58 protein-coding genes (1 of these 58 running past the window's edge) are annotated in these 52606 nt (G+C 38.5%); 11 read left to right on the forward strand and 47 right to left on the reverse strand.

The window, feature by feature from the left end; genetic code table 11:
• Window positions 1-1669, forward strand: partial view of a DNA ligase D gene (locus M028_RS0126685; RefSeq protein ID WP_026576577.1) — the 3' portion only. The gene continues 170 nt to the left of window position 1, outside the view; only the last 1669 of its 1839 coding nucleotides appear in the window; its start codon lies beyond the left edge, outside the window; it ends in the stop codon at window positions 1667-1669.
• A gap of 8 nt (window positions 1670-1677) precedes the next feature.
• Here the strand turns inward: M028_RS0126685 and dapF are convergent, their stop codons facing one another.
• The 7 genes from dapF to M028_RS0126720 form a co-directional block, all read right to left on the reverse strand.
• Window positions 1678-2661, reverse strand: coding sequence for a diaminopimelate epimerase (dapF, locus tag M028_RS0126690; RefSeq protein WP_026576578.1), 984 nt, complete (start codon window positions 2659-2661; stop codon window positions 1678-1680).
• Between the two features lie 83 nt (window positions 2662-2744).
• Window positions 2745-3521: a hypothetical protein gene (locus tag M028_RS0126695; protein ID WP_026576579.1), complete on the reverse strand. Its 777-nt coding sequence runs from the start codon at window positions 3519-3521 to the stop codon at window positions 2745-2747.
• 107 nt (window positions 3522-3628) lie between these two features.
• Window positions 3629-4489: a patatin-like phospholipase family protein gene (locus M028_RS0126700; RefSeq protein ID WP_026576580.1), complete on the reverse strand. Its 861-nt coding sequence runs from the start codon at window positions 4487-4489 to the stop codon at window positions 3629-3631.
• Window positions 4490-4566: 77 nt separating this feature from the next.
• Window positions 4567-5346 carry an ABC transporter permease gene (locus tag M028_RS0126705; RefSeq protein WP_026576581.1) on the reverse strand — a complete coding sequence of 260 codons (780 nt, stop codon included), beginning with the start codon at window positions 5344-5346 and terminating at the stop codon, window positions 4567-4569.
• Window positions 5343-6251 carry an ABC transporter ATP-binding protein gene (locus M028_RS0126710; RefSeq protein ID WP_026576582.1) on the reverse strand — a complete coding sequence of 303 codons (909 nt, stop codon included), beginning with the start codon at window positions 6249-6251 and terminating at the stop codon, window positions 5343-5345. The genes M028_RS0126705 and M028_RS0126710 overlap by 4 nt, the downstream gene beginning before the upstream one ends.
• Window positions 6251-6442 carry a PLD nuclease N-terminal domain-containing protein gene (locus M028_RS0126715; protein WP_026576583.1) on the reverse strand — a complete coding sequence of 64 codons (192 nt, stop codon included), beginning with the start codon at window positions 6440-6442 and terminating at the stop codon, window positions 6251-6253. Before M028_RS0126715 ends, M028_RS0126710 begins: the two co-directional genes overlap by 1 nt.
• Before the next feature lie 100 nt (window positions 6443-6542).
• A complete protein-coding gene (locus M028_RS0126720) occupies window positions 6543-6866 on the reverse strand; it encodes a DUF4870 domain-containing protein (RefSeq protein ID WP_026576584.1) in 324 nt (107 codons plus the stop codon).
• Between the two features lie 286 nt (window positions 6867-7152).
• Between M028_RS0126720 and M028_RS0126725 the strand changes: the two genes are divergently transcribed.
• Both M028_RS0126725 and M028_RS0126730 read left to right on the forward strand, forming a co-directional pair.
• Window positions 7153-8289 (forward strand): amidohydrolase, encoded by a 1137-nt coding sequence (locus tag M028_RS0126725; protein ID WP_026576585.1) that lies wholly within the window; start codon window positions 7153-7155, stop codon window positions 8287-8289.
• Window positions 8290-8583: 294 nt separating this feature from the next.
• On the forward strand, window positions 8584-9144 hold the full coding sequence (locus M028_RS0126730; RefSeq protein ID WP_026576586.1) for a GNAT family N-acetyltransferase: 561 nt from the start codon (window positions 8584-8586) through the stop codon (window positions 9142-9144).
• 82 nt (window positions 9145-9226) lie between these two features.
• Here M028_RS0126730 and M028_RS33475 read toward each other — a convergent pair whose 3' ends face one another.
• A complete protein-coding gene (locus M028_RS33475) occupies window positions 9227-9385 on the reverse strand; it encodes a hypothetical protein (RefSeq protein WP_197031479.1) in 159 nt (52 codons plus the stop codon).
• A gap of 235 nt (window positions 9386-9620) precedes the next feature.
• Here M028_RS33475 and M028_RS0126740 point away from each other — a divergent pair, with 235 nt between their 5' ends.
• Complete coding sequence (locus M028_RS0126740) at window positions 9621-10988, forward strand: MATE family efflux transporter (RefSeq protein WP_026576587.1); 1368 nt, start codon at window positions 9621-9623, stop codon at window positions 10986-10988.
• A gap of 9 nt (window positions 10989-10997) precedes the next feature.
• On the opposite strand, the gene M028_RS0126745 is transcribed toward M028_RS0126740, so the two are convergent.
• Window positions 10998-11792: an SDR family oxidoreductase gene (locus tag M028_RS0126745; RefSeq protein WP_026576588.1), complete on the reverse strand. Its 795-nt coding sequence runs from the start codon at window positions 11790-11792 to the stop codon at window positions 10998-11000.
• A 196-nt stretch (window positions 11793-11988) separates the two neighbouring features.
• On the opposite strand from M028_RS0126745, the gene M028_RS0126750 reads away from it, so the two are divergent.
• Window positions 11989-12468, forward strand: a complete 480-nt coding sequence (locus tag M028_RS0126750; RefSeq protein WP_026576589.1) for an Hsp20/alpha crystallin family protein — start codon at window positions 11989-11991, stop codon at window positions 12466-12468.
• Window positions 12469-12531: 63 nt separating this feature from the next.
• Complete coding sequence (locus M028_RS0126755; RefSeq protein WP_026576590.1) at window positions 12532-13008, forward strand: Hsp20/alpha crystallin family protein; 477 nt, start codon at window positions 12532-12534, stop codon at window positions 13006-13008.
• 31 nt (window positions 13009-13039) lie between these two features.
• Here the strand turns inward: M028_RS0126755 and M028_RS0126760 are convergent, their stop codons facing one another.
• Entirely contained in the window at window positions 13040-13318 is a 279-nt protein-coding gene (locus M028_RS0126760) for a hypothetical protein (RefSeq protein WP_026576591.1), read from the reverse strand.
• Window positions 13319-13413: 95 nt separating this feature from the next.
• On the opposite strand from M028_RS0126760, the gene M028_RS0126765 reads away from it, so the two are divergent.
• On the forward strand, window positions 13414-13656 hold the full coding sequence (locus M028_RS0126765) for a hypothetical protein (RefSeq protein WP_026576592.1): 243 nt from the start codon (window positions 13414-13416) through the stop codon (window positions 13654-13656).
• Between the two features lie 51 nt (window positions 13657-13707).
• Here M028_RS0126765 and M028_RS0126770 read toward each other — a convergent pair whose 3' ends face one another.
• The 6 genes from M028_RS0126770 to deoD all read right to left on the reverse strand — a co-directional run bounded on the left by M028_RS0126770 (window position 13708) and on the right by deoD (window position 21261).
• Window positions 13708-14526, reverse strand: a complete 819-nt coding sequence (locus M028_RS0126770; protein WP_026576593.1) for a hypothetical protein — start codon at window positions 14524-14526, stop codon at window positions 13708-13710.
• Between the two features lie 61 nt (window positions 14527-14587).
• The gene (locus M028_RS0126775; protein ID WP_026576594.1) at window positions 14588-15529 is read right to left on the reverse strand and encodes a CobW family GTP-binding protein; all 942 of its coding nucleotides are present in this window, start codon (window positions 15527-15529) and stop codon (window positions 14588-14590) included.
• 97 nt (window positions 15530-15626) lie between these two features.
• Entirely contained in the window at window positions 15627-16382 is a 756-nt protein-coding gene (locus M028_RS0126780) for a hypothetical protein (protein WP_155925824.1), read from the reverse strand.
• A 120-nt stretch (window positions 16383-16502) separates the two neighbouring features.
• On the reverse strand, window positions 16503-17987 hold the full coding sequence (locus tag M028_RS0126785) for a S41 family peptidase (RefSeq protein ID WP_026576596.1): 1485 nt from the start codon (window positions 17985-17987) through the stop codon (window positions 16503-16505).
• A 189-nt stretch (window positions 17988-18176) separates the two neighbouring features.
• Entirely contained in the window at window positions 18177-20369 is a 2193-nt protein-coding gene (locus M028_RS0126790; RefSeq protein WP_026576597.1) for a heavy metal translocating P-type ATPase, read from the reverse strand.
• Between the two features lie 187 nt (window positions 20370-20556).
• Complete coding sequence (gene deoD, locus M028_RS0126795) at window positions 20557-21261, reverse strand: purine-nucleoside phosphorylase (RefSeq protein ID WP_026576598.1); 705 nt, start codon at window positions 21259-21261, stop codon at window positions 20557-20559.
• 182 nt (window positions 21262-21443) lie between these two features.
• Here deoD and M028_RS33940 point away from each other — a divergent pair, with 182 nt between their 5' ends.
• Window positions 21444-21575: a hypothetical protein gene (locus M028_RS33940; RefSeq protein ID WP_268884107.1), complete on the forward strand. Its 132-nt coding sequence runs from the start codon at window positions 21444-21446 to the stop codon at window positions 21573-21575.
• A 26-nt stretch (window positions 21576-21601) separates the two neighbouring features.
• On the opposite strand, the gene M028_RS0126805 is transcribed toward M028_RS33940, so the two are convergent.
• The 18 genes from M028_RS0126805 to msrA all read right to left on the reverse strand — a co-directional run bounded on the left by M028_RS0126805 (window position 21602) and on the right by msrA (window position 36750).
• A complete protein-coding gene (locus M028_RS0126805) occupies window positions 21602-21910 on the reverse strand; it encodes a YodL domain-containing protein (RefSeq protein WP_026576599.1) in 309 nt (102 codons plus the stop codon).
• A 124-nt stretch (window positions 21911-22034) separates the two neighbouring features.
• The gene (locus tag M028_RS33140) at window positions 22035-22334 is read right to left on the reverse strand and encodes a hypothetical protein (protein WP_231510900.1); all 300 of its coding nucleotides are present in this window, start codon (window positions 22332-22334) and stop codon (window positions 22035-22037) included.
• 152 nt (window positions 22335-22486) lie between these two features.
• Window positions 22487-23257 carry a sporulation protein gene (locus M028_RS0126815; protein WP_026576601.1) on the reverse strand — a complete coding sequence of 257 codons (771 nt, stop codon included), beginning with the start codon at window positions 23255-23257 and terminating at the stop codon, window positions 22487-22489.
• 15 nt (window positions 23258-23272) lie between these two features.
• Window positions 23273-24052: a serine/threonine protein kinase gene (locus M028_RS0126820; protein WP_051591272.1), complete on the reverse strand. Its 780-nt coding sequence runs from the start codon at window positions 24050-24052 to the stop codon at window positions 23273-23275.
• 963 nt (window positions 24053-25015) lie between these two features.
• The gene (locus M028_RS32450; RefSeq protein ID WP_071355860.1) at window positions 25016-25189 is read right to left on the reverse strand and encodes a YozD family protein; all 174 of its coding nucleotides are present in this window, start codon (window positions 25187-25189) and stop codon (window positions 25016-25018) included.
• 361 nt (window positions 25190-25550) lie between these two features.
• Complete coding sequence (locus M028_RS0126845) at window positions 25551-26246, reverse strand: hypothetical protein (protein WP_026576603.1); 696 nt, start codon at window positions 26244-26246, stop codon at window positions 25551-25553.
• Between the two features lie 144 nt (window positions 26247-26390).
• Window positions 26391-26612 (reverse strand): YozE family protein, encoded by a 222-nt coding sequence (locus M028_RS0126850; protein WP_026576604.1) that lies wholly within the window; start codon window positions 26610-26612, stop codon window positions 26391-26393.
• A gap of 106 nt (window positions 26613-26718) precedes the next feature.
• On the reverse strand, window positions 26719-27003 hold the full coding sequence (locus tag M028_RS0126855; RefSeq protein WP_026576605.1) for a YokU family protein: 285 nt from the start codon (window positions 27001-27003) through the stop codon (window positions 26719-26721).
• Window positions 27004-27014: 11 nt separating this feature from the next.
• Window positions 27015-28442: a lysine 2,3-aminomutase gene (gene ablA, locus M028_RS0126860; protein ID WP_026576606.1), complete on the reverse strand. Its 1428-nt coding sequence runs from the start codon at window positions 28440-28442 to the stop codon at window positions 27015-27017.
• Window positions 28443-28598: 156 nt separating this feature from the next.
• The gene (locus tag M028_RS0126865) at window positions 28599-29999 is read right to left on the reverse strand and encodes a sigma-54 interaction domain-containing protein (RefSeq protein ID WP_026576607.1); all 1401 of its coding nucleotides are present in this window, start codon (window positions 29997-29999) and stop codon (window positions 28599-28601) included.
• Between the two features lie 66 nt (window positions 30000-30065).
• A complete protein-coding gene (gene ablB / locus M028_RS0126870; protein WP_026576608.1) occupies window positions 30066-30923 on the reverse strand; it encodes a putative beta-lysine N-acetyltransferase in 858 nt (285 codons plus the stop codon).
• 108 nt (window positions 30924-31031) lie between these two features.
• The gene (locus tag M028_RS0126875) at window positions 31032-32300 is read right to left on the reverse strand and encodes a peptidase (RefSeq protein ID WP_026576609.1); all 1269 of its coding nucleotides are present in this window, start codon (window positions 32298-32300) and stop codon (window positions 31032-31034) included.
• A 32-nt stretch (window positions 32301-32332) separates the two neighbouring features.
• A complete protein-coding gene (locus tag M028_RS0126880; RefSeq protein WP_026576610.1) occupies window positions 32333-32998 on the reverse strand; it encodes a 3-oxoacid CoA-transferase subunit B in 666 nt (221 codons plus the stop codon).
• Window positions 32983-33675 carry a CoA transferase subunit A gene (locus M028_RS0126885; protein WP_026576611.1) on the reverse strand — a complete coding sequence of 231 codons (693 nt, stop codon included), beginning with the start codon at window positions 33673-33675 and terminating at the stop codon, window positions 32983-32985. The genes M028_RS0126880 and M028_RS0126885 overlap by 16 nt, the downstream gene beginning before the upstream one ends.
• A 15-nt stretch (window positions 33676-33690) precedes the next feature.
• On the reverse strand, window positions 33691-35034 hold the full coding sequence (locus tag M028_RS0126890; RefSeq protein WP_026576612.1) for an aspartate aminotransferase family protein: 1344 nt from the start codon (window positions 35032-35034) through the stop codon (window positions 33691-33693).
• 492 nt (window positions 35035-35526) lie between these two features.
• Window positions 35527-35685, reverse strand: a complete 159-nt coding sequence (locus tag M028_RS32455) for a YjcZ family sporulation protein (RefSeq protein ID WP_081810906.1) — start codon at window positions 35683-35685, stop codon at window positions 35527-35529.
• 152 nt (window positions 35686-35837) lie between these two features.
• Window positions 35838-36269, reverse strand: a complete 432-nt coding sequence (gene msrB, locus M028_RS0126900) for a peptide-methionine (R)-S-oxide reductase MsrB (RefSeq protein ID WP_026576613.1) — start codon at window positions 36267-36269, stop codon at window positions 35838-35840.
• A complete protein-coding gene (gene msrA, locus M028_RS0126905) occupies window positions 36259-36750 on the reverse strand; it encodes a peptide-methionine (S)-S-oxide reductase MsrA (protein WP_051591273.1) in 492 nt (163 codons plus the stop codon). The genes msrB and msrA overlap by 11 nt, the downstream gene beginning before the upstream one ends.
• A gap of 202 nt (window positions 36751-36952) precedes the next feature.
• On the opposite strand from msrA, the gene M028_RS0126910 reads away from it, so the two are divergent.
• Window positions 36953-37705, forward strand: coding sequence for a DUF4397 domain-containing protein (locus tag M028_RS0126910; protein WP_026576615.1), 753 nt, complete (start codon window positions 36953-36955; stop codon window positions 37703-37705).
• A gap of 100 nt (window positions 37706-37805) precedes the next feature.
• Complete coding sequence (locus M028_RS0126915; RefSeq protein WP_026576616.1) at window positions 37806-39170, forward strand: RsmF rRNA methyltransferase first C-terminal domain-containing protein; 1365 nt, start codon at window positions 37806-37808, stop codon at window positions 39168-39170.
• A 36-nt stretch (window positions 39171-39206) separates the two neighbouring features.
• Here the strand turns inward: M028_RS0126915 and M028_RS0126920 are convergent, their stop codons facing one another.
• From M028_RS0126920 to M028_RS0126960, 9 genes are all read right to left on the reverse strand, one after another.
• Window positions 39207-39785, reverse strand: a complete 579-nt coding sequence (locus tag M028_RS0126920; RefSeq protein WP_026576617.1) for a YpmS family protein — start codon at window positions 39783-39785, stop codon at window positions 39207-39209.
• A 6-nt stretch (window positions 39786-39791) separates the two neighbouring features.
• On the reverse strand, window positions 39792-40616 hold the full coding sequence (locus M028_RS0126925) for an SGNH/GDSL hydrolase family protein (protein ID WP_026576618.1): 825 nt from the start codon (window positions 40614-40616) through the stop codon (window positions 39792-39794).
• Between the two features lie 144 nt (window positions 40617-40760).
• The gene (locus M028_RS0126930; protein ID WP_026576619.1) at window positions 40761-41339 is read right to left on the reverse strand and encodes an SCO family protein; all 579 of its coding nucleotides are present in this window, start codon (window positions 41337-41339) and stop codon (window positions 40761-40763) included.
• A gap of 78 nt (window positions 41340-41417) precedes the next feature.
• Window positions 41418-42575 carry a Ger(x)C family spore germination protein gene (locus M028_RS0126935; RefSeq protein WP_026576620.1) on the reverse strand — a complete coding sequence of 386 codons (1158 nt, stop codon included), beginning with the start codon at window positions 42573-42575 and terminating at the stop codon, window positions 41418-41420.
• Window positions 42568-43677: a GerAB/ArcD/ProY family transporter gene (locus tag M028_RS0126940; RefSeq protein ID WP_026576621.1), complete on the reverse strand. Its 1110-nt coding sequence runs from the start codon at window positions 43675-43677 to the stop codon at window positions 42568-42570. Before M028_RS0126940 ends, M028_RS0126935 begins: the two co-directional genes overlap by 8 nt.
• 10 nt (window positions 43678-43687) lie before the next feature.
• Window positions 43688-45205 carry a spore germination protein gene (locus M028_RS0126945; RefSeq protein ID WP_081810907.1) on the reverse strand — a complete coding sequence of 506 codons (1518 nt, stop codon included), beginning with the start codon at window positions 45203-45205 and terminating at the stop codon, window positions 43688-43690.
• A gap of 93 nt (window positions 45206-45298) precedes the next feature.
• On the reverse strand, window positions 45299-46279 hold the full coding sequence (locus M028_RS0126950) for a DUF418 domain-containing protein (RefSeq protein WP_026576623.1): 981 nt from the start codon (window positions 46277-46279) through the stop codon (window positions 45299-45301).
• Window positions 46280-46337: 58 nt separating this feature from the next.
• Window positions 46338-47180, reverse strand: coding sequence for a DegV family protein (locus M028_RS0126955; protein ID WP_026576624.1), 843 nt, complete (start codon window positions 47178-47180; stop codon window positions 46338-46340).
• A gap of 136 nt (window positions 47181-47316) precedes the next feature.
• Complete coding sequence (locus M028_RS0126960) at window positions 47317-47568, reverse strand: DUF2535 family protein (protein WP_026576625.1); 252 nt, start codon at window positions 47566-47568, stop codon at window positions 47317-47319.
• Window positions 47569-47861: 293 nt separating this feature from the next.
• Here M028_RS0126960 and M028_RS0126965 point away from each other — a divergent pair, with 293 nt between their 5' ends.
• On the forward strand, window positions 47862-49337 hold the full coding sequence (locus tag M028_RS0126965) for a PAS domain-containing sensor histidine kinase (RefSeq protein ID WP_026576626.1): 1476 nt from the start codon (window positions 47862-47864) through the stop codon (window positions 49335-49337).
• A 35-nt stretch (window positions 49338-49372) separates the two neighbouring features.
• On the opposite strand, the gene tatC is transcribed toward M028_RS0126965, so the two are convergent.
• From tatC to M028_RS0126985, 4 genes are all read right to left on the reverse strand, one after another.
• Window positions 49373-50110 carry a twin-arginine translocase subunit TatC gene (tatC, locus tag M028_RS0126970; RefSeq protein ID WP_026576627.1) on the reverse strand — a complete coding sequence of 246 codons (738 nt, stop codon included), beginning with the start codon at window positions 50108-50110 and terminating at the stop codon, window positions 49373-49375.
• A gap of 104 nt (window positions 50111-50214) precedes the next feature.
• On the reverse strand, window positions 50215-50409 hold the full coding sequence (locus M028_RS0126975; RefSeq protein WP_026576628.1) for a twin-arginine translocase TatA/TatE family subunit: 195 nt from the start codon (window positions 50407-50409) through the stop codon (window positions 50215-50217).
• 296 nt (window positions 50410-50705) lie between these two features.
• Window positions 50706-51194: a dihydrofolate reductase gene (locus M028_RS0126980; protein WP_026576629.1), complete on the reverse strand. Its 489-nt coding sequence runs from the start codon at window positions 51192-51194 to the stop codon at window positions 50706-50708.
• Window positions 51191-51985, reverse strand: coding sequence for a thymidylate synthase (locus M028_RS0126985; RefSeq protein WP_026576630.1), 795 nt, complete (start codon window positions 51983-51985; stop codon window positions 51191-51193). The genes M028_RS0126980 and M028_RS0126985 overlap by 4 nt, the downstream gene beginning before the upstream one ends.
• Between the last annotated feature and the right edge of the window lie 621 nt (window positions 51986-52606).

Genomic DNA, 52606 nt, shown 5'->3' on the forward strand with positions numbered 1-52606 from the left:
ATTTTTAATGCAATACCAACGTGAATTTGAACCCTTTTTACCACTGCAGCTGGATGGGGAGCTTGTATTATTGGAAAATCCGTGCAAAGCTAATTTTTCTGGCATTCAAGTACGCGGACGGTTAAAGTCAGAAAAGAAAATTAGCGTACAGGCACAAAATGCACCTTGCCAGCTGATGATATTTGATGCACTTCAATTATCAGGGAAACCCCTTCATGCGGAGCCTTTTACGAAACGAAAAAAAGAACTAATAAAATTGTTTGAGAAGCTCCACTTTATTCAAGAGGCTGATCCTTACTCCAATCAGTTAGTGCAGCTCGTTAAAGCCTATGATGATTTTGAGATGCTTTGGGAAAAAGTTGTTCTTTTTGATGGCGAAGGAATTGTCGCTAAGCAGCAAAACAGCCTATGGGAAGAGGGAAAGCGTTCAATCCAGTGGCTGAAGTATAAAAATTGGAAGTATGTGAGCTGTTTTATCACCTCTTTAGAAAAAACAAATGGGTACTTTTACGTAGGAGTGTATCAGGACAAAAAGATTCATCCGATTGGTCAGGTCCTTTTTGGGTTTAAACCGGAGGAGAAGCAGGCTCTTCAACAAACAATTAAACAAAATAAAATAAAGGAAGATGAGCAGTTTGTTTATGTAGAACCAGCCATTTGCCTTGAGGTCAAATATTTAGAGTTATATGATGGACAGCTCCGTGAGCCGCATTTTGACCGGTTCCGCTTTGACTTAGAGCCTGCAGATTGTACCAATGACCGGTTTTTATTTCAACAAAAAAATCTTCCGGAGGACTTAGACATTTCACACCCGGATAAACCGCTTTGGGATCAGCTAAACATTCAAAAGGCAGATTTTATTCTTTACCTAAGAGAAATATCCCCCTATATGCTGCCCTTTTTGGAAAACCGGCTCTTGACGGTTATTCGTTACCCGCACGGAATGTTCGGGGAACCTTTTTACCAAAAAAATTGTCCCGATTATGCTCCCGAATTTGTGGAAACCTTTAAACATGAAAATATTGACTATATCCTTTGTAATCATCTTAAAACACTAATCTGGCTTGGGAATCAATTGGCCATTGAATTTCATATTCCGTTTCAAACCATTTACAGCAAAGGGCCAAGTGAAATCGTTTTTGATTTAGACCCACCGTCAAAGGATGATTTTCATTTAGCAGTAAAAGCCGCTTTACTTATCAAGGAAGTCCTCGATCAATTGAACCTGATTGGCTTTATTAAAACCTCAGGCAATAAGGGCTTGCAAATTTACCTTCCTTTACCTGAAAATACGTTTACCTATGATGATACAAGGCTGTTCACGAGCTTTATTGCCGACTACTTAATATCACGTGACCCTGATTCGTTTACAATCGAGCGAATGAAAAAGAACCGCGGGAATCGCTTATATGTAGACTATATCCAGCATGGTGAAGGGAAAACGATTGTTGCCCCTTATTCGATGAGAGGAAATGAACGGGGCGGTGTAGCCACACCACTTTACTGGGATGAAGTAAACGAGAAGCTTGAATCGGCGCAATTTACAATGAAAACCGCCTTAACCCGGGTTCGGAAAGAAGGGGACCCGTTTCGAACCTATTTTTCTACAAAACCAGTACAGCCCTTTGCACCAGTTCTCGATGTTCTAAAGAATAATAAAAAAGGATAAGGGAACCCTTATCCTTTCATGATATCATCCAAAAACGCCTGTGCTTCTGACTGAAGTTTTTCGTATGCTGCCTGTTCTCCAAGATCTTCTTTAGAGTTTACTGTAAATGTTTCCTCAGCAAAATTTACATCAATAGAAGCAGTATAAAGATACGTTGCATTACCAATTAAATCAATGTGGTAACTTCCGTTGTTTTCATGAACCACACATTGAACCTTACCACCATTATTATAAACATTTACGGCCTTTTCAAAATCATTTAACCCATTCAAGCAGGTAACTAGGGTGGAGGCAGACATTGCCGTTCCGCAGGCATTGGTAAAACCAACTCCCCGCTCGAACGTCCTCACATAAATATTCCCTTTGTCCAAGGCTTTTACAAAGCTTACATTGACTCCATCAGGAAATAAAACATTCGGCCCATTTACCTTTTCGCTGAGATCTTTTTGAAGATCTGATTGAATTTGCTCTGTTTCTACAATCGTAATTAAATGCGGGTTGGGAACTGCTAAGGCAGTAAAGGTTAATTCGTGAGATAACTCTGGAATTTTTTTATTTCGTAAGTCAGGCTGATCTAATTGTAAAGGTAAATCCTCCAATAAAAATGAAACAGGAGAGATCTCTACTTGATACGTTGTTACATCCGGGAAAATATCCTTCTTTTTGCTCACCTTTAAGTCGGTCTTCATTGTTTCAATATTCGCTTCCTTCTGATCCCGCATCTCACAAATATAACGGGAAACAAGACGAAGTCCATTTCCACACATCGAGGCTTCCGAACCATCTGAATTAAAAACTCTCATTCTTCCGTCCTTATTTTCACTTTTCAACATGAATAGAATTCCATCTGCCCCGAGTTCAGAGTTTCGGTTACATAAAACCTTTGCCAAATCGGCCCTTTCCTTTTCAGAAAATGTATAGGAATTAGAAATCTCATCGATTAAAAGAAAATCATTACCTGAACCGTGCCCTTTAATTAAGTTGATTTGCACTTTAAAACCCTCCAGCATCACGTAATTGCATTTATTCATTATAGTATCAAATTCTGGTAGGGAAGGGAACTTAAACCTGCTAATTATCTTTCTATAAAATATTCGTTTATGAGAAAAGACATTTGTAAAAGCTTGTCACTTTCTGAAATGCCTTCCGCAAATGAAAGAACCGGTGTATTTGGCTCCGGAAATAAATCACTCCATTCCACTGGCATCCAGCCCCTGCGCAAACGTCCCAATTGGTGGTTAGCTGAATTAATGATTTTCTCATCCATAAAAAGGGAAGCACCTTCTACTGCTCCAATGAACCTTTCATTTGCGTCAAAAAGTTCCTTCTTATATTTTCGAGCATTCAATTTCCGGATTTGATAAAATCCTTGATAAACTTTGTTTCGGTCAAATACCTCAATTTTTTTGTATTTACCCTTTTTAACCTTATAAATCCCAATTAATTGATGATTCATATCGTTTAGGGCATATATTTTTGAAAAGACTGGAAAATCAAATTTCTTGCCTCGGTATTTTTTGATCTCTCCTGCTAGGTTTCCATCGGGAAAATAGAGCTGCAACCGCTTCGGTAAATAAACGGCTAATAAATGCCCCGTTTCAAAAATGGAATGGTAGAAACTGCTGGATTTCAACAAGTTTATCTTTATTAATAGTGCTTGTCTTACCTTGAATAAATAGATTTGAAAGCTGATGAAGCTGTAAATGAGAAAGGGGATGGTTAACAGCATCATTTTCTTGTTCTGAAAAAAAGAAAGATCTATTATTATAATTAGAAATGCGGGTACTAGTGCAGCGATGCTACCATTTAGACTGATGCTAGCAGATTCGCGATAATATTTATCTATTTTCATTATGAAAACTCCTTATCCATTCCTCTTATATCAGTCTATTAAATAATTCTAAGAAAAATGATAGAAGATTTCCTCTTTAAATCAAAAAAGAGACCCGCAAAAGTCTCTTAATTAGTTGATTGCACATATTTTACTATTTTCCCGCTTAATGCTTTGGCATCCTCATAGCCCTGGTTATATAACTCCTCTAAACGCACTGGATTTCGTTCCATTCTGCCTACCTGGAGCGGCTTTAATGGCCGGATAATAAAAACATTTCCCTTCTCCTCTTCTTTTTCTAAAAAAGCGAGAGTGTCGTTATACATTCGATACCGATCCCTTAAAGCCCTTTGCAGCCCTTTATAGTCAGGATATTTTCGGTTAACAAGGAAATGGAACTTCGAAGGCTTTTTCCGATAGTCCATATTTCTTGTAAGAATCACAATATTTTTCTTAAAGCCATCTGATTGTGCTTTTTTAATTGGAATTGGATCGCTAATTCCACCATCAAGCAAAATTTTATTTTGATAGGTTATTTCAGGTGCAATAAATGGAAGCGAACTCGATGCCCGTAAAACAGTCAGTAGTTCTTGGCCATAATCTCTTTTATTGAAATAAACCGCTTCCCCTGTTAAGCAATCGGTTGCTCCCACAACAAATTCAGAGGGACCGTTATAAAAGACATCATAATGATAGGGAACATGTTGATTGGGGATTTCATCGAAGATAAAATCCATTCCAAAAAACTGACGATTTTTAAAATAATTTCTCCAAGATATATATCGCGGATCCGAAGCATACTGAATTGTTACGGTCTTATTTCTTCCCTTTTGGTTTGACAAATAAGATGCTGCATTACACGCCCCTGCAGAGACACCGATTACATAAGGAAAAAATAATTGATTTTCTAAAAAGTATTCAAGAACGCCCGCCGTATAAACACCACGCATTCCCCCGCCCTCAAGAACCAAACCGACTCCATTTAACACATTGCTTCGTCCCTTTCCTCTATTTTTATCATGTTTATTCTGTCATATTAGGACGAATTTGAAAACTGAAATGCCTCTTATGCTGCCAGCTCTTTTTTTCGAAAAATAAAAATACTTAAGGCTAGAAGAATGAGAATACTTGCAATCGCGAGCAAACATGCCGGCAGAGTATAATCCGATAATTTGCCTATTAATACTAAATCGTTCGCATATTTTGTTAACATTGCTGGGCTCCATTCCAGCCAATCGGAAAGAGAGCTTGATACCAAACTTAAAATAATCACGACCAAAAGCGAGACAAAACCAGCCACACCAGGAACGAGATGAGCTGCACTAAAAAACAAGGCGATGGTTAAAATTACGGTAAACCATAGACCATAAAAAAAGAATGCTTGAAAGGCTTCGCCAGCTGCGACCCAATCAAATAATATCCCGGTATAATACCAAGTTGCAGCCGAACCGATAAAAAAAGATACCCATATTAGTAGGAGCGCCCCCACCCATTTCGCTGTTACAAAAGAGCGGTATGAAACCGGTTTAACTAAAATCATGGCAGCTACGCCGCTTTTTCTTTCACCGGCAATTAGCGCCATTGTCGTTAGAACAATAATTAACACTCCTAAGGAGGAATATTCACTTAAACCACTAACAAATACCTCCTGTGCGGATGGTTTTGGAATTTCAATCTTTGCTCCCTCTGGCAGATTCCCTAATGAGTCAAGAATCTGCGGCAAATAATAAGAGGATAACGGTTTTTGCACACCTAGCAGAATAAACGTGATTGGCACCCAAATCCATTTGAAATTTCTCCACATTTCTAATAGCTCCTTATTAAGGAGCGTAATCCATTGGCTCATTTTCCCACCACCTTCATAAACACATCTTCAAGCGTCATGCTGCTGATTTCAAATTTTTCAAGCGGCCAGTTTTGTTCCAAAATTTCTTTTAGAAAGACTTGTCTAGCTTTTTCAATATCGTTCACGGTTACACTTAGTCGATTGCCTTCAATGGAGACTGTTTTAGTGTTCGGATTTATCCAAAAAACATCTGCATATGGCTCGGCCTTTCCTTTGAAAAACAAATCAATTCTAGACTGTTGATGGCGTTCCCTTAATTCCTCCATGGTTCCGGATTCAACAATTAGACCATTATGTAAAAACAGGATCTCATCACTAACCTCTTCCGCATCATTTAAAATATGAGTGGAAAAAAGGATGGTGGTTTCTCTTTTCAGCCCTTCCAATAAATCCAGCACCTCTCTTCGCCCAATCGGATCCAGTGCTGAAACAGGCTCATCGAGCATGATCATCTGCGGACGATGGATAAGGGCCTGTGCAATGCCTAAGCGCTGTTTCATTCCCCCTGAATATTTGCCTACCCTTCGATTTTTTGCATCTGAAATCCCAACAAGCTCAAGGAGTTCAAGTGAATGTTCCTTTGCTTCTTTATTCGTTAAGCCCCCCAATTTCCCAACATACCGAAGGAATTCAAGACCACTCATCCATTCATAATAAACTGGAAATTGAGGAAGATAACCAATGATATGACGGATATCTCCATCTTTTTTCGCACCAGAAAAGTTTATTGTCCCGGAAGTCGGTTTCATTAGGCCCGCTAACATCCTAAGCGTCGTGGTCTTCCCTGCGCCGTTTGGGCCTAATAGGGCAATACATTTTCCTTTATCTAAATGAAAATCAAGACCTTTAATTACCTCGTTCCCTTGGAAACTCTTTTTTAATCCTGTAATTTGAATAAGGGACATCAGCTTTTACTCCTTCCGATTACAAAATAAAGAATCGGTCCAATAGGATTAAAGAATAAACTTAGCAATACCCAAAGCCACTTAGGTCCATTGGTTTTTTCAATACGAATGATATCCACCAATACAACGATTACTAAAATTAACTCAATCACCAGAATAGGCGCTAGAAGTGCCCAGTTAATATTTGCCATGCTATCTCCCCCTTTTTTCTGTTTATATATATATGACGTTTGACCTAGAAAAACGTTTCAGAACCCGGCAAATATTTATACCAGGTTCTGAAAAATTTTTCTATTGAATTAACCGAAAGATCCATGGAAACCGGTATTCTTGACCTTCGTACGCTTTTATAGCAGCTATGATGGTAAAGACGACCGCTGCAATCCCTAAAACCCACAAAGCAATAATACCGATAATGATGATTGTTAATATCCCGCCTATAATACAATAAATGGTATAGGAAATAAAAAAGTTAAAGTACTCTTTCCCATGATAATCAATGAAGGATGATTCGTCTTTTTTGATTAACCAAATGACTAATGGTCCAATAATCGGAAAAATAAAACTAACTATATAAAGAACTGCTGCCAAGAGCCTTTCTTCACTTTTAACCATTTAAGCACCTCCCTCTCCCTAAAAAATTCTTTCTTTTATAAGTACGCTCTATTTTGGAAAAGATTTCATTCTTTCTGGTAAAATCCGCTTATTATTTTCAGGCTTGCTAACAGAGTACACGGGCAAAATAACCTAAAAAGAAATTTAATGAACACAAGTTTCAAAATTGGGCTTTTTTGCATATAAAAGAATAAAAGTTATTGCTCGGAACATTTTTAACTTTTCGGAAAATATACGGCTTGGTAAAATAGTTAAATACATGAAATATAGGAAGAAAGGTTTAAATATGACGAAAATACTTTTGAAGAATGCAACGGTATATCCGATTACCGCCAACCCTATTCATTCAGGGGACGTTTTAATTGAAGATGGAAAAATCGCTAAAGTTGGCCAGCATATCATCACCGATTCGGAAGTTAAAATAATTGATTGTGGAAATGCCTATCTTTTACCAGGTTTTATTGATGTCCATACACACCTTGGACTTTATGACGAAGGTACGGGCTGGGCGGGAAACGATGCGAATGAAACAGCAGAAGCCCTAACCCCGCATATACGTGCTTTCGACGGTGCCTACCCACTAGATGCCGCATTTACGGATGCTGTTCGGAGCGGGATTACAACCGTTCATATTATGCCGGGAAGCGCAAATATCATCGGAGGGACCACATCGGTGATTAAAACAACTGGCAAAAATATTAAAAAAATGCTTATTCAAGAGATTGCGGGATTAAAAATCGCTCTAGGTGAAAACCCAAAAAGAATCCATAGCCATGGAAATAGTGACTCCATTACTAGGATGGGCATCATGGGCAAGCTCCGTGAAGCATTTTATCAGGCCATTTACGCTGATAACCCAGAAGATCTAAGGATTGCACCCATTGTCATGGCACTGAAAAGGGAGATCCCCGTTCGAATCCATGCCCACCGGGCGGACGATATCATTACAGCCACCCGTTTTGCGGAAGAATTTAATCTGGATCTGAGAATTGAGCATTGTACAGAGGGGCATTTAATTGCAAATGAATTAGCAGGGATGAACCTAAAGGTATCCGTTGGCCCAACCTTAACAAGGAGGTCCAAGGTTGAACTAAAAAATAAAACATGGAAAACCTATCAGGAACTTACCAATAATGGGGTAGAAGTTTCCATTACCACAGATCACCCTTATACTCCGATTCAATATTTGAATATTTGTGCAGGAATTGCAGTAAGAGAAGGTCTTCCGGAACAAAAAGCATTAGAGGGGATTACGATTTTTCCGGCAAAAAATTTAAAAATTGATGACCGTCTCGGAAGTATTGAAGAAGGAAAAGATGCTGACCTTGTATTATGGAGCCACCATCCTTTCCATTATCTAGCAAAACCAAAATGGACAATGATAGGTGGAGAAATGGTTTTCGAAGAGGCAAAAACTTTGTAGAAAATTGGCAAAAAATTTCAGTAAAAAAACAAACAAAAACCTATTTATTTTTCGGTTTTTTTTATGGTATCATACTTTTGATGATACTAATGGTAACTTGAATTTGGGGGACAATTTTAATCTTTATTTTTCAAAAAAAATGATATAGGGAAGGCAAATGGTGCGCCACCAGTTTACTGGTTCTAGTGGGTTCGATTCCCACCCCGAAATTTTTTAGCAATTCTAATAAAAAATTTCGAGGGTGGGCCGTTTTCTTTTGACATGGGATCGGATTGCCCTAATGGAGGGATATTCATGCTGAAGAAAAGAGATCTTCACGACAGCCACACACTTTATGAACTAATGACGCATCCAGATGTCTTCCCTTTTGTTCGTCAGAAAGCAGCATCCTATGACGAATTCTTATTCGTGACAAAGAAAACCATTGAAGCTGAAGAACGTGGTGAATTAATCTCCCGCACTATTCTTGATGAATGGAGTTCCCCTATTGGTACAATTAATCTATTTGATATTGAAGAAAATGCCGGATTTTTGGGAACTTGGCTAGGTAAACCTTATCATGGAAAAGGGTATAATAATCCTGCGAAAGAGGCTTTTTTCAGTGAGCTTTTCTACGAAATGGGAATTGAAACGATTTATATGCGCATCCGCAAGATCAATATCCGTTCGATTAAAGCAGCGGAAAAACTACCATATGTCATAAAAGCAAATGAAACACGAAAATCACTGTATGAGCAATTAAATGCTAATGGTGAGGTTTACGATTTATATGAAATTCCAAAAGATCAATATACCTTCTATATAATGAGAAACGACTCTCTTCAAACAGATTCCACTCATTTATTGGAAGCATAAAAGCAATCGGCGGTAGCCGATTGCTTTTTTTACAAGAAAAAAGACTAGCGCCCTTGGGTGCATAGTCATCATCTAACTTAAGTTAATCTGTTACGCTTTGTTCAAGTGTTTCATCTACTTCACTTATACCCATCTGGAGCAAAAATTCTTCTAATTCCTCATTTGTTAACGTTTCAAAACGACCATCATGAAAAAATACCTGGGTTTGATTAGGATTAATGCGATTAATATTAAAGCTCATTTTCTTTGCTCCTTTCCATAGATGATACACAACTATTATCCACAAAAAAATCCATTTTCATTCCCTGTAATCAAATTGTTCAAAAAATTGTAAAAGCAGTTTGTATATCCTGTGTACATTGGGTATGTTTTTAGCCTGAAAAAACTACTTTTTAACGATATCTTTGTAAACCACTCTAAAAGGTTCCATGATATAATAACTCTTTGTAACCTAAAGAAGATGGAGAAACTAAAAATTGAAACAAACCTTTACAAAGAAGCAAAAGTTAAAACAATTAATTTATATTTTATTCCCGATTCTGATTACCCAGCTTGGGCTTTTTTCGATGAACTTTTTTGATGTAACCATGTCCGGGCATTACAGCCCAGCCGATTTGGCAGGTGTTGCAATAGGATCCTCCCTGTGGGTTCCAGTATTTACTGGTCTAAGTGGAATATTGCTGGCCGTTACCCCGATTGTTGCGCAATTAAATGGGGCGAAACAGCAGGATAAGGTTGCACACTCTGTATTTCAAGGACTTTATTTATCTGTAATCATTGCCGTTATCGTTATCGCTATAGGCGCTCTCATTCTCGACCCCATTTTAAACGGTATGAGCCTTGAACCACATGTTCGGAAAGTAGCCCATGGCTATCTTGTTGCCTTAAGCTTTGGAATGATTCCACTTTTCGCTTATAACGTATTAAGGTCATTTATTGATGCGCTTGGGAAAACGCGTGTTACGATGGTCATCACTTTAACTTCACTTCCGATTAATGTTGTCTTTAATTATTTGTTGATTTATGGGAAATTTGGTTTCCCTGAACTTGGAGGAATTGGAGCAGGTGTTGCAACAGCAATTACCTATTGGCTGATTACTGGTATTTCAATTTTCATCATTTGTACCAATCAACCATTTTCAAATTTTGGTATTTTCCGCCATTTTCATAAAATATCCCTTTCAAGATCAAAGGAAATATTAAAAATTGGCATACCAATTGGTTTTTCGATTTTTTTTGAAACCAGCATTTTTGCCGCTGTTACTTTGCTAATGAGTACTTTTGATACCAATACAATCGCCAGCCATCAGTCCGCATTAAATTTTGCTTCATTTTTGTATATGCTTCCTCTCAGCATCTCCATGGCCTTAACCATCTTGGTCGGCTTTGAAATTGGCTCCAAAAGAGATCAGGATGCAAAGGAATACAGCTGGCTTGGAGTTGGAATCGCGATTTTACTTGCAGGGTTATGCGGATTAATCTTATTGCTATTCCGCTATGATATTGCGGGAATTTATACGACAGATCCAGTGGTTTTAAAATTAACGGCGAAATTTTTGCTTTACGCGTTATTCTTTCAATTATCTGATGCCATCCAGGCACCAATCCAAGGTGCACTACGAGGGTATAAGGACGTAAATATTACCTTCTTAGCCTCTCTTCTATCCTATTGGGTAATCGGCCTCCCACTTGGCTATGTAATGGCAGTTTATACTAAGCTTGGTGCTTTTGGTTATTGGATCGGTTTGATTGCGGGTCTCGCAGTCGGAGCAATTTGTCTTTTATTACGTTTACTTTGGGTTCAAACAACCGCTAATCGAGCAAACATACAAAAAGAGTCCTAATGATTTTGGTCAGGACTCTTTTATATTATGTTCATCTTTCAATGCTTTTCCTAATACATCTATTCCCCCGGTCACAGGGACAATACTCCCGGTTATAAAACTTGAATTTTCATCGACAAGAAAAGAAATCACTCTTGCAATATCTTCACCTGTCCCTGATCTCCCAACAGGAGTAAGACCATTATCAGAAAAAAAGGCTTGTTCAATTGTTTTTTCCTTCCATTCGGTGCTAATATCCCCTGGACTTACCATATTGGCCGTAATCCCATTCATCATTTCCTCAATGGCAATCGTTCTTGTCAAGGATGCTAGACCCGTTTTTGCTGCAGCAAAAGCAGAACGATAAATCCAACCAGGCGCTGTTTCGACCCTGTCAAACCCCATTGTAATTATTCTTCCCCATTTATTTTTTCTCATAATAGGTATGGTCAGCTTTGATAAATTAAAAACAGCTGACAAATTCCCATTTAACAAATAATTCCATTCTTCGAATGAATAATCCGTTAGTTTTTTTCTTTCGTGTATGTATGGCCCTGCATTATGGATTAAAACATCGATCGAAGAAAATTTTGTTAATGCTTGGTGAACCATTCGGATACAATCTTCTTGTTTGGCCACATCCCCTTGAAGTAACATGCAATCGGTTCCAAAACGTTCCTCGAGCTGCTTTACAAGTCCTTTTGCTTCCGTCTCACTGCTTCGATAATTAATGATTAACTGATACCCTTTTTCTGCAAGTTGTAAAGCAGTGATTTTTCCAATGCCGGTTGCCCCTCCGGTAATCAAAGCAGTTTTTTTCTTCACACACCATTACCTCTCTATTTTCCAATTTATCTTTATACTATATGTTAAAAAGATTTGATTATATATGCAAATTTTAAACATTATCTCTTTGGATTCAAATGTGAAAAGCAGGTTTTAATAACGGATAGGCGCTTGCTGGCATAGTATGTGGTAGGACGAATAAGGCCCTTTTTAGGCAGTTGAAAGGATGAAAAAAATGTTCCCATGGAATATGTTCCCTTTTAATAAGGATATGAAGAATAACCTGCAAAACATGAAACCAGAAGAAATCAATAATTATGTCCAGGATCTAATTGGAAAGGTACTACCCGGCAGCATGCGCGGAATGATGAATCCAAACGAAATGTTTAATGGATTTACCTCAGCTGGCACTACCCAGCAGCAGACCACCACAAGTGCATTGAATTCCACAGCATTTGAAACACATGACTTTGTTTACGTGCGGATTCCGATTAAAAGTGAGGAATGGCTCAAGCAGCTGCGTATTTACCATACCTCCAATCAGCTTATTGTCGACCATATCCCCCAATATGAAGATAAACATACGATTACCCTTCCGGCGATTGTTCGAAAGAAAGGTGCTTCAGCCAACTATAAGGATGGGACTCTAGAAGTAAGAATTCCCAAAAATATCGATATGCAGTTTTCTCAAATTGATGTGACAGAAATAATGTAGCATCTATTTTTATGGTATGTTTTTGTTTCAGTAAAATATGATGAATTAGAGGTGGTGGTTGGAATGGATATGGATAAACTTAAAAAATGGCTGGAATTGACCCAAAAATTTCAAGGTGATACTTTTTGGGAGCAAATCTTTGATGAAAAAAGTGTTGAAAATGTCATAAAGAGTCCCTCCATTAGCCCCTTTACAAAAATACAGAGTTCTTTTCCAAAATGCGATTTATATGAGACGGATGATGTGCTTGTGATTGAAGCCGAGATTCCGGGGATGTGTAAGGAAGATCTTCATATAACTGTCAATCAACAAGTATTGACGATGGCAGGAGTATTTAAAACCTTACAGGAAGGAAGAAAATATTTTATTAAGGAAAGAGCAAATCAGACATTTAAAAAGGAATTAATCCTTCCATTTCCTATTAAAACAACTCAAATTCGGACAGAAATACGAAATGGATTATTGTTTATTTTCATGCCAATCAATAAAGAGGAAGTCGAGACGATTCCCATTACATTTGATCAACTTACTTCAGAATGAAGGCGCAGACAGCCGCAAATGGGCTGTCTTTCTATTTTAATTCATCCATCATTTGATTATGAACCTCAATTAAATGAACTTTTGTTTCAGTGGAAATTTTTGAATCCACTAATCTTTTGATAGCGGAATAATATTTTTCATATCTGTTTTTTCGAACCCTAGGGTGCGAGTTTTCATCTAATAATTCTCTTTTTATCGCGTCCTTCAAAATTTCCTCACTATTTTGATTTTTCACGTTTAATAAACGATTATTCCAAACCTTTCGATATTCGTGCAATAACCGATCAAAAAACTCCAACCCAGTTGGCATTTAATTCACCCCAATCATCAACCTTATGCTCATTGTTACATATTTCCTTGTATTTTGTAAAAAATAAAAAGGACCATTTTTGAAAGGAGAAATGTATGTCTACCCCATATAAATGTCCAAATTGTAAAACCAATCGAAGTCGATTTAATATTATTGAACAAGTAGCACACTCGGTTAAGCTTGACCCACAATCCGGTGTGGTTGTAAGAGAATATGGTGAAACAGAATTAGAACCTTTTCATATCCCATATCAAGGGCCAGAATTCCGGATTCAATGCGGCGCTTGCGGACTAATCGAAGATGAGCGTACCTTCATTAAATTTGGACAACAACCTTAAAATAAGAACACCTTTATAAATGTCCTATTCATTTATAAAGGTGTTTATTTATTATTGTAAATAGTTATCTTTTATAAATTGCTTTGAATCAATTTTCCATCCCTCAATCGGTGAAAACCGCACCATATGAATTTGCCCATTAAATGTTTGTCTTCCTCTATTTTTTATGTACCAATCAATTTCAATCGGAATATCCAAACTAATTTGTTCTGTTAAATCCTCAGGTGGAAGCATAGGTAATCTTGAAATTCTAACTGCATCAATTTTCGTAAGGACGGGTTTCCACTTAATTTTTTGCAAAGAAGGCGTGGAAATAATTTTCGAATCCTGCTGTATAAATCCTGCAATATAGGCATTTATGATCTCATATGGATTTGCCTTTTCGAAATAATCATCCAGTTTCCCTGATGCCTTTAAAATCATTAACATATGAGATAAGTCCATGGAGTTCGTCCGATGTGTCGTACTCCCATAAAAATGAATACAGAAATGTCCTGGAAAATTGTTTTTCAAAGCTCCGGCACCATGTGGCATACCATGCATTGAAGCGCCTATCCACTGGTCCTTATGAATAACAATAATCGCACGACGTTTCCAGCTCCATTTCCCCCCATAGATTTTTTTCATAATTTTAGTATCCTTTGAAGTCAAAGGCTGCACATCGGCGTGATGGCTGCCTGCACGTCGTTGTACCTTGAATTTTTTCCCTGTCTCCACATCCAGCACGATAAACTTTGTGTACTTTGGTAAGATATGATTGACATCTTTCCAAGGGAGCATTTCAATCTTATAACTGATATCCGCTGCACTTACCGCTTGACCATTTAGGAGGATGAGCATAAAAAATATAAACAGAGCTGTCTTCTTCATGTAACCCCCCATTCCCATGGAATATAAACTACATTTAAAGAGTTACCTGAAGACCAAAATATCATTCATCCATATGCTGATTTTCAAATTCATTTTCAAGCTTCTCTAGCGCCGTATTCATTTGGCCCCAATTGATGTTTTCCCCAATAAAAACAAGGTTTAACGGTAAATTCATTTGCTCCTTCATATATAAGGGCATTCCATAAGAGAATTGAAATAAAAAAGGATAGCTATTGGAATCAAATTTTAGATATCCTTTAATTCGGTAGATCGTATCAGGCAATGATTTTAAAAACTCTTCAAACTTTGTATGGCTGACGGGACCCTGAAATCGGTATACAAAAGTGGATAAATTTAAATTTTTCTGGTTTAGGTGAGTATTGGTTTTATCTCGATAAGAAACCGATAACTTTTTAAGCTGTTTTAGCGAAACCTGTGAATAGTTCGTAAGCAGGCATCTTGCTTTTGAATTTAATGCTTGAATTTCGAATGTAATTTTCGCTTGTTCCGACTCTGATAATTCACTCATTTTATTCACGATAATGAAATCAGCGTGTCTAATTTGCTCTAGAATTAACTGCTGAAGCTGAGGGCTCATTGATTTCCGATTCATCCATCTTAAACCATCAACAGTCGTGACAATACCTTTAATATGCAAAGCATCTGCAAATAGCGGTGAGAGAATCGCATCTAATACTTCTACAGGATGTGCTGCCCCCGTGGTTTCGATATAAATCACATCTGGTTTTTCATCGATTAATAATCCTTGAAGCTGCGCCTCTAGCTTGTCCTGAATCGAACAACAAATGCAGCCGCCAAGCAATTCCTTTAACGCAACGTCTTCGTCCACAACATCTGAATCAATGGAAACTTCCCCCAGCTCATTCATCATGACAGCTACTTTTCTGCCCTGCTTATGTTCCTCTTCAAGGATTCGTTTTAATAAAGTTGTTTTCCCGCTCCCTAAAAACCCTGACAAAATATAAACTTCAGATTTAATCATTCTATTGCCCTGCCTTTTTTCGTTTTTGCATCCCTTCATTATAGCGGATATGGATTAATGTAAAAAGAAAAAAGCAGATGCTCCTTAATCCGCTTTTTTAATTAATGATTGATTTAGACTGGTCTTCCTCTTCAGGGATTGAATTCACAGTAGCTGAATCATCCTTTTGATTTCCTTTGGCAAATTGCAATGGCCCAATTTTAGTAATTGGATTCATAATTGCCGATAACCCCAGGCCCACTAATTGTCCCTTACCTAAATCTGTGTTAATGCTATTAACCGCTTCATTGAGAATGGATGGTACAATCGACAATAGCTTATCGGATGATTGATTTTTAATTTCATTTTTCAGTGAGGATATTGTCGTTTTTAATTCCTCTGTATTTTCAGGATCGACCGCTACCTGCTGAATGTATTCAAGCACTTCCTTACCATGTAGTGGTCCTTTTCCTTCATAAATTGTTACTCCTTCCGGTGCAAGTTGATCAATGATTTTACTTATAGATGAGGGGTTTAGCATGAAAAAATGATCAATGGAAATGCCATAATTTTTTTGAATCGTTTGTTTTAATTCTTTCAGATTAGGTTTATTATCAACCGTTTCTGAAACCGGTAATAAAACGGGAGCCGTCTTTAGTTCATGATTTTCTTGATCATAGCGAACTATAACTGCAGCACCTGTTTTCAAAGCTTGAGAGTCTGCACTATTTTCAGTAATCAAAAAATTCACAGCCTTTTTTTGCTCCGAAATTTGCAGCTCATTTGCTGACTCTTTAGCAGAATGGAACAGTGCTTTTAACGGGCCGTATCCGAAAAAAGAAAGTACAATCACCACAATTACTAGTTTCCTCATTCAAACACCAACTTTATCCTGATTGTTACTGTCCATTTTCGGAAAACAGTTGATGAAATATACATATTAAATAAAAAATCCGGATTCCTCTGCCAGAGAGAGAATCCGGATTTATCCATTTTATTTCATTCTTGTTTTTAACACTTCAATCGCTTTTTTCAATTGGGTATCATTCTTTTGGATTTTGTCCCGTACGAGTTCCATTAACTTCATAGTGGAGTCTCCCTTTAGATACCCGTTTACTTTTAATTTATTGGCCTGCTGGAATTTTTCAACCGCCTCTTTTGTCTTCTCGTCAAAGAATCCGTCTGTCCTACCTGGATTATAGCCAACCGCTTTTAACATTTTTTGTGCTGTCTTTACATCTTCAGAGGAGCCGGAAAGTGCCAGCTTCTTATCCGGATTAATAATTGGCAATGATGCATAATCAGGAAGTTTTACCGGATAATCAGGCATAATCCCCTTCTTATGAATCCAATTCCCATCTGGAGTTAACCATTTTGCAATCGTATATTTAAGGTTAGAACCATCAGAAAAGTCCTGTGCCGTTTGGACTGTTCCTTTTCCAAATGATTTTTCACCCACTAATGGAACTCCAGCCGATTCTTTTACCGCTGCGGAAAGAATTTCAGAAGCACTTGCACTGCCTTTATCAATTAAAACAACTAAAGGAAGCGTAGGATTCCCTTCATTTTGGGAGCCAAACTCTTTAATCTTACCGTTTCGATCTTGTTCTTTTACAACTACTTTTCCTTTAGGTACAAACATGCTGGAAATACTGATGGCTTGGTCTAATAATCCGCCTGGATTTTGACGTAAATCCAACACAAGGCCTTTCATGCCTTTCTTTTGTAGATCATTTAATGTCGTAACAAGTTCTTTTGCGGTATTACTTGAAAAACTGGTAATCTGAACTTTGGCAATACCTTTTCCAACCATTTCGCCATATACGGTTTCAATTGGAATCTCGTCACGAACAATTGGGACTTTTACTGGAGCTTCCGTCCCGGGGCGATGAATGGTTAATTCAACTTTCGTCCCTTTTTTCCCACGAATTAAGGTGACTGCCTGAGTGGAGGTCATTCCTTGCAGGCTTTTTCCATTTACTGCTGTAATCATATCATTTGGTTTTAAACCAGCTTTTTCTGCTGGAGATCCTTTAATAGGAGATACAATTAAAATATGTCCATCCTTCTCTTGAATTTCTGCTCCAATTCCTTCAAACGAGGAGGATATCGTACTGTGGAAGTCTTTAGCTTCTTCATCACTCATATAATCAGAATAAGGATCATCCAAGGATTGTACCATCCCATTAATAGCCCCATTGATTAGCTTTTGACGATCCACATTCTTGAAATATCCATTGTTCAAAGTATCATAGGCCGTATAGAATTTTTTAAATTCTGCCCTTTCTTTTCCAACTGTTACGACTTTCTCTTCACCAAAGGCCAGTGCAAAAGCCGTTATTCCTGCAGATAGAAAAATTATGAAAAACAATAGCATGATAAAATGGAATTTTTTGAAGCGAATATAGCCTGATTTGTTTTCTGCTGCTGTTTGCTCTTGTCCAACTTTCTCTTCATCCAAAGCCTTCACCACTTTCATTCACCAAAAAATTATGTTCCCCTAGAACAATCATCTTCCTTTTTTCTATGTACAGAGCTCCATTTATAAGTCTTCTATGAAAAATGGACCCTTAGTGTTTAGAATAACATCTTTTTATTAAAATTAACAAAGAAAAGATAAAGTTGTCTAAAAAAATGGCACTCCCCATTAGGCAGCGCCAAAAATGAATTAAATTTTAATCCTTTTTAAACGGAGTGAATTGGTTACGACTGATACTGAACTGAATGCCATTGCCGCTCCTGCTACCCATGGTGCAAGGAAGCCTAAGGCAGCGACCGGTATTCCAGCGGAGTTGTAAATGAGAGCCCAGAAAAGGTTTTGGCGAATATTTAACATCGTTTTTTTACTTAATGCGATTGCTTTTGGAATTAATGTCAACTCTCCACCCAGTATGGTAATATCAGCTACTTCAATGGCTACATCCGTACCTGTTCCAATCGCAATTCCGATATCGGCAAGTGCAAGTGCAGGAGCATCATTGATTCCATCGCCCACCATCGCCACCTTTTTCCCTTGCAGTTGAAGTTCCTTAATATGATTTGCTTTTTCCTCAGGCAAAACCTCGGCAATTACATTCTGAATTCCTACCTGACCGGCAATCGCCTTAGCTGTACCCTCATTATCTCCTGTTAACATATATACTTCTATTCCAAGCTCTTTTAATTGATCAACTGCCAGCTTGGCATTTTCTTTTACTGTATCCGCAACGGCAATTATCCCCATTATGATCCCTTGAATCGCAATGAACATCGCCGTTTTCCCTTGTCGTTCAAAGTGGAGGAGGTCATTTTGAACAGGTTGGTAGGTAATCCCCTTAATCTCCATTAGCTTCTTTGTTCCAATTACGACCACTTCATCACCAATTTTCGCCTCTATTCCGTGACCTGGAACGGCTGTAAATCGTTTGACCGGCAGTGTACTTGTTCTTTTTGACATTCCGAATTGGACAATGGCTTCTGCCAGTGGGTGTTCTGACGACTTCTCTACAGAAACAAGATATTGCAGGACCTTCTTATCTTCCTGATAGGCAATAAAATCGGTAACGGTTGGCTGCCCTTTTGTTATCGTCCCTGTTTTATCAAGGACAATTGCATTGATTTTATGGGCGGTTTCTAAATGTTCTCCACCTTTAAATAAAATTCCCATTTCCGCCCCTTTGCCGGTTCCGACCATTATGGAGGTCGGGGTCGCAAGTCCAAGCGAGCATGGACAGGCAATGACAAGGACGGCAATAGCCGTTTCAAATGCAGACGGGAAATGGCCAGGTTCCACGATTATGTACCAGATTAAGAAGGTTAAAATTGATAAAGCCACAACCACTGGAACAAAATAACCTGAAATTGTGTCAGCAACCCTTTGAATCGGGGCTTTACTTCCCTGCGCTTCCTCCACAATTTTAATGATCCCGGCCAGTGCCGTATTTTTCCCAACCTTTGTTGCTTTTATTGTTAACGTACCATTTTTATTGAGGGTTGACCCAATAACGGGATGCCCGATTATTTTTTCAACTGGAATGGATTCACCTGTAATCATGGATTCATCTACGGAAGATTGTCCAGAAACGACCTCTCCGTCTACCGGAATTTTCTCACCAGGTTTAACGATCACCGTGTCCGCAACCTTCACTTCTTCTAGTGGAACCCTGATTTCCTTTCCGTTTTTTAAAATGGTTGCTTCTTTTGCCTGCAGTCCTAACAGTTTCGAAATTGCCTCCGTCGTCCGGCCTTTTGCAAGTGCCTCAAATAATTTGCCCAAAAGAATTAAAGTAATGAGGACGGCGCTCGTTTCAAAATAAAGATGGGGAGCGTAATAGGGTTTTCCAATAGTTTTAAACCCTTCTGAAAGACTGTAAAAATAGGCGGCCGAAGTACCTAGTGCAACAAGGACATCCATGTTTGCACTTTTATTTTTCAAGGCTTTATATGCACTTGTATAGAAGGGGCCCCCGATATAAAACTGAATTGGCGTTGCAAGCAGCAATTGAAACCATGGATTCATTAAGATAGCAGGCATAGGCAACCCAAATTCAAGAGGCATATGGGCAAGCATGGTGTAAAGTAAGGGAATCGATAAAATAATAGAAAACAAAAGTTTATTTTTTCGTTGTTGTAACTCTTCTTCTTTATGTTGGGCTTTTACATTTCGATCCTCTGTTTCAGTCGCACCGTAACCAAGTTTCTCTATCTTTTTGATAATTTCGCTACTCGAAACCTTTTCATTTTCAAAGGATACAGCGGCCGATTCCATTGCTAAATTTACATTAGCCTCGACGCTGTCCATCTTATTGAGGACTTTTTCGATTCTTGCTGAACAGGCTGCACAAGTCATCCCGGTAATATCTAACTTGAGTTCTTCTTTCATAAAAATGATTCACCACACAATCTTTAATAAACCATGACGGTTTACATTCATTCTACATTAAATCGACAATTTTTGATGATTGTTCTCACACCTAGTCATTATTAAATTCTCCACAGGGGGATATAGTTCCTTTCTTAAAAACAAAAAACCCCTCTTAGTATGAACCAAGAGGAGTTTGGTTGATATTTTATTCTTTTATTGCTGCTTCTAACGCTACCTCAATCATATCATTAAAGGTTAGTTGTCTTTCTTCTGCAGTTGTTTCCTCACCTGTTAGTAGATGATCACTTACAGTTAGAACAGAAAGCGCCTTTCGGCCAAATTTAGCAGCAAGTGTATAAAGTGCGGTTGTTTCCATTTCAAGTGCAAGAATTTGATATTGGGCCCATTTTTCATGTTCTGCATTATCATTGTAGAACATATCAGCAGTAAAGACGCTGCCAACCTTCAAATTTAACCCTTTTTCAATGCCTGCATCATACGCTTTTTTTAATAAATCGAAATCGGCTGTTGGGGCATAATCAATTCCGCCAAATGTAAGACGATTCATATTGGAATCGGTGGAGCTTGACATCGCCAAAATAACGTCCCGGACCTTTACATCCTTTTGAATGGCCCCGCAGGTTCCAACACGGATTAAGTTTTGGACATTATAGCTTTGGATTAATTCGTTTACATAAATTGAAATCGATGGAATTCCCATGCCTGTTCCTTGAACAGAAACTTTTTTTCCCTTATAGGTACCAGTAAAACCAAACATATTGCGAACTTCGTTATAGCATACTGCACCCTCTAAAAAGGTTTCTGCAATATATTTTGCCCGAAGCGGGTCTCCTGGAAGCAGGACTGTTTCAGCAATATCATTTTCTTTCGCTGCAATATGTACGCTCATTAATAATCCTCCAATCATATCTTAGGAAAATCAAACTCGATTATTCCCTGGTGTGGGTATTCTACCCGCCATTGACAATATATCACAATCATTTTGTAATGAAAAATCAATCTAGGATCGGACATGAATTTTTATTTTTGTGGGAAACTATTTTTGAAGAAGAAAAGGAGGAGAATTAACGAATGGGAAAAAAACATCGAAACCGCACAGCTTCACCTAAGAAAAATAATCATATTCCGCCGGAAGCGATAGTGGCTGAACATGAGGCACATGCAAAAGAACATCAGGCTACAGGCGGCCGAAAAAGAACCTAAGGATTTCCTTAGGTTTTTAAACGTTCCTAGCGGATGAGAAGCCGATTTATTGGCTCCCAGCCGCCAGATTTTAATTGGAAGTAATGCTGCCCGCCCCTTCCTTCATCGATCAAAATGATATCCCCAGTCGAAAGGAAACGTCCCTTATAATTGTCAGGGATACGGTCGGCCACATTAAAACAGCTAAATGTTTCCTGAAGGCATTGTTCACGGTTATTTGCTTTAATCAACGTCCGGTACACAGCCTTATAGCCTTTACGCTCTCTGTACTTTGGAGTTTGAAAGATCGTCACATCATATTGCATATTTGCTCTTCGGGTTAGCATTCTGATCATCATATTCCTCCAATCAAAGATTATTACTATATTAATTAAAGAAACACCCTATCGATTCCTTCCAAGAAAAACGTCTAATTTTGTCGAAATATATATATAATGTAAAATATGCGGAAAAAACACCTTATGAAGGAAATTTCTCCGGGATCATGGCGATTTTGGCTTTCATCGGCCTTATGAAGGACATTTCTTTAGGATTCCGGCGATTTTTGGCTTTCATTCGCCTTATGAAGGACATTTTTCTGAGTTTCACACCAGTTTTGGCTTTCATCCGCCTTATGAAGGACATTTTTCTGAGTTTCACACCAGTTTTGGCTTTCATCCGCCTTATGAAGGACATTTTTCTGATTTTCACACCAGTTTTGGCTTTCATCCGCCTTATGAAGGACATTTCTCCGAGTTTCACACCAATTTTAGCTTTCATCCGCCTTATGGAGAGCATTTCCCTAGGTTCCATCACCAATTTTGGCCTTCATCTACACTATGTAGGGTATATGTCCTTTAAATAAAAAAGCGCACCAGATCTCTTATGAAAATCCCGTACGCATCTTTTTTTAATATATCGATGTGATCGAATTATGAGTATCTTCGGATAACACTTTCGATTTTTTGCGGTAAAGACGGAATATCCGCATTTGTAACGGTTAATCTTACATTTGTTTCATCCATTTCCAGTGCCTCTGAAAATAGCCCGGCTAATCCCCTGGCACGGCGGTCAACCTGTAGCATAATGTCCATGGACCCATTACCTGAGGGAAAGAAGACCACTTCTAATTCATCTAATTTCCCGCGGAACGGTCCGGATGCTGGCACAAATTCAAACTCTTGAACAAATGGTAATCTCCGACGCATCCGATGCGGTGCCTCTTCACAATCAGCATCGCGAATGCGGAACCCTAAATTGTCAATTGCATTAAAGACCGCTGTCATTAATGGATTCGGCACAACCTTTAAGTAATCCTTATCACTTGGGTCTACCCCGTTTTTAATATCCAAGCCTGTAGAAACCCAAACTTTCGATCTGCCAATCGAAACAGGAGTATCCTGTGGAAGCTGGAAAGAAAAAGGAATCTGCTTTCTTTCATTTACTTGAATCGTAAAAGGAGTCGTTAAACGGAAACGATCAATACATGCAGTAACCGAATATTTACGGTCATCGGCTTCCCTTAAGTATGTTGTACTTAATGATAAATAAATATCGTCAATCTGCTGTTCAACCTTGCCGCCACAGACTTCAACGATTCCCTTTACCGTTTCACCAGGCATATACGTATCCTTTTCAAGCTTTGTATCGACGGTTGCCGCTCCTATTCCAACACTTGCAAAAACCTTATTAAAAAATGACATCTGGTGGTTCTCCCCCTATATAATCTCTAAAATATCTGTTTCAATTTGTCTGCAATTTTCATACTCTGGCTTAATTTGCAAAAGCCGTCTAATAATATGCTTTGCCCCGCTTGAAATCGATAGTTCCTCTTCCCAGCTTCTTTCCTTTTTATCCTTAGGTAATGGAAAATCAGAATAAAGCAAAAATAAAAGAAAATGGCCAAGACCGTAAAAATCAGCTTGCGGGTTGATTTCTTTTCTCAGGTCTCTTTTCCATTTACGTTTCGTGGCATCTAGTTGACTTAGTTTCCGGGCCAGCCCAAAATCAATAAGACGGATTGTAGAGTCTGCAACAATAACATTTGGAATACGAATATCTCGATGAATGATTTGTCTGTCATGTAAATGCCCTATAAGTTGCAGCAATTGACTGGCGATTAAAAAGACCTCTTTTTCTGAAAAAGTTTTTCCTTCGATAAAAATCAGCTGCTCGAAATTTTTTCCATTCAGATATTCCATTGTGTAAAAAGGAATACCTTTATGGATTCCCTCTTCAAAATATTGAGGAAATCCTTGATGTTCAATCGATGCCAAAAGTTTTTTTTCGAACTCGAAGCTGCTTTTTCCGGAATCTGTTATTCTTTTGTGAAGCCTTAATGTTTTTAACACCTTTATTTGATGATTCTTTTGATCAACCACAAGATAACAGAAACCATAGCTGCCCGCACCTAATTGCTCGATTACTTTAAATCGATTCGCAATTAGCGCATCTTTTGGAAACGGTCTTTCGATGAACCCAGAGACAGTATGAATCATTCTCTTCCACATATCATAATTCCTTTAATCACTGGCTTAGCTGCTAAAAAAACTAGACATAAAGCTTCCACTTTTATATTTTTTCTTATAATGATAAGACCCGAGTTGGTTATGTTTATGATGTTTCATTTTTTTCCATGCGTCGCTTGAAGATGAGTATTTATGAGAATTAAGTTTGTTATTCAAAATCGATTTTAGAATTTTTTTAAACATCCGCTTCCCTCCTTCATCTCTGACTATTCATGTATACGAAGGATATATCAAAAGGTTTCGTAAAATTTTTCTTTTAAAAAAAGCGAGCATCTTATGCTCGGCTAGGTTGTCGAGAAAGGGTATTTTTCTCGACAATTTTTTTTTGCTAAATCTAAATATCAATTTTTTGATAGTCCCTACAATAGGGCCTGTTGATTTCCGCTCCGGTCACTCGCTTTCCGCGGGGAGGTCCTGGAGCCTCCTCGGCGCTTGCGCCTGTGGGGTCTCCAGTGACCTCTCTTTCCCGCAGGAGTCCAGTGCCCTCCGCTCCAATCAACAGGGGGCAAAACAATTATTAATTCCTCTAAATATTCGCCAGATATCTTAAAAAGAATAAGCGGATCAGTTGAGCGTCGATTATCCTCATTATATATACATTATCAAGAAGAAACGAAAAATCCATATTATTTGCCAATCAAGCCTAGAAGAGGGTCATTTGGAACTAATTCATCATAGAAACAAATTCATACTCACTTTGCTTAAACATTAAATTCTCACTTATTATAAATAGTTTAGGAGTTGAAATTTTTATTGAATGCACCTGTAGCGTAAATCAACAGACTTATTGTACAGACTAAACTCTAATAACATCGAAACAAATTAATGCGGTGAATTGTTAAAGAGGGCAAACAAAATAAAAAGCTATCGAAAGATTTTCGACAGCCTGAGCGAGCATCTTAGGCTCGCCTTTGTTCACTGTATTCTAAAAGATTATTCATCTTGAATTTCTTCATCGATAATACTTTTTTCGATTAAATATTCGAAGGTGATATCTGCGAGTTCTTCCAATTCCTCATCACTAGGAACGTATCCCCTTTTTACAAGCTCATGAAAGAAAAATTCTGCAATTTCTTCTGTATCAATAAATACTTCAATTTCTCTCATTAGCATCGCCCCCTTTTTAGAAAATCTATGATGAAACAGGCTTTTTCATGCTAGTAAGTTCACAAAATTGCAAAGTCGGTTTCAAATTGTAATAGCTTTCATTATTACCGATTTTCCTCTAAAAAAACATGTCTATTTTGATTTGGACAAGCATAGGATGGTGAAAAGAACAATTCTGAGGTGAGATGATGTCAAACTTACAAATGAAATTTGAGGCATTTATTGAAGACGTGAATCGGGAGGATGGTTACACCCTCCAGCTATTTGAAAAGATTACGAATTTATTATTCTTTTTTATTAAATGGGGCGGAATTCCTCTTGTTCTGTACCTCTTATTCGAAATTACGAGGTGGTAGCAAGTCTATACATGGCTTTTACCATCGTTATTCACGAGGCTTTCCAATTTTCTAAGGATTACTCTCATCACATGGTAGTATTCTTGGTCGTGAAATAGTTCATATAAAATTCGATAATCATTGAATATATCCAGTAAATTATCAATTAACTCTTTTTTTTCTTTTTTTCGCTCGATTTCTTCATACTCTGCTTTTCTGATGGTATTTTGTAGTTTTTGAGTTTTGGCTGGTTTCTGCTGTTTGTTAATTAAGTATAGGAGACCTAGTTTTTGGATAAACGTATCTGCACTCTCGGCATCTGCAACAAGAGTTAGTTCTTCCTCTCCTGCTTCAAGCCACTCTCCATCACTTACCCTTGAGAGCTCATAAATGACATCTTCCCATGCATCCTCTTTGTAGCGCCAGATTTCCGTTCTAAAACCGACAATTTTAAATAAATCAGCGCCATACCCGCTCACTTGAACCAAATCACCGAAAAAAAACTTATACTCAATATCGATTTGCTCCTGCTCCATCACAGTGCCTTCATATTCTGAAAGAAGCTGAAGTCCCGATTCAACAAAAAGACCATCGCTCTTATTTACCTCGTAGACGTATCGATCATCAAGCCATTTGATATCTGTAACCTTGCCAACTGTACCATACATCGTAATCACGACCGTATCACCGATCTTATACTTCGGTTTTTTTCGTTTCTCCATATCCTCCATCCTCTCAGGTGTTGAGCCGTGAATTTTGATTACAATAGTATATGCACTAATTGATTTACCGGCACATGCAAGTGAAAAATTAAGTAAGTAAAGAAAATAAAAAAATCGCCCCTTTTTTAAGAGACGATTCAAGCATTATTTTTCCGATAAAAGGTATTCCTGCCAGGCTTCATCAAATACAGCCATAGATTCTAAATAATGTCCATTTAGTTCAAGGTAGGAGGATAGATCATTGTAATCTTCTGAAGTTTTTGGAAAGCTGTGATCCTCGAAAGCTTCATTTGCAAATCTGCTAATCGCATCCTTTGGCTCGGGATGTCTGTATTTCATTAAAAAATGATAAAAGGATTTCCTCATTAAAAAAACACCTTTCATGTTTTTAAAGAAAACTATAACGGAAAGAAAACCCTTCGTCTAGAGAAAAGCAAAAAACAGCCGGCATACCTGCTGGCTGTTTAGAATCTTATGAAGAAAAATCAAAGTAATTTTTCTTTAATAATCTTGGAATATTCATTAATTCCTGATAGGTAATCGTTTTTCCAATTTGTTTGCAATCAATTAAATATAATTGATCTTCAATTCCTTTAACAGTCGCTTCTTTTTGATAGATCATTGCACACTCGCTGCAGGAGACTGCAGGGGTATCCGTTATTTCAATGGCTCTTGTTCCATCCGGCAATTCCCAATATACTGAATCGGAAATTTCATTAATATTCGTGCTGTCGCACCATTCACAACTATAGCTCATGACGGCACCCCCTATTCTTTTGCTTGATCATTTGCTGTACCGGTTTTTTTCAATTCTTCCTTCTTTGCAAGTGCTTGGAATTTCTTCTCCTTCATCTCATCCCGCTTGCCACGGTTATCCTTTAATGAATGATGTTCAGGATCTTGATTATAATCATTGCGGCGATCTAAACGTGTTAGACCTTCAGGAATAAGGTTAAAGTGCTGGTCATTCATGATACCGGCAATTCCCGCCAAGGAGCGTTTTTCTTGATATTCAGGATAGATTCCTTCGAAATAAGCTTCCGCTTTCCCTGGTACATAGTTTTCTGGTTCCGGATAAGAAGTAATAACACCTTCAAAGTTACGAAGCACAACTTTTTCAGGACTTTGAGAAATAAGATAATTTGGCTGCAAGGAAATTTTCCCGCCGCCTCCAGGAGCATCTACAACGAATGTAGGTACCGCATAGCCGCTCGTATGTCCACGTAAACCTTCAATGATTTCCAATCCTTTTGATACTGGTGCACGGAAGTGTCCAATTCCTTCTGATAGGTCACATTGATAAATATAGTAAGGACGCACACGAATTTTGACAAGATCATGCATTAATTTTTTCATGATTGCTACGCTGTCATTAATTCCGGCAAGGATAACAGATTGGTTCCCAATCGGTACACCCGCATTTGCAAGCATTTCACATGCTAGCTTTGATTCCTCAGTGATTTCAATTGATGTATTAAAGTGAGTATTCAGCCAGATTGGATGATACTTTTTCAAAATATTGCAAAGGTTTTCAGTAATACGTTGCGGGAATACAACCGGTGCTCTTGTTCCGATACGGATAATTTCAACATGGTCAATTTCCCTTAAATTTTTCAAAATGTATTCTAAAATATTGTCGTTAATTAACAATCCGTCACCACCGGAAATTAACACATCACGAACCTGTGGAGTATTACGAATATAATTAATTGCTGCGTCTAATTGTTTCTTTGGAACACCCATACCAACTTGGCCGGAGAACCGTCTTCTTGTACAGTAACGGCAATACATAGAACACTGATTGGTTACTAGGAAAAGAACACGATCCGGATAACGATGTGTTAAGCCTGGAACTGGTGAATCCTCATCTTCATGTAATGGATCTTCCAAATCATATTTTGTTTTATGGATTTCTGCTGCAATCGGTACAGATTGCATCCGAATTGGACAACGCGGATCATCTGGATTCATAAGTGAAGCATAATAGGGTGTAATATTTAAAGGAATCGTCTTAGTTGAAATTTTAACGCCTTCTTCTTCTTCAGGAGTTAAATTAATAACCTTTTTTAAATCATCCACTGTACGGATGGTATTTGTTAATTGCCATAACCAGTCGTTCCATTGCTCTTCGGTTACATCCTTCCAAAGCTCAATATCCTTCCAGTGACGCTCTGGCTTGTATAAAGTTTGTTTCATAACTACATTCCTCCATTCAATGTTTATACTTTATTAATATGCAAGAAGTGTGCCAAAGCGATAAAACCTTGATAATATCCATTTCCTTTTAAAATAGTTGGAGTTTTAATCGAAAATTCGTAATTTTAATAAAAAAAGATGCCGAAAATTCGGCACCTAAAAACTTGTTTTCTTCAGTTTATATTGAAGGGTCTGTCTTGGTATTTCTAATAGCTTAGCAGCTTGATTGATATTTCCGCCTGACTCGCTAAGCGCATTTTCAATTAGTTTCTTCTCAAGCTCTTCCATGTTTTTCCTTAATGAAAGGGTCTCACTTTCTACTTCAATACGCTTAGGCTTATGGGTTACAGCCTGCTGTCTAAGCATTATGGGCAAATCCCCACTTGTAAGATCATTTCCTTCACATATGTTCATCATGTATTCAATGGTATGCTTTAATTCCCTGACATTGCCTGGCCAAGCATAGTCCCTAAAGAAAGCAGTGAGGCGATCATCTAATCCCTTTACGTTTTTTTGCAATTTTTGATTAAAACCTTTAATGAAATGGTCTGTTAGAAAGAATATATCTTCAGTCCTATCCCGGAGCGGCAGAAGTGAAAAGGTAAAGACGTTTAACCGATAGTAAACGTCATAGCGAATCTTTTGCTCCTCTAAGGCCACAGTCGGATGAACATTCATGGCCGCAATCACCCGCACATCAACAGCGATATTCTGCGCGCTCCCCACTCTTCTAACGATACCATCTTCTAATACCCTTAAAAGCTTTGCCTGTAATTCCACTGGCATGGCATGTAATTCGTCGAGGAATAGCGTTCCGCCATCTGCGAGTTCAAATAAACCTTTACGCTCAACTGCACCAGTGTAGCTTCCTTTCGCGGTACCGAAAAGAATACTCTCCAGCAGTGATTCCGGTATTGCCGCACAGTTTTGTGCGATAAATGGTCCATCGCTTCGACGTGATTCATAGTGAATTCCTTGAACAAACAATTCTTTTCCTGTACCGGACTCACCATATACAAGGATCGGTGCATCTGATTTTGCCAGTTTTTTTGCTTCGTTTTTCATATTTCTAAAGATATCATTCTCTGTTTTTAAATCATCTAGAGTGTACTTTACATCATTTACCGTTTTTTTCTTGCTTCCTTTATTTAAGCCCTTTTGCAGATCTAAAAGTCGCTCTGCAAGCAGCTTCATCCTTGAATAGTCCTTCGCAATTTCAACAGCACCAATGACTTCCTTACCGAGAAAAATCGGCAAGGTCGTATTAATGGTATCAATCCTTGTCCCATGTAAATTCACATAGACCTGCGTTTGATTATAGATAGGCTTCTTAGTCTTGATTACTTTTAGAAGCGTGCTTGATTCTTCCGTCAGGGAAGGAAAGGCATCAAATAAATGCTTGCCCTGCACCTCTTTTACGTCCATTCCATCATGTTTTGCTGCTACTTCATTGTAATAAATAGTTTCCCCATTCGTATTTACTACGTGAATTCCTTCGTCAATGCTGCTTAATATGGCTGTAAGTACTTCTGATGTTAATGCCGTTAATTGAATCAACTATTTTCACCTGCCAAAAATCATTACAAAACGAGGTGCCGAAAATTCGTCACTAGAGCCGAAAATTTAGCAGTTTGCCAGATTCTTCACCCACATATTCATATCTTCAAGCTTGTCGTAAATATAACAATTATTCATCAATCTTCCCCTGTAGCTGTATCCAAGTTGAAACAAAGCAGCATTCATGCCAAAGGAAAGCGATCTCGCAATGGAATAAGCACAAAAAACACCCTGCCTCTTTAATTCCCCTTCAAGCTCCTTAAGAAGGATTTTCATTAAACCATATTTACCACGGTATTCTGGAAGTGTCGCACAATCGGTTAACTCTGCATTTTTGTAAAATGCATTTATCTCAGCGGATGCAGCGCTGACAATTTTTCCTTCATGAAAGAAGACATAATAAACTGTCCCTTCCTGCATCGTCTTTTTCACATATTCCGGGTCATTCATTGGAGTTGGATAAATTTCAAAAACCTGGCCATAAAGGGTTGCAAGTTGCTCAGCAAAGCTTTCATCGGCTTTTTTCAACTCGTACTCTTTTGGCGGATAAGGTTTTTCAACTGAAGGGTCCAATTGATAGATGCTTTGAAGGATTTCATCCTCTTTTATCCAATACTCATTCTTTTTCCGTTCAACTGTGTAAAATTTCGAAAAGAAATACGCATCTGAGCCGAGAAAATAATGATCAAGAATAGCCTCAGGCTGCAGGCCCTTTTCATAAAACAATGGAAGATCCTCTACACGACCTTTAACAATTAATTTTTCAGCTTGGTGTTGATGAACAAGTTCTTCTGCTTGGTTTAATACTAAACTAGTATTCCCTCGATAATCATCAACGCGAATTCGTTTGTTAAATGAGTCTACATAAGCATTTAAATAAACATTATTTTCCTCAATGATAATAGTTGAAGCTGTTTCAGTCATATCAATCACTCCTATTTTTTAATATTAGCAGATTATTGCCATAAAAAAATACCTGACTGGAAAAAGTCAGGCCTTTACAAAATCTAAAGATTTAGGGCTCTTTTCCAATTATTCACTAACACCGCACCATTTTATTAAGGTTCGTGCGATAATTTCACTTGCGATATATAGATCTTCAAGTTCGATATGTTCATCGGCATCATGTGCGGTTTCGGTAATTCCAGGACCGAATACGACTACTGGCGTATTCCCAACAGATGACAGAATTCCCCCATCCGTTCCCCATGGACTTGCTTCAATTACGGGAGCTTCACCGGTAATTTCTTGGAAACTAGCCGATAATTCTTTCATTAATGAATGATCACTTTCAAGAGACCCAGGAATCCATCGTCCGCCAAACCATTCGATCTGAAGGGGGTTTGCCCGGAACCATTCATCACACTGATTTAATTCCTGTAAACAACTCTCCATTTCCAGCTTAGCTGATGGAATGGTTTCATCAGGAGCAACTCCCATTCTACCTTCAATAAAGGCTAAATCCGGAACAGAGGAAGGCCATTCCCCGCTGTTGATTTTTCCAATATTAATTGGAATGGGGATTGGAATCGAATCAAAAAGGGGATCTGTTATTCTCGCGTTTCGGTTTTTCTCTAATTGCTGCAGGCGCTCAATGACACGAACAGATTTCTCAATCGCACTAATTCCCTCATACCTTGTTCCCCCATGGGCAGACCGCCCTTTCACCGTTATCCGAAACCACATGGAGCCTTGCTGTTTTGGAAAAATCTTCATGTTGGTGGGCTCAGGAATAATTGCTCCATCGGCACGATATCCCCTTAAAACGGCTGCGAGCGTTCCGGCACCGCCGCTCTCTTCTTCAATCACACTCTGAAAAATGACATCTCCCTTGAGCTTGATTCCTGTCTCGATTAAGGATTCGATAGCAAGAAGAAGGGCTGCTGAACCGCCTTTCATATCTGTCGACCCGCGGCCAAATAACTTTCCATTTTCAATTCGCCCGCTAAAAGGGTCATGCGACCAGTTTTTTTCATCCCCAACAGGCACTACATCGATGTGACCATTAAGAATAATTGATTTTCCACCGCCCGTACCTTTTAATACGGCAACTAAATTGGGATTGCCTTCAAAGCTTTGACGGTCACAGCAAAAGGCTGGATGATTTTTTAATTCATCATCGTCAATTTCCCAAATATCCAAATCCAGCCCAAGCTGACGGCACTTTTCGATCACGATGGCCTGGGCACCGCTTTCATTTCCTCTGGTACTGTTTTCCTGAACCATTAATTGTAAAAGCTTAGCACCCCGGTTCCGGTTATTATTCAGCCAATTTTTCACTCGATCCTCTTTCGTTTTCAATCGATTCACTCCTTTGATGCCAATTGAAAAAATTAATAGGGAATCTTCCGAATCTGCTCACTAACGGTAAATTCACAGCCCGTTTTTTCTTTAACATTATCTAAATTAAATGGGGCAAATAGTTCGTTTAGGATTAACCCCTTTTCTGTCACTTTAAAAACAGCCATCTCCGTAATAATCAAATCTACACATGCAGAGGAAGTTAATGGCAATGTGCACTCTTTTACGATTTTTGGATTGCTAAACTTATCACAATGATTCATTAGGACAATGACCTTTTTCGCCTTTTGAGCAAGCTCCATTGCGCCTCCCATTCCCGGAACCTTTTTCCCTGGAACAATCCAGTTTGCAAGATCACCTTTTTGGCTAACCTGAAGGGAACCCAGTACAGTGATATCGACTCTGCCCCTGCGGATCATGCCAAAAGCTATTGCACTGTCACAGTAAGACCCGCCGCTGGTAAGTGTGACCGGAAATCCACCGGCATTACATAAATTTTCATCTTCTGCCCCCTTTTGTGGGCTTGGGCCCATTCCGGTGATTCCATTTTCAGCATGAAACATCACTTTCATATCTCTAGGAAGGTGATTGGGAACGAGCGAAGGGATTCCAATCCCAAGGTTGACAACCATACCATTCTTAATTTCTTCGGAAGCGCGTCTTGCCATTTGATTGCGGATATCTACTCCCATGCCCATTTCCAATTCACCCCCTTCGAAGGAATAATATAATCTACGAACACACCTGGAGTGATAATTTCCTCCGGATTCAGACAGCCCATGGGGACGATTTCTTCTACTTCCACAATCGTCAATTCTCCTGCCATCGCTACGAGTGGATTATTGTTTCTAGCACTCTTGTCATAAATTAAATTTCCATATTCATCTGCTTTCTTAGCATAAATGATTGCAACTTCTGCCGTCAGCGGGGTTTCAACGAGATAATCCTTTCCATTTAAGGTCATAACCGGCTTGTTTTTTGCGACCATATCAATGTCCATCCCGATATCGGATAGAATCCCGGGGAGGCCAACTCCACCTGCGCGGATCCGTTCGGATAAAATTCCCTGTGGTGAAAATTCCACCTCAAGCTTCCCTTCATGCATTAAATTCCCTGCAATAGGATTTGATCCAATATGAGAGGCAATCACTTTCACTGCCCGCTCTTGACTGACAATTTTCCCTATCCCGATGTGAGGAAACCCTGTATCATTCCCAATTAGCGTTAAATCTCGAATTCCCTTTTCTAAGATCCCATCGATAAGAGTCGGGGGAGATCCAACCCCGCCAAAGCCTCCGAACAACAATGACATTCCGTCATGGAAAAATTCCATTACTTTTTCCAGTGTTGTAATTTTCCCAAATGGATTTTCCATCCCAGCACCACCATCCTAAACGTGTTCAGCTAGTTGTTTTAAAAACGCTTCAAATGTTGCTTTTAATAAACTAAAGATTTCTTCCATTTCCCTTTTGGTTATGGTTAACGGTGGGGAAATAATGATGGAGTCCCCGTTCACACCATCCATACCCGCTCCGGCAGGGTAAATGAGAAGCCCTTTTTCCTTTGCGAGCGTGACAATCGTTTGAGTGACGGCGGCTTTTCTTGGGAAGGGCCGTTTTGTTGTTTTGTCCTCAACAAACTCTAGTCCGAACAAAAGCCCTTTCCCCCGTACTTCGCCAATAAATGAGAATTGAGTTTGTAGTTTTTCTAGTAGATTTCTTAAATAAATACTCTTACATTCTACTTCTTTTACAATCTCGTTTTTTTCAAGGTATTCGAGGACAGCCAGGGAAACGGCACAGGTTTGCGGGTTTGCGCTTAAGGTATGACCACTCATGACGGATTTCGTACCAGCTAAGATGGGCTTCATAACTTTTTCGCTTGCAACGGCAGCAGCAATTGGAGCATATCCGGCCCCCATACCCTTTCCAAAGGTAACAAGATCCGGTATTACCCCATATTGTTCTAATGCAAGAATTGTGCCAGTACGACCAAAACCGGTCATAACTTCATCTGCAATAAAAAGAATATCGTATTGGTCACAGATATTTTTTATAACTTTAAAATAATCCTTTGGCGGGGCAATCGCGCCTCCGGCTGCACCGATGACAGGCTCTGCAATGAAGGCAGCAATTTTTTCGGCACCAATTCGATTAATTGCCTTTTCTAATTCTTGCGCACATTGATAAGCGCAGGATGTTGGTTCAAGATTATAGGGGCAGCGATAACAATAGGGGGGATTGATTACAGGGAAGTCTTCTAGTAATGGTACAAATCTAGCCCTTCTGGCGGTATGCCCTGACATGGAAAGGGCCCCCATTGTGATGCCGTGATAGCTCACCCACCTTGATAAAATTTTTGTTTTCGTTTGAATCCCTTTTTCTTGCCAGTATTGAATGGCCATTTTCATAGCAGTTTCGGTTGCTTCCGACCCACTGTTGACAAAAAAGCTCCAATTAAGGTCCCCGGGTGTCATTTCTGCTATTTTTTTAGCTAGTTCTTCTGCGGGATGACTGGTAAACTGCGAACGATAAACGAATGATACTTTTTCTGCCTGTTTATTCATTGCTTCAATTATTTCTTGGACTCCATGCCCAATATTTGCTGTGACTGCTCCTGAAGCGGCATCAAGATATTTTTTTCCTTCTAAATCGTATAGATAGACCCCTTTGCCATAATCGATAACGGGGTATATTTCGTCCATCATTGGTTTAATTAAATAGGTGCGTTCCACCATTGACACCACTTCCCTTTTAGCTGAGTCTGCTTTACTAAATTGTATGACCCGATGTTGGTGCATATGTGGTGGGCAGATTTTTTCCTAGTGTTTATTAGTTGGGATTAGGGTCCATTAAATATTGTTCGCTGCAAATTTTTCAAACTCTGTGAGAAATTTAAAATTTCACACGAATGGTTTTGGTTTTTGGCGAGATATATGTAGTTGCTTTCTTTTTTCGGCTGCCTTAAGTATTTATTTTCTAGTTTTTCAACTTATTTTCCTTTTTCGATATTATATTTGCCACTATATCAGTTTAATTTGCCAAATGACTATTTTTGCAGTAAATTAGCCAGGCAAATGCCTGGCTAATTTATTTTTTAGGAGTCTTTCTCATTTAAATTACCTTTTTTAATGGTTTTTTTATTTTATTGTCCACTTTGAAAGTTTTATTTCTTGCTTTTTAAATTTTATTTGCCACACTCTCTCTTTAATTTACCGCTATCTATTTTAGTAAGCCCAGCTTGCTCCGATGATGATAAGCAGGATAAAGAGCACAACGATTAGCGCAAATCCACCAAATCCATATCCTACGCCACCTACAGGATAACCATATCCTCCATACGGGTACCCGCAGCAGCCATCATATCCATATCCATAACCATACATTCGTACTTTCACTCCTTGAAAATTTGTTACTTTCTACAGTTACTTTATGAGCTGGGCAGTTGTCCCGTATGTGCATTCGCCTATTTTTTCAAAAATCAATCCGCATATACCCATAAATGATAAAAAGCCGCTCAACGAATGGCGGCTTTTCATCATTTTTCAAATAAACTTGTAAATCCCCCGTATCCTTCCTCTTCCAGCTTATCCTTCGAAATAAACCGCAACGCGGCGGAATTAATACAGTAGCGTAAGCCCGATGGTCCTGGGCCATCATTAAATACATGACCAAGATGAGAATCCGCCGTTTTACTTCGTACCTCTGTCCGAATCATAAAATGGCTGTAATCTTCCTTTTCGATTACCTCTTCCTCTTCAATCGGCTGTGTAAAGCTTGGCCAGCCGCAGCCGGCATCAAATTTATCAAGCGAACTGAACAGTGGCTTTCCTGAAACAAGATCTACATAAATGCCTTCCCGGTTCTCATTCCAATATTCGTTTCGAAACGGGGGCTCCGTTGCACTATTTTGCGTGACCTCATATTGGATTGGTGACAGCCGCTTTTTTAACTCATCCTTATTTACCATCTTGATTCCCCCAATGTCTTTCAATAAAGCCCGCACGGCCTGAGCCTACATGATAGGACTCATAATGAGCTCGTTTTTTCTTATAATAATGCTGGTGATAGTCCTCTGCAGGATAAAAGGGTTTCGCTGGTAAGATCGGCGTGACAATTGGCTTCAAAAACCTGCCACTTTCCTGTAGTTTCTGTTTTGATTCTTCTGCGAGCGCTTTTTGTGTGTCATTATGATAAAAAATAGCGGTTTGATAGGATTGACCGCGGTCATAAAATTGTCCTCCCGGATCGGTTGGATCAATTTGCTGCCAATATAATTCAAGCAATTTTTCATATGGAAAAATATTCGGATCAAAGGTAATTTGGACGGCTTCATAATGACCTGTAGTATCCGAACAAACCTGTTCATAGGTTGGGTTCTCCACCGTACCGCCTGTATATCCGGAAATCACACTTTTAATTCCAGGCTGCTCATCGAATGGCTTCACCATACACCAAAAACAGCCGCCGGCAAAGGTTGCTACTTGCACTGTCTCTTCCAATCTACTCACCCCACGAATTTTCTTCTTGCCCCAAGTATACAGAATGTCTTTTAAAAAATAAAATAACACGATTACAGCTGAAACGAAATAGACACCTACCTATCCCTAACTGAATAAAGTACTAGTAAATTAGAGAATAGGAGCGAGCAGTATGTCCGAAAATCGAACTCATTCTGATTATCTTCAAAGGGCGGCAATGTATGATACACTCTCCCAATTTTATAAATACTCGAATCCAGAACTTCATATGCAGTTCTACTTAAAACACATGAAATATATCAATAAAGCATTCAATACAATGAGGGTACAGGCGCAACAAATGCAGACAGAGGCAAACATCCGCATTCTTAACACCTCTCCGGATGCACCTAATTTAGACATTTATGTTAACGGAAAGCGGGTAGCAAGAGACCTGCCTTTTAAGGAAGCAAGTCAGGTACTAGCCTTTAAGCCCGGTAAATATCATGTCGATATTTATCCGGCAGGCAACATGGTCAATAGTGTCTTAAATAAAAAAATTACGATTGAACCCGGTCAATCCTACACCTGGGCCATCATTGATTCTGTAAAAAAAATGCGTCTCCTCGTATACCTCAACCAACCGGAGGTGCCAATGAATGAATCAAAGGTACGTTTTATTCACCTTTCACCTGATACTCATGCATTAGACATGGCCGTCAAGGACCGAGATGTTATTTTTCCAAAGGTAGCCTATAAGCAAGCGACAGAATACCTGGCATTATCGCCGATGACAGTGGACCTAGAGGCAAGGGAAGCCGGTACAAAGAACGTGATCCTTCCAATGCCGAACTCGCAATTTAAGGCAAATGAAGTCTACACGATTGCTTTGGTCGGTTTGTCCAAAGGAAGTCCCGAGCTGCAAGCGATTGTGATCAAAGAGTAACGAAGACTGAGTACAAATCTCAGTCTTTTTTGCCGCTTGACTTCTAGCGGCCAAACCCCAATAATCATGATAGGATTTGAAACAAGAGAGGAGCTTTATCATGCAACTTCCCTCCGAATTTATTCGGAAGTTTACCGATTTACTTAAAGAGGAATCCCACGATTTTTTCCATACATATAAAGAAACAAGAATGAGCGGACTGCGGATAAATCCGCTTAAAATAACAGAAGAAAAATGGTCACAACTCTCACCATTCACACTAAATAAAATACCATTTGTCCCAAATGGGTATTATTATGACCCTGAAAAGGACCAGCCGGGAAAACACCCCTATCATGCCGCGGGCCTTTATTATATCCAAGAGCCAAGCGCAATGTTTGTCGCGGAACAGCTTGCACCAAATCCCGGTGAAAGAGTTCTTGATTTATGCGCCGCGCCAGGAGGAAAAACGACACAGCTCGCAGGGATGATGAAGCAAAGCGGAATTCTTGTTGCCAATGAAATCAATTCCAAACGGGCAAAGGCCTTGTCAGAAAACATTGAAAGATTGGGAATTTCCAATGCTTTAGTAACCAATGAAACACCGGTACGGCTTGCGGAAAGATTTCAAGGCTATTTTGATAAGATTCTTGTCGATGCACCTTGCTCGGGCGAAGGAATGTTCCGTAAGGATGAGGAAGCAATTGCCTTTTGGACTGAAGCCCATGTAGAAGCATGTGCGAAGCAGCAGAAAAATATTCTTGATGCCGCTTACTCCATGCTGAAGAAAGACGGTATCCTTGTCTATTCTACCTGTACTTTCTCACCGGAAGAAAATGAACAAACAATAGAATATTTATTGAAAAAATATCCTGATTTAGAGTTGCTGCCATTTGAGAAAACAATTGGAATCCAAAATGGCCGGCCGGAATGGTCAACAAGCAAAATGAACGAGCTTGAACAAACAGCCCGCTTATGGCCGCACCATCTAAAGGGGGAAGGTCATTTTGTTGCTAAAATCCGCAAAACAGCTCCTGCAGACCCAGCAATAATAAGAGAGATGCCCTTGAATGCCAGCAGGGCACATCTGAAGGATTTTTATGAATTTACCAATCAAACCATAAAAGGAAAAACATTCAATCACTTCTATCTATTTAAGCAGCAGCTCTATGCATTACCGGACAATTGCCCAAGTTTCCAAGGGTTAAAAGTCATGCGGGCAGGGCTTCATCTTGGCGAATTGAAAAAGAATCGTTTTGAACCAAATCATGCGCTGGCGTTAGGGTTAATGGCAAATGAGGCAAAGCACTATTTTCCGTTAAAAGATGACCACTGGTTTCACTACTTAAAAGGAGAAACGTTAACAACGGGGAACGACCGAGGCTGGATGCTCGTAACCATCGATGACTACCCACTTGGCTGGGGGAAAGAAGCAAAGGGGGTATTGAAGAATTTTTACCCAAAAGGACTTCGAATCCAAAAATAATAAACAGGGTGCCTTTTCAAAGGAGGCACCCTGTTATTATTCGACCGGAACTAAGATGATAAAGGAAATATCATCCTTTTCTAAATCAAACTTCTCTGCTTTTATTTTTAGATCACTTTTGAGTTTTAATTGCTGCATATGGACGTAGACTCGTTTGTTGTCCGGCTGAATGTCCACTCCCCTAGGCAGCTTATAGTTTTCTTCAATGAATTTCAGTACATAGGAAACAGGGAGATTCATGTTACCAATTTTAATCGATTTTTGATTCAGAACTAAATCACCGTTTGACAATGCTTTCGGCTTAAAGGTCATTTTTAAATTAAGCTGTTCACTAAAAAACGGGATCGTTCCGTAAAGCTCAACCTCATCTCCTAATATAACACGATAAGCTATTGGGGAATCAGCCGCTTCTGTTTGTAAATAATGGTTGATAAGCCGATTCAAATCCTGCTTATTCGATCGAATCCGAAATGAAACATAATCCCCATTTTGCCCTTTAACAAGGCTTTCGAGCTTCTCCGATGACGGGGATAATAGTAAGCCAGCAATTATCATGACAACTAAAAGATCAATCCCTAATAAAAGCCAGAATCCCCTTTTCCACTTATTTTTCATACAAAACTAATTCTCCTCTTTACTGACCATCAACGAATTCCTTTCCAGATCAGGTAATGTGCGATCTCCCAATGTCTGGTTAAGCCTCCCAGCAATTAATTTATATCCTTTATCATTTGGATGAAAATTATCCGTGTACAAAAGATTTTCTGAGGTCTTGTTAAACAAGTCTTCAATAGGGACAAAATAGCCATTGGGATAATTCGCAATTACGGACTGACCTGCGCGGTTCCAGTCCTCGACAATTCGGTCGAGCTCTTTAATATTGGCAAACCATTTTGAAAACGGATTGTACAATCCGACCAAAACAATTGCGGCATTAGGATTTTCCTGCGTTATGGTCTCCATGATTTGCGTTAAATGGACCATATATTCCTCACTGCCTCTCGTGAAATCGGAAAATTGCAGATCGGTGATATTGTCTCTAAGAACCTTTACAATATCATTGCCGCCAATGGTTAGGATCACTATATCGGCCTGTGAAATAGCCGTTTTCACTTTTGGCGATTGCAGTCGCTTTAACAATTGTGTGGTTCGGCTTCCCTTTACACCAAAATTATAAAATGCGGCTTCTTTTATACCCTTTTCCTTTTCAAGCATTTTTTTAAGATAGGGCAAATAGCCGCCTTTATTGGTACTATCGCCAACACCTTGTGTTAAGGAATCCCCAGCAGTAACAATGGTTAATTTTCGTGGAATAAAATCAGCCGGCACCTGCTTATAAACGATCTTTACAGCTTTTTTATAGGAGTGCGGCATCCATTGGGTGGAACCGCTACAAGAACAAAGGAATAAGGAGGAGAGAATTAGAAGAGTGAAAAACTTTTTCATAAGACTTCACCTTCCTCTCAAACTATAAATATTATAACATGTGAAAAAACATTCAAGCCGAATTGACAAAAACTAACAACCTTATGATTGAAAACGTTTTCAAGATTGGATTTGACGGTAAAAAAATAGACCTATTGATTAGGTCTATTGCAGTGCTTTAATATCATTGATTATTTCATCATATGGAACTTCTTTAAATCCGTTATAGGATTTTTTAATATTTCCATCCTGATCAACTAAATAGATGGAGGTCCCGTGAATCACCTGGTTCCCCTCTTCCGGCTTTTTGACCAGTGCCTTATAATTTTTCAAGGCAAAATTTTCAATAAACGACTGGGAATAACCGGTTAAGAATGTCCAATTTTTAAAATCAATTTGATATTGGTTGGCAAACTCTGTTAACTTTTGAGGGGTATCAACTTTTGGATCCACACTAAAAGAAACAAACTCAACATTTTTCAGGCCTTCATCCTTCACCTTTTTTTGCAGCTTTTGCATATTAGCCGTCATCGGCGGACAAATATCCACACAGCTTGTAAAAATAAAATCGGAAATCCAGATCTTCCCTTTTAAATCCTTTAATCCAAAGGGCTTACCGGCTTGAGATGTGGCTGAAAAATCCTTTATTGGCCAATTCACTGCATTTTTGATTTCTTTCTTTCCACATGCTGACAACAAAAGCGTACAAAGTAACACGAATGTTATACAAATCCGTAGCTTCATCTTTATCACCCATTACTTTTCTTTTTCATTCCGTGAATAGTGTAACAAAGTTTTGAAAAAGAAGAAAGTAAATGAACATTAATCAATGACTCCGGTTTTAACAATCGTATTTTTCACGTGGATATCAAAGGTAGCCCGTTTAAAAAGCCGCCTCCACTCTTTCTTGGATAGTTGCTTCCCTCTTAAATGCGTTTCATATTCATTACCAAAACCAACAGGATCTACATCAAGTTTCTGCAGGTATGCCAAAAATCCCCCTATTTCCTTTTTCATTTTTTTATTTATTTCTTTTTCAATAAACTTAACGGCTGCTGGATTTGAAAAATCGATTGGCTCAGTGGTTTCTAATAATCTTGAAGATAGTTTTACTTCTACTTTAAAACGGAGACTTTTTTTATCTACTAATTTAATTTTTGAATGACTGCGAATATTATCAATATCGATAAATAGTTTATTGTATACTGTCCTAGTCGCATGTTCGCCCGTTTTCAGACGAAATTGTTTAAATTGGTCGCGGTTAAAGCCCAACTCCTGTGAACCCGCATTATATTTATCTGCAAGAACTTTTAAATAAAAAATCTTTGAAGGGTCAAGCTCAGCGACCAACTGATCATCCCTAAACAATGCAATTCCAGAAATAATCACATCCTTATCCTTTAATTTCATAATTGGAAGTACTGGATCTTTGCCGATATCATAATAATTATGGTTAAATTCCTGAAGAGTTGGCGAAAGGATTTGCTCTCCTTCCACATTTTGTTTAATGATATTATATAAATATGTACCAAGATTTACCTGTTGATTCGTCTCATCTAGGTTAATAATGGAAGAAGCCTTGCCATCTGCTACAGTTAGATAGACCATATTTCCAACGGTTGAGTCACGATTTAAAGCATCTACAAGCTGAATCACCCCTTTTTCAGCAAGCATTCGGCTATAGACCACACAGCGCATTTGTCCCGAAACCAGTTTTTGATTAGACATTAGGTTTTGTTTTTTCATTAGCCCTTTGCTTGTATGGGAATCGGCAGAAATCACCTTTGTGATATTTTGAGCCATCGGATCAAATTTATGGACCACAACTGTCCCTTTTATCACATTTTTTTTATCCAAATCGTAGCCTGCCGCCGTAATCAGAGCTAATTTCTCCAACTGTTTTCGCTCTGCACAACCAGAGATGAAGGAAAAGCATAAAAGAATGGCCAATAATAATTCCATTTTAGAAGCCTTAAACATTCGCCTTCCTCCTTAAATACCACCGCTTGGCAAAAACAATCAGTGCAAGCACTACCGGATAACATAAAGCGGCACAAAAACCCGCCTTAGCAATTATGTCTGTGATATTATTCATTTGGTATCTCGCCTTTACAAAAAAGGTAAGACCCCAAGTAAGGAAGGCAAGGATCCATATTCCATGCTTTTGTTTAAGCTTAAAAATCCTCGAAAACCCCTTTGAAGCTGCCCAAAGATAGGCACACATATTAGGTAATATAATTAACATCCAAAAAGAAACCGCGATAAATTCAAATCGTTCCAGGTTGGGAAGCCTGACAATTTTAAACATCGATAATACCGGCCATATGGTTCGTGCAAGACTGTCTTCAGCAAAGAATGTAATCGCAACTAATGTTACCATCGTAAATAGCAAGGTAGTATAAAGATTACCAAGTTGGGTAAACAGAAGCACCTTATTCTTTTCTTTTACAAAGGGATAGACGAAAAGGATTAGCTCAAAACCTAGGATAGACAGCGACGTGCTATAAATTCCTTCTACCATCTTTTTCAAAGAAACATTCAACATCGGAAACAAATGGGTTGGGTCACTGTAATGAATCGGCACCAATAGAATAAAAGCCATCCATAAAGTACCAACTACCGATAGAAAAGCGACGCCAATGATAATTCGAATTCCACCGTTAACTGCATACACTGATAACAAGATCAGAACCATTGATAATTGCCATGTCGGCAAGTCCGGGAAAATCCACACTTGAACAATTTCAATATAATTCATAAAAATAACAAAAAAACATCCTGTTAAATAAAGCATATAAATCAGACTCATTAGACTCCCTAGCCATTTGCCAAAAAGATCGGCATGAATACCGTACAAATCAGCACTATCATATTGCTTAAGCATTGTAATCATAAACCATAAGACGATTCCAACAACGACCCCAGCTAAAAAAACTGAAATCCAAGCATCATGCTTCGAGGATAAATAGACAATCCTCGGTAATCCAATTAACCCCACCCCGGTTTGGACGGCATGTATGAAAAAAAATAATAGAAACGCATTAAACAGTAATCCTTCTTTCGGATGTAAATTTACTTTCATTTTTTCGCCCCTATTCATCTACATCCTTTTTTTCTTTCGCCTTTTTACTTGGATACCTTTGACCATCTACCGGATGATTTGTTACTGGTCTGTATGAAAGGTATTTAAGTGGAAATCGAAACAGGCTGAATCCCAAATCCCTCCATCTTAATGGATATACAGGAGAAAGATAGGGCCTTCCCAATGTATCCAGCTTTAAGAGATGAATGAGGAAAAAGCAAAAAGATACCATGATTCCAATCCCTCCCCAAAGACCAGCCATTAGAATGATTGGAAAACGAATGATTCGTATCGCTGTCCCCATCAGATAACTTGGGGTGGTGAAGGACCCGAGCGCACTAAGGGCAATAATGATAATTAAAATATTACTTGTAAACCCTGCATCTACTGCGGCTTGACCGATTACGATACCGCCGACGATACCCATCGTTTGCCCGACCTTTGTAGGAAGTCTTGCTCCCGCCTCTCGCAGCAGCTCAATCACAAATTCAAGGAGGAGTGCCTCAAATACTGGGGGAAATGGGACATTGGACCTTGACTGTCCTAATGAAACGAGCAATGCAGATGGAATAACTTCATAATGATACGTTAACACCGCGACATATGCCGGTGTCAGAAGGACAGACAAGAAGGTTGCGGTTAAACGCAGGATTCGTAAGAAGAAACCCATATTCCAACGCATATAAATATCTTCTGTTGATTCGAAAAAGGTAAAGAATGGCGTCGGTCCATAAACTGCATCTGGACTGCGGTCAATTAGTACAGCAACCTTTCCTCTTAATAAAGCAATGGTAATCCGATCAGGCAATTCAGTGGTCATCAGCTGTGGAAATACCGTCCAGCTATTATTTTCGATTAATTGTCCGAGTACCGTGCTATCGGGAACACTATCGATATTAAGGTCAGTGATTCTTTGCCTGAAGGTGTTTACATTTTCCTCATCGGCAACTCCTCTAATATAAATAAGCTTTGCCTGTTTTTTTGCTCTTGTGCCAATCGTGAGGTCCTCCAAGCACAAATTCGGATCCTTTAGATTATTCCGTAGAATATTGATGTTTCCAAGAAGTGATTCGGTAAAGGCAATTTTTGGACCATAAACTAGCGATTCCGTTTCCGCTTTTTCCAGTGATCGTTCAACTGTTTTCGCTGCATCTGCTAATAGACCATATGGTTCACCATCGATATAAATATAAATCTGCCCTTCAATTAATGCCTGAATGACTTCTTTCAGATTATTAACAGCAGAAAGCTGAGCAATCGGCAGAATTTGTGCCAGAGATTCAGGAGTCCATTTGGATTGTGTACTTTTAATAGTTGGATTAAGAATATCCTGGTCCAATCCATTTTTATCAATTAAGCTGCCTAAGTAGCAAAATAGGATCTTTTTTCCTTCTTTTGTAAGGGTTCTAAAGGTTAAATCCGAGCAAGCATTTAGCTCCTGCTTTAATTCTTCCTTCAGTTCCTCCACACTTAAGCTATGTGTTTTCGTTTCTTCTGAAGTTTTTTTCCCCGTCATCCATTTGAACATTGGCAACACCTTTGAACTTCAATTTTTTTTAGCATTACCAAATAAGCTATATTTAACCAAAAAGAACAGGATGGTGACCAGCACCATCCTGTTTTATGGCTTTTCTTTGTATGTTGCTAACCGCCAAATCCATTCAAGCGGCCCGTATTGAAAGCAACGCAGCCAAACTGCACTAAATAACAGCTGTATGAAATAGATTACTAAGCATATGTAAAGGGTATGCAAGTAGGTTATATGCCTATACATGTCGAAGGCCTTTCCAACCACTAATATGAAGACGGTTTGCGAGACGTAATTGCTGAGTGACATCCGTCCATAGTATTTTAAAGGAGATAATGTTTTCTGAAAAAATTGAGATTGTAATATTAAAATCAGGACCCCGACATAGAAGGCAGAAACCATTGGACCAATCATTATACCGATGGTTAAAAACCGATTATAAAGAAAAGGATTAAATGGAGTCGAAGGAATATGTTGATATTGAAAAGCTAGACCAAGGGCAGTCAAGATAAATGCTGACACTGTAAAGATAGTAATTTGTTTTCGTTTATGAGTAATCTCTTCAAACATCCGATATTGACCAGCAGCAAGCCCTAAAAGGATGAGGGGCACTGTCATAAATATTTTCATTGCGAAGATGGAGAATAGAATGAGTAACAAAATCCCAATTGCCAGGTTAACCTCTCTTCTTACTTTATAAAAAGGCAAAAGAATCAGACCGCAGCTTGCATAAACAGTAAGAGCTTCCCCCGGCTGAAAAATAAAGTGAATAAAACCAAAGATAAAAAGAACGATGATTCTACGCAAAAATAAAATGATTGCATTTTTCCCTTTCCTCTCTGCTCTTGTTAGAAAAATAAACATTCCGACACCAAACAAAAAGGAAAAGATCGGATAAAAGCGCCCTTCGACAAACAGAAATAAAAACCTCTGATAGAAAGCATCCTGGGTGTTCGGAAGTGGCTCTTGCGCAGATAACATTGCCAGGATATTAACCAGGAGGATTCCTAAAAGCGCGAAACCTCTTAAATAATCTAGTGTATCTATCCGTTCGTTTCGTTCTATTTTTTTCATGATTTACTTCCCCTATAAAAATTGGATGGTGTTTAGGCACCATCCAATCTAACAATTCTTAATCATAGTAATACATTAAGGCAATCGCACCAGGACCTGCATGTGTAATTACTGTTGGACCCGTATAGTCAATTTCCACATCCTGAACACCGGTCAAATCAAAGATGCTCTCTTTTATTTTCACCGCAAGCTCATAGGCCCCGGCATGAGCAATCCCTACGCCTCGAACGGTTTTCCCCTTGATATCCTCGGTAAATTGTTTCGTAAAAAACTTTACCACCTGGGAGTAACTCCTCGCCTTTGTGACTGGCGTATACTCCGCACCTTCAAGGGATGCTATTGGTTTAATATTTAACAGCGAACCAATAAAGGCTTTGCCTTTGCCAATCCGGCCGCCTTTTACTAGATTCTCTAATGTATCCACCATTATATATAATTTAGTATGGTTTTGTACTGCTTCAAGACGTTCAAGGATTTCTTCCAAACTATTTCCCTGTTTGGCCATTTCAGCCGCTTCCCTTACTTGAAAGGATAAAGCCTTTGAAATAAATTTGGAATCAACAACGGTCACGTTTGTTTTCGCCATTTGGGCAGCGCTTTCCGCAGAGCGGACAGTCCCACTCATTTTCCCCGTCATGTGAATGGAGAGAACCTCAAAGCCTTCTTCTCCTAAGCGGTCATATACCTCAAGAAAAGCACCTGTTGATGGCTGTGAACTTTTCGGTAATTCATCTGTTCGACTCATATTTTTTATAAAATCAACCGGTTCTAATTCCACCCGATCTAAGAAGGTTTCTCCATTTATCGTAATCGAAAGCGGTACAACCTCAACTCCAAGTTGATCAACCACTTCTTGAGGCATGTCCATGGTTGAATCGGTTACAATTTTAATTTTACTCATTTAGTCACTTCCCCACTCTTACTGCTTTGTATTATACAGGTTACACCTTTTGATGGGAACACAATCTCTCATTATATTTTAATAAAATAGTCTTTTCAAAAAATAAAGAGCACCGGTTAGCCGATGCTCGAAGATATTAAGCGTTGTTTTTTAATTCATCTACTTTAAATAGTTTTTCATAGTCTGGCCACTTCATGACTTTTTTCAAATACTCTCTGAAGGAGTAGCATTTTTTGGGGCCTGACTCCTTGTTAATGGACGTGATAAACGTCTGTAAACGGACTTGGATCATAAATTTAAAAGGGCTATCTTCCTCCAATACAGGAATTTCCATGACTTTAACCTTCTGTCCAACAATTGTTTTGAACTCTAGGCTTTTTAGTAACAAAAATATCAATCCTTTTTACCCGTTTGATACTATTATACACCTTCCCCAACTCGAAATGTGTCTAATTGTGCTTGTATCAAAAAAATATTTGTGAATTTTTTACTGAATCATTTTTTCTTCTATATTGGATTGAGAACACATTTATAGCAATGTATTCCTGCAGAATCAAAATCAATTTCCTTTAGTTTTCCAATTAATATGCCAAAAGTAGGGATATACGCTTGAAAAATAACTTAATAAAATTTAATATTATTATAATAGTAGATAAATCGAAAGGAACTGGGTAGATAGAAATGGACAGTTCTGCAATTTTAATCAAAAAAAGAATTATATTAGAAAAATATTTAAAAGATGGACTAAATAGTTATCAATCATTATTAGCCTGCAACTCAGATGCCCTTTTTGCCATTGATTTAGCTGGATATTATGTTTTTCTTAATCCAGCCTGTGAGCAAATAACGGGGTACAGCCAGGAAGAAATCGAGAAAAAGAAATTCTTTGAAATCCTTGCACTTGAAGATGTGGCAAAGGTTTCGTCCTACTTTTACCAAGCTTTAGAAGGCAGCTTTCAAAACTATGATTGCAAACTCATTCAGCAAAATGGTCAGTTTGTGGATCTAAATGTCACCAATCTACCCATTACTGTCAATGGCGAAATTATTGGTGTATATGGTGTGGCTAAGGATATTACGGAAATTAAACGAAAGAGGAGACGCTTAAAGGACAGTGAAGAGCTTTATCGGATTTTAACGGAAAACTCAATGGATATTATTGTAAAAACAGATATTGCAGGAAATTTCATTTATGTCTCACCTGTTTGCGAACAAATTCTCGGCTACACACCTACAGAACTGGTTAGCCAACCAATTTTAGAATATATCCATAGAGACGATGTTGATCGCTATCTCCTAAATTATCAGAAAGCGATTCATATTCAGCCTAAATCATTAGATACATTCCGTATGCGAAAAAAAGACGGCAGTTTTATTTATATGGAAATTCTAAGTAACTCCTACCGTAATAGTGACAAGGAAGTGCGAGTGATTTCCGTATTACGAGATATTTCCGAAAGAATTAATGCGGATTTGGACAAAAAACGGACCGAGGATTTGTTATTACAATCAGAAAAGCTTTCCGTTGCCGGACAGCTTGCTGCGGGAATTGCCCATGAGGTTCGAAACCCATTAACTGCAATTAAAGGATTCCTGCAATTATTGAATGTAGATCAAGGACAGAGGGATTATATCGATATTATTCATTCTGAAATTAATCGAATTGAATTGATTTTATCTGAGTTGTTGGTCATTGCAAAACCACAAGTTATGAAAACGGCCAAAACAAATATTAAGGAAGTAATCGAAGGAGTGAAAACCCTAATTGATACACAAGCCATTATGACCAATGTTCAAATTAGGACGGTCTATTTTTCCCCACTTCCGGAAATTCTTTGTGATGAGAATCAATTGAAACAGGTGTTTATTAATTTCCTTAAAAATTCGATTGAAGCAATGCCTGCTGGTGGAAATATAACGATTCAAACAGAATGCACGGATAAAAAAGAGATGATCATTCGTTTCATTGATACGGGAAGTGGAATTCCTCCCGAGTATTTGAAAAGAATTGGAGATCCTTTTTTTACCACGAAGGAAAAAGGTACCGGTTTGGGGCTATTAGTTAGCAAGAAAATTATTGAAAATCACAAAGGTAAAATTCAAATTGATAGTGATGAAAATGGAACGTCTGTCACCGTGTTCCTTCCAATAAAATAAAAAACGACCCTAAGAATACTCTTAAGGTCGTTTTATTATGCTTCCACTAATTCTTCGTCCTGCTGTTTTTTCAATTTTTTCCTATAAACGAATTTCGATAAATTTATACTAATTTCATATAAGAGCAAAAGTGGGAGTGTCACTACAAAGTCGGACATAAAATCAGGCGGTGTGATCACTACTGCTATGATAATTAGAATAAAATAAGCATATTTGCGAATTTTTGTAAGTACAAAAGGATTAATAATCCCCAGTGACGTTAAGAACATTACGACAACCGGCAGTTCAAACAACACTCCAAACGGTAATGTCATGTTCATGATAAAACTGAAATAACGGTCTGCCGTGAAATTGGTGACAAACATGTCTCCCCCAATTCCAATCAAGAATTTAAAAACCATTGGGAAAATAACAAAATAGCCAAAGCAAAGACCGATAATAAATAAGATGAACAACGCAGGTACATAGGAAAGGGTGACTCTTCTTTCCAACGGTCTTAATCCAGGTTTGACAAACATCCAAATTTGTAAGGCTAAAACTGGAATCGTTCCCGCAACAGCCACAACACCCGCCAGCATAAAATAAATCCTGATTATATCACTTGGACCGAGCACCATTAATTTCATATCAAGGCCGCGGACAAACCATTTATAAATATCATCAACATAAATAAAAGCAGCAATAAAAAAAACAAGAAATGCAAGTACGGTTATGATAATCCTTTTGCGTAATTCCTCTAAATGATCGACTAACTGTAATTCTTTATCATCCATTAACTTCCCCTGCCAATTTCAAAGGTTGAAAAATAAATATGTTTTGCCATTTACCCCTATTAAACAATAAGTAGAAAAAGGTGCAAGACACAGTATCTTACACCTTATTTAGTCAATTTTTTCTTATCCTCATCGATATCTGGCATGACATCGTCGGTAAGTTCACGTGTTGATTTTTTAAACTCCTTTAACGTCTGACCGAAGGCACGACCGATTTCTGGTAATTTTTTAGGGCCGAAAATAATTAATGCAAGCACTAAAATCAAAATTAATCCAGGTACTCCAATATTAGATAACATGGAATAACCTCCTCTTTTTCAGTTGTTCATTACTACTACAATTATAGTGTTAAAAAATCAATTTGAAATCATTCATGCTGATAGTTCATAATAAATTCACATTTGCAACTATAAACCATACGTCATCAGCTGAAATACTATATAAAGCTAATAATCACTATAGTCAATTTAACAATAACTATTCTGTAAGTCAATGTACAATACTGCTTATTTAATTTTAAAAATATTTTAACAATAACTCATTATAAGAGACATTTTAAAGCACCAGCATTTTTTAGCTGGTGCTTTTTTAGTGGCTATATTTTTCGATCATAGACCTTAAATTCATACTCGTATGGATTATTTTCATCTTTTATTCCTTTTTCAGTGGTTAAGAGCTTCCATTCTGAGTGATTGAATTCCGGAAAGTATGTATCTCCCTCAAATTCAGAATGTATCTCGGTAATGTACAAACGGTCCGCATATTGGAAGGTTTCTTTAAAAATCTCTGCCCCGCCGATGACGAAGATTTCATCTTCTTGTTTGCGACAGTAATCTACAAAATCCTCTACAGAGTAAAACATAGTGCAGCCTTCAGCCTGGTAATTCTTCTGACGGGTAATCACAATATTTTCTCTTCCAGGAAGGACTCGCCTAATAGATTCATGTGTTTTTCGCCCCATTGCAATTGGATGGCCCATCGTGACTCTTTTAAAGTATTTTAAATCCTCCGGTAAATGCCAAGGTAATTGATTGTCCTTGCCGATCACTCTATGATCATCCATCGCTACGAGAAAAGAAATCATACACTTACCACTCCTTTAATGTGCGGATGCGGATCATAGCCTTCTAATGAAAAGTCCTCAAATTCAAACCCGAAGATATCTTTCACTGCAGGATTCATCTTTAATTGCGGCAGTGGGCGAGGGTCTCTTCCCATTTGCATCTTCACCTGGTCTAAATGATTTTGGTAAATATGAACGTCACCAAAGGTATGGATAAACTCACCTGGTTTTAAATCGCAGACTTGGGCAATCATGTATGTTAAAAGAGCATAGGATGCAATATTAAAGGGGACCCCAAGAAAAACGTCGGCTGAACGCTGATAGAGCTGGCAAGATAATTTCCCGTCGGCTACATAAAACTGAAACATACAGTGGCATGGCGGCAAGGCCATGTTATCGATTTCGGCTACGTTCCATGCATTGATGAGGAGTCTTCTTGAATTTGGATTGGTTTTGATTTGGTCGATCAGTTCGCTGATTTGGTCGACAGTTTTTCCATTTGCACCAGTCCAAGAACGCCATTGATGTCCATAAACCGGACCCAATTCCCCGTTTTCATCGGCCCATTCGTTCCAGATACGCACGCCATGGTCCTGAAGATACTTTACGTTCGTATCCCCTTTTAAAAACCATAGCAATTCATAGATGATAGATTTTAAATGAAGTTTTTTTGTTGTTAACAGTGGGAAACCCTCTTCAAGATTGAATCTCATTTGATATCCAAAGGTACTAATCGTTCCGGTACCAGTGCGGTCACCTTTAACGGTACCATTTTTCAGTACATGCTCGCATAACTGTAAATATTGCTTCAATTTTTTACACTCTCCTGTCCAAACATCATTATAATATTTTAACAATGACTAGGTCATTTTAAAAGCTATATACAAAAACGTTTTGTTATTTTTCGAAAAAAAAAGAAGCCATCCAAATAGTAAAGAGTTCCGTTTTGAGGTGCTTTTCTTAACATACGTGCCGAAATGACAGTCGTATCGGTATATAAAAAAGTAACTCGCCATAATGGCGAGTTTCTTTATTAGGAATTCAAAAAAATCTTACTGTAATGCAGCAGATTGAGGTTCTTTTGGATTTTTGGGTTCCTTTTTAAAAAAGATGACTTGTCCTTAATGTAGTAACCAGCAAAAGTCAATAAGCGAAGATTTGAGACCGTCGATTAACTCATAAAAAACCCCTTTTTCACAAACTTTATCCAAATTTTCCAATCTACTAATCACCTCACTCCATATGTACGGTAAAATTAAGATATATCTTACGTATGGAGTGATCGTGATGGCGCACATTCAATATAAATCATTTGGTCAGTTAACCCTATCAGATTATGAAGTCTTCTCTTCGGTTCCTCCCCATCCTTTTTGGAGCCGAGTGGAACAAGTGGTTGACTTTACCTTTGCAGATAAACTTTGTGAGCCGTTGTA

Source organism: Bacillus sp. UNC438CL73TsuS30, from assembly GCF_000482325.1.
Classification (GTDB): Bacteria; Bacillota; Bacilli; order Bacillales; family Cytobacillaceae; genus Neobacillus.

Excerpts from the sequence above, each read along its gene's own strand:
- M028_RS0126925 (WP_026576618.1), bottom strand. The coding sequence starts at position 40,616 with ATGAAAAAGTTTTTCACTCTTCTAATTCTCTCCTCCTTATTCCTTTGT.
- M028_RS0126955 (WP_026576624.1), bottom strand. The coding sequence starts at position 47,180 with ATGAGTAAAATTAAAATTGTAACCGATTCAACCATGGACATGCCTCAA.
- M028_RS0126915 (WP_026576616.1), top strand. The coding sequence starts at position 37,806 with ATGCAACTTCCCTCCGAATTTATTCGGAAGTTTACCGATTTACTTAAA.
- M028_RS33940 (WP_268884107.1), top strand. The coding sequence starts at position 21,444 with ATGGGAAAAAAACATCGAAACCGCACAGCTTCACCTAAGAAAAATAAT.
- M028_RS0126950 (WP_026576623.1), bottom strand. The coding sequence starts at position 46,279 with ATGAAAAAAATAGAACGAAACGAACGGATAGATACACTAGATTATTTA.
- M028_RS0126980 (WP_026576629.1), bottom strand. The coding sequence starts at position 51,194 with ATGATTTCTTTTCTCGTAGCGATGGATGATCATAGAGTGATCGGCAAG.
- M028_RS0126760 (WP_026576591.1), bottom strand. The coding sequence starts at position 13,318 with ATGCCAACTGGGTTGGAGTTTTTTGATCGGTTATTGCACGAATATCGA.
- M028_RS0126730 (WP_026576586.1), top strand. The coding sequence starts at position 8,584 with ATGCTGAAGAAAAGAGATCTTCACGACAGCCACACACTTTATGAACTA.
- M028_RS0126695 (WP_026576579.1), bottom strand. The coding sequence starts at position 3,521 with ATGAAAATAGATAAATATTATCGCGAATCTGCTAGCATCAGTCTAAAT.
- M028_RS0126910 (WP_026576615.1), top strand. The coding sequence starts at position 36,953 with ATGTCCGAAAATCGAACTCATTCTGATTATCTTCAAAGGGCGGCAATG.
- M028_RS0126770 (WP_026576593.1), bottom strand. The coding sequence starts at position 14,526 with ATGAAGAAGACAGCTCTGTTTATATTTTTTATGCTCATCCTCCTAAAT.
- M028_RS0126715 (WP_026576583.1), bottom strand. The coding sequence starts at position 6,442 with ATGGCAAATATTAACTGGGCACTTCTAGCGCCTATTCTGGTGATTGAG.
- M028_RS0126935 (WP_026576620.1), bottom strand. The coding sequence starts at position 42,575 with ATGTTTAAGGCTTCTAAAATGGAATTATTATTGGCCATTCTTTTATGC.
- M028_RS0126815 (WP_026576601.1), bottom strand. The coding sequence starts at position 23,257 with ATGTCATTTTTTAATAAGGTTTTTGCAAGTGTTGGAATAGGAGCGGCA.
- M028_RS0126755 (WP_026576590.1), top strand. The coding sequence starts at position 12,532 with ATGGATATGGATAAACTTAAAAAATGGCTGGAATTGACCCAAAAATTT.
- M028_RS0126750 (WP_026576589.1), top strand. The coding sequence starts at position 11,989 with ATGTTCCCATGGAATATGTTCCCTTTTAATAAGGATATGAAGAATAAC.
- M028_RS0126725 (WP_026576585.1), top strand. The coding sequence starts at position 7,153 with ATGACGAAAATACTTTTGAAGAATGCAACGGTATATCCGATTACCGCC.
- M028_RS0126790 (WP_026576597.1), bottom strand. The coding sequence starts at position 20,369 with ATGAAAGAAGAACTCAAGTTAGATATTACCGGGATGACTTGTGCAGCC.
- M028_RS0126705 (WP_026576581.1), bottom strand. The coding sequence starts at position 5,346 with ATGAGCCAATGGATTACGCTCCTTAATAAGGAGCTATTAGAAATGTGG.
- msrB (WP_026576613.1), bottom strand. The coding sequence starts at position 36,269 with ATGGTAAATAAGGATGAGTTAAAAAAGCGGCTGTCACCAATCCAATAT.
- ablB (WP_026576608.1), bottom strand. The coding sequence starts at position 30,923 with ATGACTGAAACAGCTTCAACTATTATCATTGAGGAAAATAATGTTTAT.
- M028_RS0126710 (WP_026576582.1), bottom strand. The coding sequence starts at position 6,251 with ATGTCCCTTATTCAAATTACAGGATTAAAAAAGAGTTTCCAAGGGAAC.
- M028_RS0126850 (WP_026576604.1), bottom strand. The coding sequence starts at position 26,612 with ATGAGGAAATCCTTTTATCATTTTTTAATGAAATACAGACATCCCGAG.
- M028_RS0126885 (WP_026576611.1), bottom strand. The coding sequence starts at position 33,675 with ATGGAAAATCCATTTGGGAAAATTACAACACTGGAAAAAGTAATGGAA.
- M028_RS33140 (WP_231510900.1), bottom strand. The coding sequence starts at position 22,334 with ATGAAAGCTAAAATTGGTGTGAAACTCGGAGAAATGTCCTTCATAAGG.
- M028_RS0126780 (WP_155925824.1), bottom strand. The coding sequence starts at position 16,382 with ATGAGGAAACTAGTAATTGTGGTGATTGTACTTTCTTTTTTCGGATAC.
- M028_RS0126845 (WP_026576603.1), bottom strand. The coding sequence starts at position 26,246 with ATGGAGAAACGAAAAAAACCGAAGTATAAGATCGGTGATACGGTCGTG.
- M028_RS0126975 (WP_026576628.1), bottom strand. The coding sequence starts at position 50,409 with ATGTTATCTAATATTGGAGTACCTGGATTAATTTTGATTTTAGTGCTT.
- M028_RS0126945 (WP_081810907.1), bottom strand. The coding sequence starts at position 45,205 with ATGTTCAAATGGATGACGGGGAAAAAAACTTCAGAAGAAACGAAAACA.
- M028_RS32450 (WP_071355860.1), bottom strand. The coding sequence starts at position 25,189 with ATGAGAGAAATTGAAGTATTTATTGATACAGAAGAAATTGCAGAATTT.
- ablA (WP_026576606.1), bottom strand. The coding sequence starts at position 28,442 with ATGAAACAAACTTTATACAAGCCAGAGCGTCACTGGAAGGATATTGAG.
- M028_RS32455 (WP_081810906.1), bottom strand. The coding sequence starts at position 35,685 with ATGTATGGTTATGGATATGGATATGATGGCTGCTGCGGGTACCCGTAT.
- M028_RS0126920 (WP_026576617.1), bottom strand. The coding sequence starts at position 39,785 with ATGAAAAATAAGTGGAAAAGGGGATTCTGGCTTTTATTAGGGATTGAT.
- M028_RS0126930 (WP_026576619.1), bottom strand. The coding sequence starts at position 41,339 with ATGAAGCTACGGATTTGTATAACATTCGTGTTACTTTGTACGCTTTTG.
- M028_RS0126880 (WP_026576610.1), bottom strand. The coding sequence starts at position 32,998 with ATGGGCATGGGAGTAGATATCCGCAATCAAATGGCAAGACGCGCTTCC.
- M028_RS0126855 (WP_026576605.1), bottom strand. The coding sequence starts at position 27,003 with ATGAGCTATAGTTGTGAATGGTGCGACAGCACGAATATTAATGAAATT.
- msrA (WP_051591273.1), bottom strand. The coding sequence starts at position 36,750 with ATGGTGAAGCCATTCGATGAGCAGCCTGGAATTAAAAGTGTGATTTCC.
- M028_RS0126785 (WP_026576596.1), bottom strand. The coding sequence starts at position 17,987 with ATGAAAGTGGTGAAGGCTTTGGATGAAGAGAAAGTTGGACAAGAGCAA.
- M028_RS33475 (WP_197031479.1), bottom strand. The coding sequence starts at position 9,385 with ATGAGCTTTAATATTAATCGCATTAATCCTAATCAAACCCAGGTATTT.
- M028_RS0126805 (WP_026576599.1), bottom strand. The coding sequence starts at position 21,910 with ATGATCAGAATGCTAACCCGAAGAGCAAATATGCAATATGATGTGACG.
- M028_RS0126765 (WP_026576592.1), top strand. The coding sequence starts at position 13,414 with ATGTCTACCCCATATAAATGTCCAAATTGTAAAACCAATCGAAGTCGA.
- M028_RS0126965 (WP_026576626.1), top strand. The coding sequence starts at position 47,862 with ATGGACAGTTCTGCAATTTTAATCAAAAAAAGAATTATATTAGAAAAA.
- M028_RS0126775 (WP_026576594.1), bottom strand. The coding sequence starts at position 15,529 with ATGATTAAATCTGAAGTTTATATTTTGTCAGGGTTTTTAGGGAGCGGG.
- M028_RS0126820 (WP_051591272.1), bottom strand. The coding sequence starts at position 24,052 with ATGATTCATACTGTCTCTGGGTTCATCGAAAGACCGTTTCCAAAAGAT.
- tatC (WP_026576627.1), bottom strand. The coding sequence starts at position 50,110 with ATGGATGATAAAGAATTACAGTTAGTCGATCATTTAGAGGAATTACGC.
- M028_RS0126940 (WP_026576621.1), bottom strand. The coding sequence starts at position 43,677 with ATGAAAGTAAATTTACATCCGAAAGAAGGATTACTGTTTAATGCGTTT.
- deoD (WP_026576598.1), bottom strand. The coding sequence starts at position 21,261 with ATGAGCGTACATATTGCAGCGAAAGAAAATGATATTGCTGAAACAGTC.
- M028_RS0126720 (WP_026576584.1), bottom strand. The coding sequence starts at position 6,866 with ATGGTTAAAAGTGAAGAAAGGCTCTTGGCAGCAGTTCTTTATATAGTT.